Below are 56189 nucleotides of genomic sequence, written 5' to 3' on the forward strand. Positions count from 1 at the left end.
GGATGCAGCGTTGACCGATCCATATGACGACCCGGAATCGAACTATTTGGATCCCAAGGTCTGGTCAACTCTTCCGCGCGGCTTACAAAGGCTGCTGGCGATCAACAACACGCTGCTTGGGCGCATGGTCTTGGGCCCGGCCATCGGACAAGTTCTGTTTCTGCGAGACGAATGGCGAGGCGCGCGGCATTGGGACAAGTATATCCTGCTGGCTTGGGCTTTGCACCTGCCGGGCGCGGCGGTGGTACTGTGGGTTGTTGCCCAGTCGTCCATGCCGGTTTGGGCCTATTTGATTTCTGCCTATTTCGGGCTGGGGCTGCTAAAAATACGGACCTTCCTTGAGCACCGTGCGCATGAAAAATCCCGTGCGCGTACGGTTATTATCGAAGACCGGGGCCCGCTGGCTTTTCTGTTTCTGAACAACAACCTGCACGTGGTTCATCACATGAACCCCAACGCCCCGTGGTACCAGTTGCCGCAACTGTATGAAGACGGCAAGGATAGGTATCTGGCCTGCAATGAGGCTTACGTGTACCGGTCTTACGCGCAGATTTTCCGGCAGTATCTGCTTCGCGCGAAAGACCCTGTGCCGCATCCGCTCTGGCCAAAGTCCTGATTTGACGACACAACGGGTGGCATGAGTCTCTGGATCCCTGTCACAATCGCTGCCGCCAGTTTTCAGACGGTACGTTTCATGCTGCAAAAGTCGCTGAGCAGTGTGAAACTGTCTGCGGCTGGCGCAACGTTTGCGCGCTTTGCCTATTCCATGCCGTTGGCTGCTGCAGGGTTGCTGATCGCTTTACAGGTAACGGGCGCAAGTTTGCCGTCACTCAGCCCGTTGTTCTGGCTGTACGCGGTGATCGGCGGGACAGCCCAGATTCTGGCGACCATTTGTGTCGTGGCTCTGTTCAAGCAGCGCAACTTTGCGGTGGGGATCACCTTTAAGAAAACCGAAGTGATTCAAACCGCGATTGTCGGCTTTCTTGTGCTAGGGGATCGCGTGTCAGCGGGTGCGCTTGTGGCCATTCTGTTGGGGCTTGCCGCAGTTTTGCTGCTGTCGAAAACACCCGGAGGTGATGGGGCTTGGTGGCGGCATCTGACCAACCGCGCCTCTCAACTTGGGCTTGGTTCGGGTGTGCTGTTTGCATTTTCCGCCGTCAGCTATCGCGGTGCCTCGTTGCAGCTGGGTGAGGTCGATGCATGGTTCAGGGCCTTGGTCACTTTGGCCGCCGTAGTCACGTTTCAATTTCTCAGCATGGGGCTATGGCTGTTGTGGCGGGACCGGTCCGAGTTGATCGCAGTCTGGCAAACGCGGTCCACCGGCATCTTTGTCGGGCTGACCAGTCTGGGTGGGTCGTTCTGCTGGTTCTGGGCGTTCACTTTGCAAAACGCAGCGTATGTCAAAGCGCTGGGGCAGGTCGAACTGCTCCTCAGCTTGATGGCCTCGACATTGTTCTTCCGTGAAACGATCACCCGGCGAGAGATCGCCGGAATGACTTTGCTGGGGCTTTCGATACTGGCTCTGGTGCTGGCAATTTAGCCAGCACGACGTTCATCAAAGCTAAGTGCGATAAAGCTGGGCAGATGATCACCCATCCCAACAACAACCGGACCGTTATCGGCCTTGCGACTACGACCGCGCCCTTTCGGTTCGCGCTCTTTCCGGGTGTCCTTCGCGCCTTCCTGGTCTTTGGCCCTTTTCTCGGGCTTCGGTTTCTCAGATTTGGCCTTTTCGGGCTTGGCCTCTTCCTTGACCGGGTTGTCGATGCGCGGGATGTCTTTCTGGATCAGCTTTTCGATTGCATCCAAAGCTTTCTCATCACGGCCCGAGCAAATCGTGATGGCCTTGCCTTCGCGCCCGGCGCGGCCGGTGCGGCCGATGCGGTGGACGTAGTCCTCGGCATGGCCGGGAACGTCGAAGTTGAACACGTGACTGACCGAAGGAATATCCAAACCCCGCGCGGCGACGTCCGAGGCCACCAGCAGGCGCAACGATCCATCGCGGAACCCGTCCAGCGTTTTCATGCGCTGTGACTGGTCCAGATCGCCATGGATCGCGGCAGCGTTATAGCCGTATTTCTTCAGCGATTTCGCGCAGATATCCACATCTGTCTTGCGGTTGCAGAAGATGATGGCGTTGGTGCACTTGTCGCCCTCGGCATCGATCAGCGCACGCAAGACCTTGCGCTTATTGCTGGCCTCACGATCGCGGCGACCGCCTTTGAACATGACGACGCCCTGTTCGATGGTCTCGGATGCGGTGGCCTGACGGGCAACTTCGATCCGGGCAGGGGCGGATAGGAAGGTGTCGGTGATGCGTTCGATCTCAGAAGCCATGGTGGCCGAGAAGAACAGGGTCTGGCGCGTGAACGGCGTCAGCGAGAAGATGCGTTCGATATCGGGAATAAAGCCCATGTCCAGCATCCGGTCGGCTTCGTCCACCACCATGATCTGAACACCGGTCAGCAAAAGCTTGCCGCGTTCGAAATGGTCCAGCAGGCGACCCGGCGTGGCGATCAGAACGTCAACGCCCCGGTCGATCAGAGCCTCTTGCTCCTTAAAGCTGACGCCGCCGATCAACAGCGCTTTGGTCAGTTTCAGGTGCTTTGTGTAGGTGTCGAAATTCTCTGCCACCTGCGCGGCGAGTTCCCGTGTCGGGCACAGAACCAGCGAACGCGGCATGCGTGCACGGGCGCGACCACGGGCCAGCAGGGTGATCATCGGCAGGGTAAAGCTGGCGGTTTTGCCAGTGCCGGTCTGCGCAATCCCCAAAACATCGCGACCTTCCAGAGCAGGCGGAATCGCACCTTCCTGGATCGGAGTGGGGGTTTCGTATCCGGCTTCCTCAATGGCTTTGAGGACCTTTGGGTTCAGGTTCAGTTCGTTAAACTTTGTCATGTAAGTCCGGTTTTTGCGGACACTTGACCTGGCCCGCGCGTCAAAGATGTGCCGGGCCCGGATGGCCATGCGCGCAATGCGCCTGTTCGGCTTGGGGGCGGACATAACAAAAACGTAGGTCAGGGTCAAATGAAGTCGGCTTAATGCGGGGCACGCAGACTGTTCGCAAGATTTTCCGCAACAATTCAGCAGCTTCCGGGGAAGTGTTTCGCCAGTTTTTCATCCAATTCCAGGGGGCGGTGCCGCAACAGGCCGTGCCGGTCCAGTCGAGCGCGCACTTCGGGGTCTGCGCCGCTCATTTCATCGAAAAACGCGCGCAGTCCTTCCATGCCCTGTTCGTCCTCAATCCAGTTGAGCAGTTCGTTCTTGTTCAGCCCGCCTTGCTCGCGCGGTACATTTGGGGCCATGCCTGCCTGATACGAGCCGCGATCCATGCGAAATTGGTAATGCCCGATCCAGTGGTCCCAATCCGGGGCGTGTCGGTGGCACAGTTCAACTTCGGGCAGCTCGTATTTGCACGGCAGCAGCTTTTTGTTCTGAAACAGGTTGTGGATGCGGAAGTTCAGGTATTTCAGGCCAGTGCGAACGAACAATTTTCCCTGCACGTGGCTGAGAAAACCGCCCAGAACAAAAGCTCCGTAGGTTGGATAAATCGCTTCGACCAGAGCCTCGCGGTTGGGGCCCTGGGGGATGTGTGCCTTGTACAGATCGTCGCCAGTTGCCAGCGCCTCCATCGGGCGGACACGGGCGGCATTGATGTTGGGCGGTACATTGCCAAGCACTTCGGCGATGGGGGTCGGGGACCAAAGAAACTCGTCTACATCGATATGCGTCAGCCAATCCAGGGGCGTGTTGCGATAGGCAAACGTCGCGTGAACCGTCTGACGGACCTGATGTTTTTCCGGCCTTGCACGTCCTCGCTTTTCCCAAAACGCATCGTCGCAAACCCGCACGCGCACTTTGGGGTGCATCCTGAGCGCTCGAAAGGTGTGCCGGTTGGGTTCGTCCATGTAGATATACATGAAGTCTGCGCCCAGCTCGAGGTGATGTGCCACAAACCGCAGTACGTTCTCGGTCGAGCCCCGAACCATCGAGACGATACCCCAGGTGGTCATGCGCGCGTCGCGCGGGAATCGCGCATCCGTTTCAGGCGGCGAAAGATACCGCCTGGGTCTTTGTTGAGTTCCGTCATCAGATGATCGACCAACGGCGCGATGGTCGGGTCGTGCATTGCCCGGGTCCAGATCGGGGCGATAAGATTGACAGCCAACCCACCTTTTTCAAAGGAAAAACCCTTCATCTGAAAGGGCAAATCTACATGGTTTTTGTCTTCGAACCGAAAGGGCGTGTCCGGGGCCAGGCCCGAGAACAGGCGTTCGAATTCATAGAGTTTCATCAGACCAAACAGCATCCGCAACGCGTGACCTACCTCGCGCTGAGTGGCCGTCTGTCCGTGGTCCGCAAATGTCTGAACCGAAGACACCAGCCAGCGCAGGTCGAGTGTGGCCAGCAGGTGATCGGACTGTTCGTCCCACAACCGGCAGAACAGGGTTGGCGCGTGGCGGGGAAAAGACCGTTTTCTAAGGTTGGAGATCAATTGCGCGTTCAGGAAGGCCAATTCCGACTGGCCGACGAATTCGCGTGCGATTTGGGCGCGTTTGCGATCCCACGTGGTGCTGCGTCCGGGCGGCAATTCGGTGGCGCTGTCTGGAACCGTGCGTCTGGCCAGATCATCCAGATCAACGTCGGGATCGGGCAGCGTGAGGGTGCCGAACTGAAACGGACTTCGCCGGTTCTCATAGCTGTCCAGCATGTCTGGCAGACCACCGGGATAGGTCAGTTCGTCGTCACTCATGTGCGCAGGATTGCACAGCCGGGTTCGGCTGCGCAATCAGCCAGTTGGATCACACCATCATCTCTTTTGTCGCGGTCAGGTTCAGCGCCGGATAGTCGCGCACGACCCGGTCGATGTCCCATTGCAGGCGGGTCAGATAGACGATGTCACCGTCATGATCATGGGCGATGTGCTGCTTGTTGGTGTTGACGAACTTCTCGACCTCGGCCTTGTCACCGCTGACCCATCGGGCTGAGGTGAATTGCGACGCCTCGAACCGAACGGGCAGGCCGTATTCCATCTCAATCCGGCTGGCGAGCACTTCGAATTGCAGCGCGCCGACGACGCCGACGATAAAGCCCGACCCGATTGAGGGTTTGAACACTTTGGCCGCGCCTTCTTCGGCGAATTGCATCAGGGCTTTTTCCAGATGTTTGGCTTTCATCGGATCGCCCGCTCGGACGCCCTGCAGCAGTTCTGGCGCAAACGAAGGAATGCCGGTCACGCGCAGCGCCTCGCCCTCAGTCAGCGTATCGCCGATGCGTAGTTGGCCGTGGTTCGGGATGCCGATGATGTCCCCGGCCCAAGCCTCTTCGGCCAGTTCTCGGTCGGATGCAAGGAACAGCACCGGGTTCGAGATCGCCATGGGCTTTTTGGACCGCACATGCGTCAGCTTCATGCCGCGTTTGAAATGGCCTGACGCCATGCGCACAAAGGCCACCCTGTCGCGGTGCTTTGGGTCCATATTGGCCTGCACCTTGAAGACAAACCCTGCGACTTTCTTCTCATCGGGGGCGATCTGACGCGGTTCAGCCGACTGAACTTGCGGCTGCGGGCCATAAGCACCGATACCTTCCATCAGCTCTTTGACGCCAAACGAGTTGATCGCCGAACCAAACCAGATCGGGGTCATGTGACCTTCCAAAACCGCTTGTGGGTCAAGTGCTGGCAGCAGTTCGCGCGCCATCTCGACCTCTTCCAGCAGCTTTTCCAGAAGATGCTCGGGCACGTGCTCGGCTAATTTCGGGTCGTCCAACCCGTTGATTTCGATGCTTTCCGCCACCTTGTTGCGGTCAGCGCGGTCCATCAGTTCCAGCCGGTCACGCAGCATGTCGTAACAGCCGATGAAGTCACGGCCCACGCCAATCGGCCAGGCCGCAGGCGTGACGTCGATGGCCAGCATTTCCTGAATTTCGTCGATAATCTCGAACGTATCGCGGCTTTCGCGGTCCATCTTGTTACAGAAGGTCAGGATCGGCAGATCGCGCAGACGGCAGACCTCGAACAGTTTCTGCGTCTGGCTTTCCACACCTTTCGCACCATCGATCACCATGACGGCGGCGTCCACCGCAGTCAGCGTGCGATAGGTATCCTCGGAAAAGTCCGAGTGACCGGGCGTATCCACCAGATTGAAGCGGAAATTGTCATAGTCGAACGACATGGCCGATGCGGAAACCGAGATGCCCCGATCCTTTTCCATCTGCATGAAGTCCGACCGCGTCCGCCGTGCCTCGCCCTTGGCGCGCACCTGACCAGCCATTTGGATCGCGCCCCCATACAAAAGGAACTTTTCCGTCAACGTGGTCTTGCCCGCATCCGGGTGCGAGATGATGGCGAATGTCCGGCGACGGGCGATCTCGGGCGGCAGGGTGGGTTGGTTCGAGGTATCAAGCATGAGCGCGCGTATATGCGGGGAAACCCGCCGAAGCAAGACAAAGGGGGTGGTTCGAATCATGTGCTTGTGGCAGTAAGAACATATAGTGAACAAATAATGGAGAGGAACAATGAATTTGAAAGAGATTGCAGATGAACTGGTCGCCGGATGCCGTGAGGACCGTGCCAAGGAAAACCTGTCTAAGCTTTACGCTCCCGATGCTGTTTCGGTCGAAGGGCAGGACTTTCAAGGCATGGGGCGCGAAACCCACGGCGTGGAAGCCATACGTGGCAAGCATGAGTGGTGGGAAAGTGCCCATGAAGTCTCGGGGGCTTCCGTCAGTGACCCGTTTCCCCATGGTGACGACCGTTTTGCCGTGATTTTCGAAGTGCAGGGCACTGTGAAGGAAACTGGTGAATCCTTCGATATGCGCGAAGTGGGCGTCTACCACGTGGCCGACGGCAAAATCGTGCGGGAAGAGTTCTTTTATTAATGAACGAACCGTTTCTGGTCTTCTTTGTCTGGCCAGTGCTAGACATGCGCACGAAGACAGGCAAAGGGGATCAGAATGGATCTGGGCATTCAGGGAAAACGTGCGCTGGTGTGCGCCAGTAGCAAAGGGTTGGGATTGGGCTGCGCCGAGGCGTTGGCCGAAGCAGGCGTTGATCTGGTGATGAACGCGCGAGGTTCTGACGCTTTGGAGGCTGAGGCTGCGCGTCTGCGAAATGACTACAGCGTCAAGGTGAACACCGTTGCCTGTGATGTCACCACAGCCGAAGGGCAAAAGGCCGTGATTGATGCGGCGCAGGGCGTTGATATCCTTGTGACAAATGCAGGTGGTCCCCCTCCGGGCTTGTGGTCGGACTGGGATCGTGACGACTTCATTAAGGCATTGGATGCCAACATGCTGACGCCGATTGCGTTTATGAAAGCACTGTTGCCCGGAATGATCGACAAAGGATGGGGCCGTGTCGTCAACATCACGTCGCAATCGGTGCGTGCTCCGATCCCGGCCTTGGGGTTGTCGAACGCGGCGCGCACGGGTCTGACCGGATATGTGGCCGGCACGTCGCGTCAGGTTGCGCCCTTTGGGGTCAATATCAACAACCTGCTGCCGGGAATTCATGCCACCGACCGGGCGGATTCACTGGACAGCGGTGTCGCATCGCAACAAGGCATTTCGATGGATGAGGCGCGTGCAAACCGAGCAGCCACGATCCCTGCACGCCGCTACGGCACGCGGCAGGAATTCGGTGCAGCTTGTGCGTTTCTTTGTTCGCAACAGGCAGGTTTCATAGTCGGGCAGAACATTCTGCTGGACGGTGGCGCCGGAAACATGACGATGTAAATATGGCTCAGAATTTCTCTTTAAAAGACCAGTTGTTCAATGCGGAAAAAACCCGCTATCTCGCGGGTTTGTTTGACGCAGCTGATGCGTCTTTTGATGCCGAGGCGTTTCATGCGCAGGTCATGTCGCGTCTGCTGGAACTGGAACTGAAAGAGAGAATGGCCTGGATTTCAGACTGTCTTCAACAGACCGTGCCGGGGGATCTGCCAACGGTAGCCCCCGTTATCCTGCGCGCTTTGCCCCCGCCGTTGGACCCCACGAAAACAGATGACGATTTCGGAGATTTCATCTTTGCCCCCTTGGGCGAATGGGTGGCGGCGATCGGGCAGGATCATGTGGAACTGGCGTTGGATGTGTTGGAAGAGATAACACAGCGGTTTTCCATGGAGTGGGCCATTCGCCCGTTTCTGAACCAAGCCCCTGATGCTGTGATAAAGCGGATGCAACAGTGGTGCAGCCATGACAGCTATCACGTGCGCCGGTTGGTTAGCGAGGGCACACGCCCCCGGTTACCATGGGGACAGGGGATTGATCTGGAATTGACCGATCCGCTACCGCTGCTGGACCAGCTGCACGGGGACGGCACACGCTATGTCACCCGGTCTGTGGCCAACCATCTGAACGACATCACCAAGAAGAACCCCGAACTGGTATTGGAACGCTTAAAAAAGTGGCGCGTTGCTGGGCAACAAAACACGGCCGAGTTGGATTGGATGACGTCGCACACATTGCGCGGGCTGGTGAAAGCAGGACACCCTGAGGCGATGAAGGTGCTGGGGTTTGATCCGGATGCTGAAATAGCTGCGTCAATTGATGTGATTTCTGAAGCCCGGATTGGTGATGCGCTTGAGTTTTCAGTTGCCCTGACCGGTGCAGGCGAACAGCCGGTTCTGGTGGATTATATTGTTCATTTCCAACGCCCTGGTGGGAAAACCTCGGCCAAGGTGCATAAACTCAAGCAGGCGGCGCTGAAGAATGGTCGCTTGCAACTAAGCAAACGTCATAAGCTGAAGGGCGACGCCACAACGTTCAAACTGGTGCCCGGTGCGCATCGTCTTGAGGTGCAAGTGAACGGCAAGGTTCGTGCAGGTGTCGATTTCGAGCTGCTGGGCTAGGCCCACATATAAAGTTAACGTTTTTGTAAAAAACGCAGGCTTTGGATTGCTTGACACAGCGCGCTGCATTACCTGCGGACCAACCAAGTATGAAGGGAAGACTGCGATGAAGCATGAATCGGTGCAGAATTACTATGGTGAAGTCCTGCAGAGCAGCGCGGATTTGCAGACCAACGCGTGCTGTACGCCCGATGACATGCCGGATCACGTGAAAAAGATCCTGTCGAAAATCCATGACGACGTGCTGACCCGGTACTACGGCTGTGGTTTGATCGCGCCTCTGGATCTTGAGGGCATGTCGATCCTCGATCTGGGCTGCGGCGCGGGGCGTGACGTCTATGCTTTGTCAGCCATGGTGGGCGAAACGGGCCGGGTGGTTGGTGTCGACATGACGCCCGAGCAGTTGGAGGTTGCCCGTGCGCATCAGGACTATCACGCCCAAGCCTTTGGGCACGCCAAAAGCAACGTTGAATTCCATCACGGCTATATCGAAAAGCTGGGTGAGCTGGACTTGGAGCCCGGATCCTTCGACATCATCGTGTCGAACTGCGTCATCAACCTGGCCACCGACAAAGATGCAGTTCTGCGCGGCGCGCATCGGCTGCTGAAAGAAGGCGGCGAGATGTATTTCTCGGACGTTTACGCAGACCGCCGTATCCCGCAGGCGATGGCCGAGGATGAAGTGCTGTATGGCGAATGCCTGTCGGGTGCATTGTACTGGAATGACTTCCTGTCGATGGCCCGTAAGGCCGGTTTTGGTGATCCAAGACGCGAGACTCACCGTCCGTTGACTATCGAAAATCCCGCGCTCGAAGCACGTGTGGCACCGCTTAAGTTCCTGTCGGCGAAGTATCGATTGTTCAAACTGCCCGCACTGGAACCGGCTTGCGAAGATTACGGCCAGGCGGTGATCTATAAGGGCACTGTGCCCAACGCCCCGCATGAGTTTGTTCTGGACGATCATCACATCATCGAAACCGGCAAAGTCTTTCCGGTCTGCGGCAACACATGGATGATGCTGCAGGACACGCGGTTCGCGCGGCACTTTGACTTTATCGGTGACTTCTCGACCCATTACGGCATCTTCGAAGGCTGCGGCGGTGAAAGCCCGTTTGAGGCCGTGGGTGAGACAGCATCCTCGGGCGGCGGCTGCTGCTGATCCCTTGCACCTGAGGGGCGGGGTTGCTATCCCCGCCTAAGCCCGATGGAATTGATCGGGAAAGGCAATTGGGGTCCATCGGTGACAGGTAACGCAACTCCTCCACGTCTGGAAATTCGCAACATTATCCGTCGCTTCGAGGGGCGGGTTGTGGTGGACGACGTGTCACTGACCGTTCAGGCGGGCAAGGTGACCTGTTTGTTGGGGCCGTCGGGCTGCGGCAAATCCACGACGCTGCGCATGATCGCAGGGGTCGAAATGCAGGACTCGGGCGAGATCTATGTTGATGGCAAGCTGATCTGCGACACGGTTTTCCGGGTGCCGCCGGAACGGCGAGAGATTGGCCTGATGTTTCAGGATTTCGCGCTGTTTCCCCATCTGAGCGTTGCCAACAACGTCGCTTTTGGCCTGAAAGGCAGCAAGGATGAAAAACGCGCCCGGGTTGAAGAACTGCTGCGCAAAGTAGATCTGATGCGCTTCATCGACGGATTTCCGCATCAGTTGTCTGGGGGTGAGCAGCAGCGTGTGGCGCTGGCCCGCGCTTTGGCACCGCGCCCTCGGATCATGTTGATGGATGAGCCGTTTTCTGGTCTCGACAACCGTCTGCGTGATGGCATTCGGGACGAAACGCTGTCCATCCTCAAGGAAGAGGACGCCGCCGTTTTGCTGGTCACGCACGAGCCGGAAGAGGCGATGCGCATGGCGGATGAGATCGCGCTGATGCGGCGAGGTAAGGTGGTGCAGCAAGGCGCGCCCTATAACGTTTACACTCGACCAGCAGATAAAGCTGCCGTGGCTTTTTTCAGTGATGTCAACGTGTTGCGAGCGCAAGTGAATGGGGCTTTGGCGGATACGCCGTTTGGTCAGTTTCTTGCGCCAGGTATCCCGGATGGAACGGATGTCGAAATTGTATTCCGCCCGCAGCACGTCAAGCTGGACTTTGACCGCAATGGTAAGGGACCTTCGCCTACGCCAACAGACGGAGTGGCTGCGCGGGGCGTGGTCGAGCGTGCGCGCTTTCTTGGAAACGAGAGCCTTGTCGAGTTTCGCATGGATTATGATGGCTCGATCCTCAAGGCGACGGTTCCAAATGTCTTTGTGCCGGGTCCGGGTCGCGTCATGTGGCTGACCATTCGCCGGGACAGGTGTTTTGTATTCCCCGAGAGCAAAACCTGACCTGACGAATTCCACCCAAGTGGTGCGCGAAAGCCTCAGATTGCAGTCCTGCGTCGCTTGCCGCAACGCAGGCCGGGGTCTATCAAGGGCCAAACGCGGGGGTAAAACGGGCATATGCGTATTCTTCTGACCAATGATGACGGGATCAACGCTCCGGGCTTGATCACGCTTGAGGCGATTGCGGCCGAACTGGCTGGGCCGGATGGCGAAGTTTGGGTGGTTGCGCCTGCCTTCGAGCAATCCGGGGTCGGGCATTGCATCAGCTACACCCATCCCACAATGATCGCGAAGCTGAGCGAGCGGCGCTATGCAGCCGAAGGGTCGCCTGCGGATTGCGTTTTGGCGGGGCTGCATGATGTGATGGCAGACTGCCGACCCGACCTGGTTTTATCCGGTGTAAACCGGGGGAACAACTCGGCTGAGAACACGCTTTATTCCGGCACGATTGGTGGTGCGATGGAGGCAGCCCTGCAAGGTGTGCCCGCAATTGCACTGTCGCAGTATTTCGGCCCGCGCAATCTTGGGCTGGATGATCCGTTTGTGGCCGCTGCCCGCTTTGGCGCTGATCTGGTCCGGCGTATTCTGGATGCCAATCCGGCCGAGCAGGGCGATTACCGCCTGTTCTATAACGTGAATTTCCCACCCGTTCCTGAAGATGAGGTGCTGGGCACGCGCGTTGCAGCGCAGGGCTTCCGGCGCGACACGCATTTCTCGGTCGAACCGCACAGCTCGCCCTCGGGGCGGCGATTCCTGTGGATCAAAGGCGGTTATCAGCACAACCCAACCGCCCCGGGCACCGATGCGGCGGTCAATCTGGAAGGCTATATCTCGGTCACGCCAATGCGTGCTGACCTGACCGCCTACGACATGCTGGAGGCATTGAAGGCAGTCGAATGAGCGGACTGGACCCTGAAACCGTAATGCAGTTCCTGTTTGCCCTGCGCAAACGGGGCGTGACTGATGCGCGCGTTCTGGCAGCGATGGAGCAGGTGGACCGGGGCCGGTTTGTCACCGGCCTGTTTGCAGACCGCGCTTATGAGGACATGCCGCTTCCGATTGCCTGCGGCCAGACGATCAGCCAGCCTTCGGTTGTCGGGCTGATGACGCAGGCGCTGGATGTGCGTGCACGGGACACAGTGCTCGAGATTGGCACTGGTTCAGGCTATCAGGCGGCGATCCTGTCCAAGCTGGCGCGCCGGGTTTACACGGTCGAACGCCACAGGCGGTTGGTCAATGAAACGGGTAAGCTGTTTGCCGACCTGGGACTGACGAATATCACTGCCATGTTGTCGGATGGATCCTTTGGTTTGCCGGAACAGGCGCCGTTTGATCGGATCATTGTGACCGCTGCGGCCGAAGACCCTCCGGGCCCGCTCTTGGCGCAGCTGAAAATCGGGGGTATTATGGTTTTACCCGTGGGTCAGTCGGACGCCGTGCAGCAGTTGATCAAAGTGACGCGCACCGAAACCGGTCTGGACTATGATGAATTGACGTCGGTTCGTTTTGTGCCTCTGCTGGAGGGGCTTGGGAAGGATGAGACGTAACAGGCTTTGTGAATTGGTCGCCGGAACCCCGGACAACAGGGGCAGGCTTTGAGGACAGAATTATGAAAGCAGTATCCAAATCAGCTATGCGCCGCTGCGCGACCGGACTGGTCGCTGTCGCCGTTTTGGCCGGGTGTGAAGGGCCCTTGGACTATGATCTGCGTGGGCAGGTCGGTGGGTTCTCGACTGCCGATGCGGCGCAAGCCTCCACCACATCGCGGCCCACACCGGACAGCCGGGGTGTGATCACTTATCCCAACTATCAGGTTGCCGTAGCCCGTCGGGGCGACACAGTGCGTGACGTTGCCGCGCGTGTTGGCCTGCCGGAAAGTGAGTTGTCGCGCTTCAACGGATTGCAGGCCACCGACAGTTTGCGAGAAGGCGAAGTGCTGGCCTTGCCGCGCTCGGTCGGCGCCGGTAGCGGGGTGGATATTGCTTCGGTGGCCGGAAGTGCGATCGATCAGGCCCCGGATACGGGTTCGGTTCAGACAACGACATTGGAACCAGCGAAACCCGCGCCAACCGCCGCCCCTGTGCCTTCGGGGCCGGAACCGGTCCGGCACAAGGTCAAACGGGGCGAGACGGCCTATACCATCTCGAGGCTCTATCAGGTGCCGGTCGACGCGCTTGCGGAGTGGAACGGGCTTGGGCCCGATTTTACCGTGCGCGAAGGTCAGTTTCTTTTGATTCCGGTCAAGAACCAGCCTGCGCCCCGGCAAAGCGCTGCGGCGGCTGCGGCACCTGTTGCGGCCACTGAAGTGACCGAGCCGGGGCAGGGATCGCCAACTCCGACCCCGCCAAGCGCCACCCAGCCGCTGCCTGAAGAAAAAGTAGCACCCAAAGCCGAGGCACCGGATGTGACGGCCGAAGCCCCGACCAATACGCGCTCTTCAGCCCTTTCACTACCAGTGAGCGGTACCATCATCCGTGGCTACAACAAGGGCAAGAATGAAGGCATCGACATAGCCGCAGCACCTGGTACGGCTGTAACAGCGGCCGAGGCAGGTACGGTTGCGGCGATAACGGCGGATGCGGATCAGGTTCCGATCATCGTGGTCAAACACAAAAACGATCTGCTGACAGTTTATGCCAACGTAGACGACATCACCGTCAAGAAAGGTGACCGCGTGCGTCGTGGTCAAAAGCTGGCGCAGTTGCGGGGTGGAGACAACGCCTATGTACATTTTGAAGTGCGCAAAGGGTTCGAATCTGTTGATCCAGAGCCCTACCTGAAGTGAGGATGAATGGCCCGTTTCGGGCCATGCCTCCGGCGGGAGTATTTTTGAAAAGATGAAGAAGGTCAGACGTTTGGGTCGTAGTCGCTCAGGCGTTTGCCGGGTTCGTCCGCAAAAAGTTCTGGTAGCGGCGCGACAGTTTCGATCAGGTCGATGCGAAAGACGCGGAAACCCTGGCGAAGTTCGCACCAAGCGGTGAGGGTCCAGACGCGGCCCCAGTATTCCATGTGAAGCGGGCGGATGGTGCGTTCGGTCAGAACCCCGTCGATCCTTTGGTATGACAAGCGGAGTTTCTGGCGCGATTTGATGGCAGCGCGGATCGGGGCCATATGTGCCAGCCCACGGGCGGCATCGGCAAAGGGGTAGACTGCGAACTTCCATGCGTCGGCTTCGGCTACTACCTGCGTGGGCAAGACGGCATCGATTTTGTCAGCCAGAGAATTGGCAGCGGCTTTCAGGTCAGGATCGGCGGCCTCGGCCACAATAGCCATGCCGAGGTTGAGCGCTTCAAGCTCGGCTGTAGTCAGGTTCAGCGGGGGCAGGGTGATCTGCTCGCGCACCATGTAGCCCACGCCGCGTTCGCCTTCGACCGGAACACCCGAAGCCACCAGCGTATCCATATCGCGATAGATGGTGCGGACCGATACCTCGAGCCGGTCCGCAATGTCCTGCGCACGGTGCAGTTTGCCGTCGCGCAGGATCTGTATGATGTCGAAAAGACGATCCGTGCGGCGCATATTACGCCGTCCAGACCGCGCTTAGGCGGTCATGTTCCATAACACGTTCTCGTGGCGCATCTGAATGCTGTCAGGATTGATGGCTGCCATCAGACCGGCGCTGAAGTCCTGTTTTGGGAATTGCGCGGCGGCGTCTTTGGCCGCCTTCATGTCCGTCCAGACGACATAATCGGTCCAACGCCCGTCTTCGCCCTGGCTCAACTGGCGATGGGCAAAGCCCGGTGCGCTGCGGACAAAGGCTTCTGAGGCTTGGCTGAGTTTCACAAATTCTTCCGGTGTGGTGCCGTTGGCAAGGGTGAAGGTGACGATTTCAGCAACATGGGTCATTTGGGTCTCCGTTGACCAGGTTTCGATATCGTCTTCGTAATGCTACCCAACTGACATAAACCTGTCAGTTGGAAAATGCGAGCCCTTAGATTCTGCGGGATCACATCAATTTTTTCCTTCAAACCGTGTCTGATCCCTTTTGAGGCAACGCATCCGGGCGTAAACACAGAGCCAGTTCATATTCCCGGCACGTAAGGGTGCCGATGAAAGAGGAGAAAAGACATGCTCAACAATATCGGCCTTCCCGGTCTTCTGCTGATCGCCGTTGTGGTTCTGGTTCTGTTTGGCCGCGGCAAGATCAGCTCGCTGATGGGTGAAGTTGGCAAAGGTATCACCGCGTTCAAGAAGGGCGTGAAGGATGGCACGGAAGAGCTGGAACAAGATGCGTCCGAGATGGCTAAGGACGTCACTCCTGAAACCGAGAAAGACAAGGCGTAAGCGCAGATGTTTGATCTGGGCTGGACCGAGCTTCTGGTCATCGGCATCGTTGCCCTGATCGTTGTGGGGCCAAAGGACCTGCCGGTATTGTTCCGCAATGTCGGGCGTTTTGTCGGCAAAGCCCGTGGCATGGCGCGCGAATTCAGCAGCGCCATGAACGAGGCTGCGGATCAGGCTGGCGTGAACGAGATCAAGAAAGGTCTCGACGCTGCCGCGAATCCTGTGGGTTCTGCCATGGACGGTGTCAAACAAGCCGCGCAGGATATGGCCAAAAGCATCGATCCTACCAAGTTCGATCCTGACAGCGAAACCGGCAAACTGGCGGCAGAACGGGCCGAGCAGGCCAAGAAAATCCAGGCCACCACAGCACGTGCCGCCGCCGAACGCAAAGCCAAGGAAGCTGCCGACGCATTGGCCAAGGCTGAAGAGGCCGAGGCTGCGCTGAACACTGAAAGCAAAACATGAGCAAGACCGACGAGATCGAAGATACCTCGGCCCCACTGATTGAACATCTGGCCGAGCTGCGCACGCGGTTGATTCACTGCGTGGTGGCCTTTCTGGTTGGGATGATCATCTGCTTTACCGTGGCCACGCCACTTTTTAACTTTCTGACCAATCCCCTGTGCGAGGTGCTGAGCGAGCGTGGACAGGATTGCGGCCTGATTTTCATCTCGCCACAGGAAGGTTTCTTTGTGGCTATCAAGGTCTCGTTGCTGGGCGGGTTCATTCTGGCGTTTCCCTATATCGGGATGCAGATGTGGCGCTTTGTGGCGCCGGGGCTGTATAAGTCGGAAAAGAACGCGTTTTTGCCCTTCATGCTGGCCTCGCCCTTCATGTTCCTTCTGGGCGCAAGCTTTGCCTTCTATGTCGTCACGCCACTGGCCTATGATTTCTTCCTTGGGTTCCAGCAATTTGGTGCTGAAGGTGAAGCCGTCGCAGATGGTGCAACCGCTGCACCCCTGAGCGTGGTTTTCCAGGGCTCAGCACAGGAATACCTGAACCTGACGATCAAGTTCATCGTGGCTTTCGGGCTGTGCTTCCAACTGCCGGTTCTTTTGACCCTCATGGGTAAGGCAGGGCTGGTGAGCGCCGAAGGCCTGGGTGCCGTACGCAAATATGCAGTCGTAGGCATTCTGGTGCTGGCTGCTATCGTGACGCCCCCCGATGTAATCACGCAGATCATTCTCTTTGTTGTGGTTTATGGCCTCTACGAGATTTCGATCTTCCTGGTCGCTCGGGTCGAACGCAAGCGCGAAGAACAACTGCGTGCCGACGGCTATTACGACGATGAAGAGGCCGAAGCGGATGCCGATCATATGCAGGATTACGAAGAAAAATCGTGATCTATAGAAAATACTGAACGAGGCGCGCCAATCGCTGGCGCGCCTTTTTCGTTTCCACCTCTTGTTGCGCTGGAAGGAACATGGTTTGAACACCAAAACGACCGGAGGCCCCTATGGATGATCAAGCCCTGAACCGTATTGCCGATGCGCTGGACCGCATGGCACCGGCCCCATTGGCCGCCCCGGATTTTGACGAAGCCCCTGCATTTGTCTGGCATGTGGAACCCGACCGGTTAGAGCCGGTGAACCAGGTCAACCGTGTCGATCTGGATCTGTTAGTAGGTATCAATCGGTCGCGCGACACCTTGCTTGACAACACGCGCCAGTTTGCCGCCGGATACAAGGCGAACAACGCATTGTTGTGGGGCGCGCGGGGCATGGGGAAATCCAGTCTTGTCAAGGCAGTGCACGGAACCCTGCAATCGGACCATCCGGATTTGAAGCTGGTCGAATTGCAACGCGAGGATATGGCGTCGGTTGCACGCCTTCTGAACCATCTGCGCGCTGCGCCGCACCGGTTCATCCTCTTCTGTGATGATCTTTCGTTCAGCCATGATGACCAGCATTACAAATCGCTCAAGGCCGTTCTGGACGGTGGCATTGAAGGTCGCCCGGAAAATGTTGTGTTCTACGCCACCTCGAACCGTCGTCACCTGATGCCAAGGGACATGATCGAAAACGAACGCTCCAGTGCCATCAACCCTTCCGAGGCGGTTGAGGAAAAGGTTTCGCTGTCCGACCGTTTTGGGCTTTGGCTGGGCTTCCACCCCTGCGATCAGGACGAATACCTGGCTATGATTGACCGTTATTGCGCGGCCTATGGCGTATCGGTTGATGCAGGCACCCTGAGGGCCGAAGCCATTGAATGGCAAGCCACGCGCGGCTCACGCTCAGGCCGCGTTGCCTGGCAATTCTTTGTCGATCTGGCCGGGCGCAACGGCGTTCACATCGCCTGATCCCAGCTTTATCTGGCTAAAAATACCTCCGCCGGAGGCATGGCCCGCAAGGGCCATTTCCTATAGCAGCGCCAGAATGCGCGCGGCTTCACTTGCCGTGCTGTTCAACGCGTCCCGGTCTTCTCCGGGATGGAACCGTGCGCGTACGGCGGTGGGAATAGGCGCAGGTTCGACAATTGAAACGCGTGGGCCGGTGCGTTCAGTTTCCGCGGCCCAACTGCGGGCCAGGGCCATCTGCGCGGCCTTGGTGGCCCCATAGATGCCATAGAACTTTTCGCCGGCCTTCGGGTCGTCAAAGAACACCGCGTGGCCGTTTTCACCCAGCAGGGGCGTCACGTAGGGGATCAGAACCGAGGTCGCATTGGCGTTGGTGTTAACGGCCTTTGCCCACTCTTTCGGATCAATGAAATGAGTTGGTGTCAGGGCCGAGGTATGGATCGCGGTGTGCAACCAGAGATCCACCTTGCCCCATCGGTCGTGAATTCCTCTGCACAAGGTTGCCATGGCATTTGGATCGGTGATGTCCATAGGGGCCAGCGTTGCCGAACCTCCCTTGGCCTTGATCCGGTCGTCCAACTCTTCCAGCCCGCCAGTGGTGCGCGCGACTGCAACTATGTGATACTCGGGAGACAACGCTTCGGCCAGGGCAGCGCCCAACCCGCGAGAGGCCCCGGTGACAAGGGCGATTTTGGTCTGATAGGTCATGGCTGCGGTTTGAACCCCTGCGCGCAGGGCGTCAAGTCGCGATTAGCTGCCGGGAATGGTGATCCGCTTGGTCTGGCCGCTTTGTCGCAGCATAATGCCATGTTCATCAATCGCAACAACCGTACCCGAAGCAACCCGGCTGCCGGTTTTCACCTCTTTCACACGGCCTGACGAAAGCCGCATTAGGGCTCGCAGATCGGTTTTTGGTCCAAAGACTCCAAGGACCGACACGGAATTCTTCTTCAACGCGCCACGCTGGGTGGCTGCGCTTTTGACTTTTGTATTCGACATGATCTGCGGCCTGGACCGTGGCCCAAACCCCTTTGTAAGTGAGTGGTGCGGGCCAAGTATCAAAACCGAAACGGAAGCTAAAGCGCATCACACACTGATGTCATCGAGACAAAAGTGCCCGACAAAAAAGCCCTTGAGATCACGCAGCATTCACCGCTGAGTTGTGGCAAAAACCCACTCATTACAACGGTTCGAAACGAGTGCAGTCGCCAAGCTGATAAAGCGAATCATTCGCCCTTAGCGTGGGGTGGTAAATGTAGGCCCGTTTAGCCAGACGCCAGCTTTGCTGCGTTCCAGGAACCGCCCGGAACCTGCATATCTGCACGTTTCTGGCTGACGCGGCTGCTGTTTTCCAGATTGTCCAGATAATCCTCGCTGACGCTGCCGGTAATATAGTTTCCGTCAAAGCACGAGCAGTCAAAGGCTTCGATCTCGGGGTTGCCTTCTTTGGCGGCCCAGATCAGGTCATCCAGATGCTGATAGAACAGTGCGTCCGCGCCCAATTCTTCCCGGATTTCTTCGATCTCTTTGCCGTTTGCGATCAGTTCGGCCTTGGTCGGCATGTCGATGCCGTAGACGTTGGGATATTTCACTGGGGGCGAGGCGCTGGCGACATAGACCTTTTTGGCACCGGCGTCGCGGCACATCTGAACGATCTTTTTAATAGTGTTCCCGCGTACGATGGAATCGTCGATCAGCAGAACACTGTGACCATCAAATTCCAGCGGCACGGCGTTCAGCTTGCGGCGAACGGATTTCTGTCGCTCTGCCTGACCCGGCATGATGAAGGTGCGCCCGACATAGCGGTTTTTCACCAGACCTTCACGATACGGGATGCCTGTGATCTTGGCAGCTTCCAACGCCACGGGGCGGGCGCTGTCGGGTACCGGGATAATCCGGTCGATTTCCAGGCCGGACTCCTGAATCTGCTTGGCCAGTGTCTGACCCATGCGCATCTGGGTCTTGTAGACCGAAACACCGTCCAGCAGTGAGTCCGGGCGGGCCAGATAGACATACTCAAAGATACAGGGCGTCAGCTTGCCTTCAACTGCTTGAAATTCGTGCATGTTGCCGCCCAGATCGATCAGGATCGCTTCACCCGGGCGCAGGTCACGCAGCTTTTCAAATCCGTTGATGCCAAAGGCCACATCTTCCGAGGCGAACGCATAATCATCCCCTGCGCCGTCCACTGTGCGTTTCGCAACCGACAAGGGGCGAATGCCAAACGGATCGCGGAAGGCCAGCATCCCAACGCCTGCGACCAAGCAGATCACGGAATAAGCGCCCTGAACCCGCTCCATCGTCATCTTCACACCTGCAAACAGGTTGCGGATGGGTTCTGCATTGCCGTTCACCTTGATCGCGTCAGCCACTTTGTCGGCCAGCACGTTCAACAGGATTTCTGAATCTGACGTGGTGCGCAGGTGTCGGCTGTATTTGCCTGTAACCTTCTCGCGCTGTTCAGCGGTGTTTGTGATGTTGCCGTTGTGAACAAGATAGATGCCATATGGCGCGTTCACAAAGAACGGTTGCGCTTCGGCCGCGCTGAGCGAACCTGCGGTGGGATACCGGACATGGCCCATACCGACATGGCCCAGAAGGGTTTCCGCGTCCTGAGCATTGAAAACATCCTTGACCAGTCCGTTGGCCTTCTTTTCCCGGAAAAACTCGCCATTAAAGGTCACGATCCCCGAGGCATCCTGACCCCGATGCTGCAGCATCAGCAGCCCGTCATAGATCTCGGCAAACACATCATGTGTCCGGCTAGCGATTCCCAAAATCCCACACATTTACGGGGCTCCAACTTCTATGACGATTTGATCTGAGGATTGACCGCTTTACGGCTTCGGACAATCTGTGACGCGTGCGCGGGTGTATTTGAGGCAGAAGAAAGTGACGCCAATAGGGCGACCATCATCACGACCAGCGCGCATTCATACAGAAAGAACAAGATCGGTGGCTCCGATTCCGTGGCGGGTTGGCCTCCACATAAAGCCTAATGGCGTGGCTGTCATCAAAGGATCACATTTACCAATTGCCGCAGGCTGAAATTGTGCACAACGGCTGATGTTCGGGAAACGGATGACATGTGCAGTCATATATGCTGTCATGCGCATGAATATGTATAAGTCTGGATTGGAGAAACACCCAGAGGATCCGAATGTGGCAACATAAGTCTCAGCAAAAGAAACCGGAACGGGTCAAGCAACGGTGCCATCGATGCCGGGGCATGGGGCGCGCGCCCTGTCAGATCTGCAATGGCGCGGGCGAAGTTGTCAAAAGCCGCGATATTCTTGGTAAACCGATCTCCAGCCGGTGTGATGGGTGCTTCGGATTAAAAACGATCAAATGCACTGTATGCGGCGGCGAAGGTTTCACCTGACCCACAAGAAAAAAGCCCTGTCAGAACCGGGCTTTCGATGAAACATGGATTGGGCGGTGTTTAGCCTTCCGCAGGTGCAGTGGTCGCAGGCTGGGTGTTGCCTGCGGTGCAGCTGGCCACCAGCTCTTCGTACTGTGCGGTAACCCAGCCCAAAGCAGCCTCGGGGTTTTGTTCTTCGATCTGACCGCTGAACTGTTCGAACACCTTGGCCGAGCGGCTTTCGTCGACAACTGTGTAAGATTGGCCGGTCATGACGGTGTCGTAGACAAAGAAAGCGATCGCAACCAACAGGATGCCCCGCGCGATGCCAAAGAACAGACCAAGCGCCTGATCCAGACCGCCCAGGGCCGAACGTTGGACAAGCGACGAAAACAACGGCGTGAAAATGCTGACCACGATCAGCGCCACGGCAAAGACTGCAGCAAAGCCGGTGATGACCGAAAGCTCGCAACTGTCGCGTAGGAAATCTCCGACTACGGGGATCTCCTTGACCAGTGGAACGGCCTGCGGAGCAAAGATGAACGCCAGAACAGCCGCTGCGACCCAGCCAGCGATGGCCAGAACTTCGCGCATGAAACCACGTGAGTAGGCCAATAAGCCCGATAGCACGATGACCAGGGCGACGACCCCGTCAATTATTGTAAAACCTTCCATGGCCCTCGCCTGTTCGTTTTCTGCCCCTCAAGGCGCGACTTTAACCTGCTCCGAAGGTTTCGCCAACAAACCCAACCAAATCAGAGGGTCGGGTGAGTGACAGACCTGCCACAGTGCCGGTTTTGCCACCTGCCGGAGCAATTGCCGCTGTGAAACCAAGTTTTTGAGCTTCTTTCAACCTGTTTTCTGTCTGCGGAGCGGGTCTAAGTGCCCCTGATAGCGAGATTTCTCCGAAAACGACGGTGTCGGCGGGCAGGGCGGTGTCTTCACGCGCGCTGAGTAACGCAGCGGCAACCGCGAGGTCTGCGGCGGGTTCGCTGACCTTTAACCCTCCGGCGACGTTTAGATAGACATCAAGGCCAGCAAACGGGATTCCGCAGCGCGCCTCGAGCACAGCAAGGATCATGGCCAGCCGCCCGCTGTCCCATCCAACAACCGTGCGGCGAGGCTGGGAATGGGGCGAAGGGGCGACAAGGGCCTGCAATTCGACCAGAACGGGGCGGGTGCCTTCAATGCCTGCAAACACAGCCGAACCGGGGCTGGGCGTGCCGCGTTCCGACAGGAACAAGGCCGAAGGGTTCGTGACCTGAGCCAACCCTTTGCCCGTCATCTCGAACACACCGATCTCATCAGCGGGGCCAAAGCGGTTCTTGACCGCGCGCAGGATGCGGAACTGGTGGCCGCGTTCGCCCTCGAAATACAGTACAGTGTCGACCATGTGTTCGACCACGCGCGGGCCCGCGATCTGACCTTCTTTCGTAACGTGGCCGACCATGATGATCGAAACGCCATGTCGTTTCGCAAATGTGGTCAATTCATGGGCTGCGGCCCGGACTTGTGATACCGATCCGGGCGCGCTGTCCACATTGTCGGCCCACATGGTCTGGATCGAGTCGATGATCGCCAGACCGGGCTTTTCGGCCTCAAGCGTCGTAAGGATGTCGCGCAGGTTGGTTTCTGCGGCCAGTTGGACTGGCGCGTCCTCAAGCCCAAGGCGACGTGCGCGCATCCGAACCTGTGCACTGGCTTCCTCGCCCGAGACGTAGATGGTTTTGACGCCGGCACGCGCAAACCGGGCAGCAGCCTGCAATAGCAGCGTGGATTTACCGATGCCCGGATCTCCTCCCACCAAAAGGGCAGAGGCCGGGACCAGACCACCGCCCAACACCCGGTCAAGTTCCTCGACCCCGCAAAGGGTGCGGTGCGGTGGGGTTTCCTCGGTCGACAAATCCGTGAGTGCAATGGACTGGCCGCGTTTGCCGCCGAGGGATTTCTTGGTCGGGCCAGCCGAAAGGGGCACGTCCTGGACGATTGTGTTCCATTCGCCGCACGCGTCGCAGCGTCCGGACCATCGCGTATGTGTTGCTCCGCAGGCCGAGCAAGAGAAAGAAGTCGTTTTTGCCATGCGGCCTTTGGTGCCCGAGCTTGGGCGGTTCTTCAAGCCCTTGCGGGCTTTCCTCACCACCGGTGGCGCGCTGCGGCCTCAGGCCCCGAACGGGCCATCGCCCACAGCGGGCGCTGACGCGCCTATTCCGCCGCCCGAGGGGGGGACATCGCAACCACGCTGGACGCCTTTGAGGTGCTGTCTTTGCGTGGTGTTTGCAACTGAGTCGATAGTTCGGGCAACAGCTCGAACAGTTCATCCCGCAAGCGTGCCAATTGCGATTTGGCGATGGTCTCTTCCATTTCCACGTCGCGCGTCCATTGGCGCAATTCGTTTTGGATAACCTGAGCCTCTTCCAAACGTTGCTGGAACAGCTCAATCTCTTGCTGCCGTTGTTGCAGGAACATCTGCGCCCGTTCGACCCGAGCGTCGCCATAAGTCTCGGCCAATTCCTGGCTGATCTGGCTCATTTGTGCAGCCAGTTCCAGAATCTCAGGTTCAAGCGATTGCAGGTCAGGGTGCTGGCGCAGAAACGCCATACGCTCTTTGACGGCGTCGAACTCGGACGACATCATGAACAGCCCGCCTCGGTCGGCGGCATGGGCCATCTGATACGCGTTCGCGATGTCATACATGTTAAGGGCAAATTTGCGATGGTTGTTTTCCAATGCCATCATTCGCGCGTTTGCCGGCAGATAAAACGCCAGCATGAGAATCAGTGCGGTCAGCCCGATCTGGATGAACATCCCGGCATCCGTCGCCGGTCCATCGCCGAATCCGGCCTGCATTGAAAGCCAGGGCAACACGCCCAAAGCGGATAAAATCGTGGTTGAAACGGCCAGCAGGGCCGCGATGCAAATCAGTAAAAAAGTCAATCTTAAAAAGGCATTCTGACATTGCAATGTGATGTTGTGGAGGGCGGCCATGATCGTCGAACTCCTTTTTCAAACCGGAACACACCGGGCCGAAGCGGAGGAAGATCAAACAACTTAGGGCGATCCGCTGCGGACCCGAAAACTACAAATCTTATCTGCTCGAAATAAAAAGATGATACTTAGATATGTGTTTTCAATCAATTAGGTCTGAGCTTTTCGTGAACCAGATGTCATCTCTGTAATATGGCCAAGTGCGATCGAGGCCAGAATACAGGCCGTGAACAGATAAAGGCCCCATGCGGTTTCGATGGTCGCGTAAGAGATTCCCTTGGCCAATGTGATGTAAAGCGCGATCAGGAAAATGTCTGCCATGGCCAGTTTGCCGAGGATGTTCAGCGAGGGTTGGACGCGGGCATCCAGCAGGTTCCATTGGATCAGCGCGGTGCCGATGGTTTTGATGTAGGGGGCGAAGAGGGCGAAGATGGTGACGATCAGCGCAAGGAAGACGTCGGATTTCCACAGGGATTGCAGCCCGGTGATGACGCTGATTTCGCTGAGGCCGAAGATCGGCAGGAACCCCGCGCGCATCAGCGGGGCGAACCAAGCGATGGGGTAGAGGATCAGGAGCGAGAGGGTGGCGAGGCGGAGGAGCATTCTCTTACTATTTGTCAAACAAGAAGGAATAAACAGATCAGAAAACAAGCGACGTCCGGATTAATCCGTGAATTGTCCCATTCGCGCAAATAGTCTCTTCGCACGAACAAACCGCACACAAGTAAAAATGCACCAATTGCAAAGTTGACTAAGGGAATCTCTGCGTAGCGCGCCCAGTAAAAAGCATAAAGTGAGAGATAAATAATCACAAAGAACGCTGTCCAAACGACAATAGTTCTCGTGAGGCTGAATTTAGCTTTGGACGCAACACTGACATCATTTCCACTAGGTCGTTTAATTGCCATGGTGCTTGACGTCCAGAAACGTTTGGAAGCTAACTTGGTGCCGTCGACTACCGAGCCGATTGCTCTGGCGAAAAAAAGGCTGGCTACATAATAGATACCCAAATCTCTGACAAAGTCAGAGACTTCAAGCAGAGTTCTTTCGCCAATCACCGAACCGCCTCAATCGGCCCCTCTGCACTCCCGCTGATGAACTGCTCGACATAGGGATCACCCGAGGCATCCATCTGCCCGACGGGACCGGTCCATTGGATGACACCTCCGTGCAGCATGGCGACATTGTCGGCAATCGCGCGGACCGAGCTCATGTCATGGGTGATGGTCATCGCGGTGGCGCCCATCTCGGTCACGATTTCACGGATCAGATCGTTGATGACGCCGGACATGATCGGGTCAAGGCCGGTGGTGGGTTCGTCGAAAAAGATGATCTCGGGCTCGGCGGCGATGGCGCGGGCAAGGCCGACACGTTTTTGCATCCCGCCCGACAGCTCTGCCGGAAAGCGGTCGGCGACGTCGGATTTTAGGCCCACACGACGCAGTTTTTCTATGGCGATTTCGCGCGCTTCTTCTGTCGGACGTTTCAGAGACCCACGCAGCAAGCGGAAGGCGACGTTCTGCCAGACGGTCAGTGAATCAAACAGCGCCGCCCCCTGAAACAGCATCCCGAACCGGGCCAGAAACGCGTCGCGGTCGCCTTTGCTGGCGTCTTTGCCGTCCACATAAATCATGCCGCTGTCGGGGTGGATCAGGCCAAGGATACATTTCAGCGCCACCGACTTCCCGGTGCCCGACCCTCCGATGATGACCATCGAGGTGCCCTTTGGGATCTCAAGGTTAAGACCTTGCAATACGTGGTTGTCGCCAAAGGCTTTATGTACGTTCTCCATCCGGATCATAGCGAGAAGAATACCCCTGTGAGAACGAAGTTTGCGGCCAGGATCAGCACAGCTGCGGCCTCGACCGAGCCTTTGGTGGCGCGGCCCACGCCTTGCGCGCCGCGACCGGAATTCATGCCATAGTAACAGCCCATGATGGCCGCGATCAGGCCAAAGGCCGCGCCTTTGACCAGTGATGAGACGATGTCGCGGGTTTCAAGGAAATCCACGGTGTTTTTCAGATAAGCCGCCGGGTTGAAGCCAAGGTTTTGAGTGGCAACCGTGTAGCCTCCGGCAATGCCGATGATGTCACCCACCGCGACCAGGGCGGGCACGGTAATCAGCGCGGCCAAGACGCGTGGGGCGGTCAGGTATTTCATTGGATGGGTCGACAGCGTGACAAGCGCGTCGATCTGTTCGGTCACTTTCATCGTGGCGATTTCGGCCGCGATGGAAGAAGTTACGCGGGCAGCAATCATCAGGCCGACCAGCACCGGGCCAAGCTCTCGTACCATGCCAATGGCGACGATCTGAGGCACCACCGCTTCGGCGTTGAAACGCGCGCCGCCGGCGTAGATCTGCAACGCCAATGCGCCGCCGGTGAAGATCGCGGTCAGGCCAACCACGGGCAGGGACAGCCAGCCGATGTTCAGCAGCGCCATTCCGAACTCGCGCGGATAGAAGGGCGGGCGCAGAATGTGCGAGATGGCATCCAGCGCGAACAATGCAACACGGCCAAAGGCCGCAAACAGGCTTAGTACGGCGCGGCCCAGCCCCCCTAGCGCGGAAATTGGGTTCATTCCACATAGCCCCGCGAATAGCGATTGCCCAAGGATGTCAGGATCTCATACCCAATCGTTCCGGCAGCTTCGGCCAGATCGTCGACGGTCTGATGGCCGTTGAGAATACGCAGGCGTTCCGGGTCATGGGGCAGATCGGTCACGTCCACGGTGATCAGGTCCATCGAAATCCGTCCGACCACCGGGCAGGGCTGGTTTCCGGCAAATGTGTCAATCCCACCACCGATGGCGCGATGCAGGCCATCCGCATATCCCGCAGCAACAGTGGCGATACGCGACGGGCGGCGCGCCACCCAGCTGTTGCCATAGCCAACCGTTTCTCCGACCTCCAGTTTACGCACCTGGATGACGGGTAAATCAACGGTGACAACCGGTTTGGCACCGGCAAAGGGCAGGCCGCCATAGAGGCCGATGCCCGGACGGCAGAAATCGAAATGGAATTCCGGCCCCAGAAACGTGCCACCGGTTGCGGCCAGTGACCGCGGTGCGGTGACGCCGTCGGTCATCTCGCGGAACGTTTTCAACTGCTGCTGGTTCATCGGGTGATCCGGTTCGTCCGAACAGGCCAGATGAGACATGACCACCGACGGGTTCAAAGCCTCAGCTTTTGGGCGCAGTTCCGCCCAGTCGGCGGGCTCAAGCCCCAGACGGTTCATGCCGCTGTCCAGTTGAATCCCGAATGTGTGATCAGGCAGCGCTTGTTCATGGCGCTTAAACTGCTCAGCCGAGTTGATCAGGGGGGTCAGGTCGTGCGCGCGCAACAGATCTGTGTCGCCTTCCATATGCCCGGAAAAGACACCGATCATCGGGCCTGGACCCACGGCCTCGCGCACCGCAGCGCCTTCCTCAGCAACGGCGACAAAGAACTTGCGAACGCCTTCTTCGGCCAGCATATCGCTAACCGGCCCGGCCCCCAGCCCATAGGCATCGGCCTTGACCACGGCCCCAGTCTCAACCCCGGTCTTCGCATCAAGCGCCCGCCAGTTGCTGGCCAGCGCCTGAAGATTGATCGTCAAACGTGCAGTACTCATGGAACTGTTCATGACATTGCGCCGTCCAAGGTCAAGAGGGAATGGCGCATTTCCGTAACGTATTCCGTTGCCACGTTGCCGCAATCGACGAAAAGTGCCGAAAACCAAGAGATTTTGGCGGTTTGTCGCTGTACAGGATCGGTTTTGAGATTGTCTTCACATTGATGTTAAAACGATCTTGAGAGCGTGATCGTCCCATCGCAATACACTCGGGACCGCAGCAGTAGGAGTACGCAAATTATGGAGTTTTCGACGGGGCTAACACCAGATCCTTCTACTTTGGTGCAGTTGTTTGCGGATGTTTTTTCAGCATCCGAAGGAGAGGATGAAGGCGCGCTGATCGGCGCGTTTGTGCAAGACCTGATCGAAACCACCCCACATGAGGATCTGGTCGTGTGTACAGCACATCGCCATCACGAGTTGCTGGGATGCGCCATCTTTTCTCGGGTCGTGTATCCACAGGATACGCGTTCTGTGTTCATTCTGTCGCCGATGGCCGTCACCACAGGCAGCCAGAAAACTGGTGTTGGCCAAGCGTTGATTTCCTACGGGCTGGACCAACTGCGGGCCACAGGAGTGGATGTTGCTCTGACCTACGGTGATCCTGGGTACTATTGTAAAACGGGTTTCACGCAGATTACTGAGGACACTGCGCAACCGCCACTGCCGCTGAGCCATCCGCATGGGTGGTTGGGGCAAGCGTTGAACGGTCGGGAAATGACGTCACTGACTGGCCCGTCGCATTGCGTGGCTGCGTTGAATAATCCAACGCTTTGGTGACCCTCAATAAGCTGAAGCCACGCAACGGGATTTGCCTTTAGAACACAGGTTGATCAAGCATCGCCTTGCTGTTGCGTATGTGGCGGGCAACCAGTGTCCTTTGCCGCCGTCCGCTGGGGATATGGCAAGCAGGTGCCATTTCTTGATCGCTGATCAGGGACGGGAACAATTTGAGCATCTCCTGTTGCGCTTCTGGTGAAAGCGATTTCAACGCTTCTGGTCCGGTAAAAAGGCTTTCACTTGGCGCGCCTTCTGCAAACAGAACAACGTGACGCTCAAAAACGAGGTGATGATAGGTCACTTTGGTGGCCAAATCGTCGACGTATATGCCAGGCAACTCGGTCAATCGAATGGCCGAGATCAAAACGTCCCGCGTTGCAAACATCCGCTGCGCAATAGCAGAGCGGACCAACATCCGATGTTGGCGCGATACAATCAGGTCACGGCGCGGTAAACCATGACCCAATGAACCAGCCATGATGCAGACCGGGTACAGTTTCCGCTTCTTCAAAAGATCCGCGTGTCGCAGGGTTCGTGACAGGCGCATTCGTACCGTTTCCGGGGTGCCATCGGTTGTCATGACGCGCATTCCGGGTTCGATGTCCTGAACGTGGACCTCGCCCTGATCGGTCAGAATCAACGTGTCCGAGGTGAAACAAGGGGCGCCGGGACTTGGATTTGGATCCTGGACATAATTCACCCCATCGGTTGAGGACAACGAAGACGTGTCATCTGTGCCATTGCTGCCGATCTGGGTTGAGGTCTGACCGTTGGCCGGACCCTGGGTGGCCGTTATCTGCGCATCGAAGGACACAAAGCTGAGAACCGAACCGTTGTCGGACAATGAGACAGCGCCCAATCGGTTGATACGGGCCGTGACCACGTAATAGTCGAAGCCGCCCACCGTCGTCATTGTCGCGGTGTCGACATCTGTGGAACTGCGCACTGTGCCATTTGAATTATAGACATCAACCTGAAGCCCGGTGACATCCGTTCCGGTCGGCACACGGACTTCAATGAAATCCCCGTCCGGCGCAAAATTCGGGCCGTTCCGATACCTGATTTCCGAGATGATCGCGGGCAAAACTAGGGGCCTCCGACCAGTATGAGCGTGCTGTGCAGGTTAACTTTATCTACCTTAACACAGCCTAAAAACTACGCCACCAGTTCGACCAGCGGCGTACCCATTGTCAGAAGCAGTGTGATCAGTATCCCTCGATTTCGCCGCCCTGTTGCCAGGGTTTAACAAGATTGCCAAAGCGGGTGAACTGGGCTTCGAACGAAAGCTCGACCGTGCCGATTGGACCGTGGCGCTGCTTGCCAACAATGACCTCGGCCTTGCCGTGCAGGCGTTCCATGGCCTGCTTCCACTCTTCCATCTTTTCCAGCTCATGATCGCCGGGCTTTTCGCGTTCTTTGTAATACTCCTCGCGGAACACAAACATCACCACGTCCGCATCCTGTTCGATCGAGCCCGATTCCCGCAGGTCAGACAGCTGTGGGCGCTTATCGTCACGGTTTTCCACCTGACGGCTCAGCTGTGACAGCGCGATGACCGGGATGTTCAATTCCTTGGCGATGGCTTTCATGCCCATCGAAATTTCAGCAATCTCGTTTACCCGGTTGTCTGACATACCGCGGCAAAGCTGCAGATAGTCGATCACCAGCAGGTCCAGCCCATGCGTCCGCTTCAACCGCCGCGCGCGGGCGGCAAGCTGTGATATCGGCAGGGCAGGCGTGTCGTCGATGAACAGGGGGCAAGCTTCCAGTTCCTTGGCTGCATCGACGAAGCGGCGGAACTCGGCCTCGGTCATGTCACCCTGACGGATCTTGTGGCTGGAAATCTCGGACGCTTCGGCCAGCACACGGCCCGCCAATTGCTCGGCGCTCATCTCAAGTGAGAAGAACCCGACCACACCACCGTCAATCGCGCCTTCTGATCCATCCGGCTTCTGTCCGCGTTTGTAGGCTTTGGCCACGTTGAACGCCACGTTCGTCGCCAGCGAGGTTTTCCCCATCGACGGACGTCCGGCCAGAATGATCAGGTCAGAGGGGTGCAGGCCACCCAATTGCTTGTCCAAGTCGGCCAGACCGGTGGATATCCCCGCCATGCCGCCACCACGCTGGTAGGCTTCATTGGTGACGTTGACGGCTTCTGTGACCGCCTTGAGGAAGGATTGAAAACCTTGTTCGGTCTGGCCCTGCTCGGATAGCTGATAGAGCTGCTGCTCGGCCTCGACGATTTGTTCTTTGGGCTCACTGCTGACTTCGACCCGCGCGGCCTTGTCCGAGATATCGCGGCCAAGACGGATCAACTCGCGCCGAATGGCGAGGTCATAGATCATCTGGGCGTAGTCATGCACCGCGAAGGCACTGATCGAGGCCCCGGCCAGCTTGACCAGATAGGCCGGACCGCCCAGTTCTTTCAGACCCTCGTCTTCGCCCATGAACGATTTCAGCGTGACAGGTGACGCCAGCGCGTTCTTGGCGATACGGGCGGCGGCGACTTCATAAATCCGGGCATGGACCGGATCATAGAAATGCTCGGCCCCGATAATCGAAGCCACCCGGTCATACAGATCGTTATTGGTCAGAATCGCGCCCAGCAATTGCTGCTCGGCCTCGATGGAATGCGGCATGGTTTCCGCGTTTTGAATCTGCGCCGCTGCCTGCTCGATACTGCTGATCTCGTTCATCTTGTCCCCGCTGCCCGTTAGGGGGTTTTACACGCGAAACGCCACCGCAAGCTATCTGGAAATACCTGTGGCTAAGTTGGGGTAAAGCCTAGGGATAACTTTCCGGACCGTTTGGATACCTGCGTATGCGTAGCTTATTATGTATGAAATGAGGGAAAAGTCACCAGATATCGTGGCCCATGCCCCGATTCTTATGCACTTATCCCCAATTTGCCCACAAGAGGTTTACGTGGATTTATTGGCTTCTTGCCAGCCACGCGGATCGTTCAGGAACGCCTCAACACCGTCAAGTGTCTCTTGGTCAAAGGCTTTCTGCGCCTTGGCTTCGGCAAGAACATCCCACCATGTGCACAGCGAATGCAGCTTTACGCCGTGGTCGCCCAGCGTCTTTTCGGTTTCGGGGAAAATGCCATAGTAGAAAATCACCGCAGTATGCCCGCAGGTCGCGCCGGTTTCGCGGATAGCGTCCACAAAAGACAGCTTGCTGCCACCATCGGTGGTCAGGTCCTCGACCAGCAGCACACGCTCGCCTTCACTCATCGCGCCTTCGATGCGGGCGTTGCGACCATAGCCTTTGGGTTTCTTGCGCACATAGGTCATCGGCAGCGCCATGCGCTCGGCCACCATGGCGGCAAAGGGGATGCCTGCCGTCTCGCCGCCTGCGATGTTGTCGAACGCTTCGAACCCGGCATCGCGCATCACTGTGACGGTCAGGAAATCCATCAAGGTCGACCGGATACGCGGGTACGAGATCAGCTTGCGACAGTCGATGTAAGTCGGGCTGGGCAGTCCGCTGGCCAGAGTGAAGGGCTCGCGCGCATTGAAATGAACGGCCTTGATCTCCAGCAGCATCCGCGCGGTCAGGCGGGCGATTTCGGTGCTGTCGGGAAAGGAACTGGGGATCATGGCGCAAACCTCGGGGCTGAAAACACGTTGCGGGCTGATAGCCCGAGCGCTGGCCCAGAGTCGAGAGGGTCGCAAAAGAAAAGCGGACCCCCAAGAGGTCCGCTTTTCGCCCTTTCGGGCAGAGCGCCAAGGTGGGCTTAGCTGCTCATGTCGTAGGCGCGTTCCCCGTGTACCGAAAGATCGAGCCCATTTGTTTCGGTTTCGGCGTCTACGCGAAGCGGGGTGATAAGTGCAACCACCTTCACCAACACAATTGTGACAACTGCCGTAAAGGCACCCACGATCACAAGCCCGCCCAATTGCGCTGTCCATGTGCCAAGGCCAAACGCAGCGATCATGATGGTGCCGAAAATGCCGCCGACGCCATGCACCGCAAAGACATCCAGTGTGTCGTCGATGTTCAGCTTGTTGCGGATGACACTGACGGCTTCCTGACACAGGACACCGGCGACCGCACCTATGATCAGCGCTTGTACCGGACCCACAAAGCCGGATGCCGGGGTGATCGAGGCCAGACCGGCAATGGTTCCTGTGACCAGACCAACCATCGAAGCCTTGCCAAAGCGGATACGTTCCCACAGGGCCCAGGTCAGCGACGCAGTTGCGGCGGACAGATGCGTGACGGTCATGGCCATTGCGGCGCCGCCATCTGCGGCCAGTTGTGATCCGCCATTGAAGCCGAACCAACCGACCCACAGCATTGCTGCTCCAACCATGACGTAGCCGGGGTTGTGCGGGGGGGTGGTACGGTTGCGGCGCGGGCCAAGTATGACGGCGATGATCAGAGCGGCCAGACCCGCGGTTTCATGGACAACGATTCCGCCCGCAAAGTCGCGTACACCGATCTCACCCAGAATACCGCCATCAGCCAGCATACCGCCGCCCCAGATCCAATGGACGACCGGCGCGTAACAGAGCAGCATCCAAAGGGCGGAAAAGGTCAGAACAAAGCCAAAGCCGACACGTTCGACATAGGCGCCAACGATCAAGGCCGGTGTGATGATCGCAAAGGTCATCTGAAAGGCGAAGAACAGGATCTCGGGCAGGGTACCCGCAAGGCTATCGGCATCAACACCGTTCAGGAACGCTTTGCCCAAACCACCCCAAACCCCGCTTTCTCCAGGACCAAAGGCGATCGAGTAGCCTGCAACCAGCCACAAGATGCTCATCAAACAGGCAATTGAGAAGCAGTGCATGAACACGCTGAGCACATTTCGGGCACGTACAAGCCCACCGTAGAACAGCGCAAGGCCCGGCAATGTCATGAAAAGGACCAGTGCGGTTGCAACGATGATCCAGGCTGTATCGGCTCCATTCATGGGCCCTCTCCTTTCCCCTGCGTTTGGTCAGGGGGCTGTTCGGCAGCTCTCCGGACCCGTGTGAGTGTGTGCGCAGCCTTGAAACCGAGGGGGAGTGAGGAAAAAAGAGGCAGACTTGCAAAAGGCGCTTAAAATGTCGCCTTTTGTTCAAGTGATGACAGTTTTTGCATCTTTTGATGCGGTGCGCCTAAATAATGGGCGCTTGTGAAAGCTCGTTTTTGAGCAGCTCTAACGCGTGATCCCGCGCCGCCAGACGCACAGCATCCCGACCCAACGCGCCAAATTCGATGGTTTCGGTCTGTGTGTCCTGACCATCGCGGGCCAGTCCGAAACACACACGCCCTTCCGGTTTGAACTCGGACCCGCCCGGTCCGGCAATGCCGGTGATCGAAACGGCAAGCTGCGCCTTAGAATGGCGTAGGGCTCCGTCTGCCATCTCGCGGGCGACTTCCTCTGACACTGCGCCATGCGCGGTCAGCGTCTCGGCCAAAACGCCCAGCATGTCCTTTTTGGCTGCGTTGGTGTAAGTGACAAAGCCCCGGTCAACCACAGCGGAGCTGCCGGGAATATCGGTCAGGACCGCAGCCACCATCCCGCCCGTACAGCTTTCAGCCGTGGCGATCATCACGCCCTGCGCCTTGGCAAGATCCAACAGCTTGCTCACGTTCACAGGCCCAGTACTCCGTGTGCTATTCCCGCCAGTATCATCACGCCGATGGCTGCGAAAACGCCTGCGATGACGTCGTCGAGCATAACGCCCATCGGATCGCCACGCCTGTCGGCCCAGCCTACGGGGCCGGGCTTGGTGATATCGAACAGGCGGAACAGGATGAACCCGGCAACCCAGCCTGGCCAAAGGGCGGTAATGTCGATCCCATGGGCCCAAGACGGGTAAGAAATCGCCCAAAGCGCGATGAACTGGCCTGCGACCTCATCAACGACGATTTCTGACGGGTCGTGATCATCTTGGCCCTCGGTCATCACGCGGGTCGCCCAAAGGCCGCCAACAAAAACGGCCAGCGTTGCAAGTGCCAGCAGGGGAAACCCACCCAGCGTGTGCAGCACCCAAACCATCGGCAACGCCGCCAGGGATCCCCAGGTTCCGGGGGCAGGGCGCAAATAGCCGACGCCGCCAACGGTGCCGATCACCTGCGCCGCAGTCATGCCTTCACCAAGCAGGCTGTGGCAAGCGAGGCGATCCCTTCGCTGCGACCAGTAAAGCCTAAACGCTCAGATGTGGTGGCCTTGACCGAGACCTGATCTGCGCTTAACCCCATGATTTTAGACATTTCAGCGCGCATGGCAGCGGCATGAGGGCCTATCTTTGGATACTCGCAGACCAAGGTGCAATCGACATTCGAAATGCGGTATCCCATTTGCCCGGCCAGCTCGACCGCATGGCGCAGAAAAATCTCGCTGGCAGCACCCTTCCATTGCGGATCTGAGGGCGGGAAGTGTTGACCAATGTCACCCTGCGCCAAAGCACCATAGATCGCATCGGTTACGGCATGCATCCCAACATCTGCATCCGAGTGCCCCTGCAATCCGCGCCCATGAGGCACCTTCACGCCACATAGGATAACGTGATCCCCTTCGCCAAAACGGTGCACGTCGTACCCGTTGCCAAGCCTTACATCCATATCCGTTCCCATTATCCGTTCCGCCCGGGCAAAATCCTCGGGTCGGGTGATTTTCAGATTGTCTGCGTCGCCGGGGACAATGCAAACATCAAGGCCTTCCGCGCGGGCGACCTCCACATCATCCGCCGCCTCGCCCGAATGGGCCGCGTGGGCAGCAGTGATAGCATCATAGTGAAACCCCTGCGGTGTTTGCGCGGCGTAGAGGCCATTGCGGTCCTGCGTGCCCGTTACGGCGTTGTCTTGCCCAACCCACAGCGCATCCGTGACAGCAAGCCCCGGCGCGGCCGCCTGATGCGTTTCCAGCGCGGTCAGCACGTCCTGTATGATGCGTAATGAGACACAAGGGCGGGCCACGTCGTGGATCAGAACATGTTGTACACCCAGTCCATCCAGGGCTTTCAATCCGCCCCGGACCGAGCTTGAGCGATCTGATCCGCCCGAAGCCAGGATCAGATCTGAATTGCGAAACTCTTCCCATGCGGGGGTGTCTTCGTCAGAAAGCACCAGAACGATGTGATCCACCTGTCCGCGAAACTGCTCGATCGTCCAGTCGGCCACGCGACGCCCCGCAAGGCTGCGCCATTGCTTGGGCACGTCGCCTCCGGCGCGCAACCCGCGCCCCGCGGCGACTATAATGGCGGCTGTGGTCATGTCTCGGGCGCTCCTTCGTCTTGGCTGTGTTTAGGCGGCGGTGAAAGCAGAGGCAATCACCCAAGGTAAAACGATTAAAAAATAGGCATGTGATGATTTTGCGGGCTTGTTTCACGCCGTTTTGTTGTTCATATGCGCGGAATTCGATATCAAATCAGCAACTGCCCAAGGATTAAGCACGTTGACCCTTCACCTCGCTGACAAGGAAGTAAACCCACCAGTATTGCTGGCCCCGATGGCCGGAATCACGGATCGCCCGTTTCGCGATCTTGTGATGCGGTTTGGCGCCGGCATGGTGGTAAGCGAAATGGTTGCCAGCCAGGAGATGGTGCAAGCCAAGCCTGGCGTGCGCGAACGTGCGGAACTGTCAGCGGATGTCGAAAACACTGCTGTGCAATTGGCCGGGCGCGAGGCGCATTGGATGGCTGAAGCCGCTCGTCAGGTCGCCGACAGGGGCGCACGGGTGATCGACATCAACATGGGCTGTCCCGCCAAGAAAGTGACCAATGGTTATTCTGGTTCGGCGCTTCTGAAAACGCCGGATCATGCGTTGACCCTGATCGAAGCCGTGGTCAGTGCCGTTGATGTGCCGGTGACCTTGAAAACCCGGCTGGGCTGGGACGACTCTCTGCTAAACGCACCAGACGTGGCGCGACGGGCGCAGGACGCGGGTATTCAGATGGTCACGATCCACGGGCGCACGCGATGTCAGTTTTACAAGGGCCATGCCGATTGGCGGGCGATCCGGGCCGTGACAGAGGCCGTGTCGATTCCAGTCATCGCAAATGGCGATATCGTGGATACCGCGGCCGCGCAGACTGCGCTGGATCAGTCGAGGGCAGATGGGGTGATGGTTGGGCGCGGCGCGCAGGGCAAGCCTTGGCTCTTGGCGCAGGTATGCCATGACCTATTCGGGGCAGAGGCCCCTGAGATTCCGGTCGGCGCGGACCTGATAGACATGGTGCAGGCGCATTATCAGGCGATGCTGTCCTTCTATGGGGCGGATCTGGGCCTGCGCGTCGCCCGCAAGCATCTTGGCTGGTACATGGATGAAGCCGGGACGCCAGCGCCTTTGCGGCGGGCCGTTCTGACCTCACGCGATCCAAACGAAGTGTTGCGCCTGCTGGCGGATGCATTGAGTCAGACGGGCGAGGTGGCGGCATGAACTCGAATGCCAGCATCTGGAACTCATTGCCCGTTCCGGCCTTCATCATTGATCCGGACGATCGCATTTCTGATGTGAATGCGGCAGGTGAGGGGTTTTTGAACGCGTCACGCAAGGCTGTGATCGGCCATCCCGTGTGGGATCAGATCGCAGTAGATGCACCGCTTGAAGAGGCTTTTGAACGTGCACGGACCTATGGCACGCCTCTGTTTGTAAACGATGTTGACGCCGGATCGGGAAATCGTGCGCCGTTGCAATGCGCGTTGCAGATCGCGCCTTTGGTCGGGTATCCGGGATCGATGATCATGATCATCTCGCCACGCGAATTATCGGGGCGGATGACACGGGGCAACACCGTAAAATCGGCGGCGCAATCGGCTATCGGCATGGCCGAAATGCTGGCGCATGAAATCAAGAACCCTTTGGCCGGGATCACGGGTGCCGCGCAGTTGCTGAGCATGAATATCCCGGCGCAAGATCTTGAACTTACGGACCTTATCGTGGCTGAAAGTCGCCGGATCGTGAAGCTGTTAGAACAGGTCGAGCAATTCGGAAACTTGCAGAAACCCGACTTCAAACCTGTCAATATCCACGATGTTTTGGATCGCGCCCGCCGGTCTGCATTGCTGGGGTTTGGCGCGGATATGACGATCATCGAAGACTACGACCCGTCCTTGCCGCTGGCGTTCGGAGACCCGGATCAATTGTTGCAAGTGGTGCTGAACCTGCTCAAGAACGCGTCAGAGGCTGCCGGGCCACAGGGCGGAACTATTCGGCTACGGACCTATTTCGAACACTCTTTCCGATTGCGCCGCAGCGATGGGTCCGGCCATTCGCTGCCTTTACAGATCGAGATCATAGACGACGGTCCGGGGCTGCCCGAAGACATTCGTGGCGATATCTTTGATCCGTTTGTTTCAGGCAAAGAGAACGGCACCGGCCTCGGACTGGCGTTGGTGAGTAAGATCATATCGGACCACGACGGCTGGATTTCGGCCGATTCTGTCCCCGGGCGAACCGTATTCAAACTGTCGCTGCGCCGCGCACCGCGCGAAGACGCCGAGCACAAAAAGGAGACCACCTAATGGATGGCACAGTACTGGTTGCGGATGATGACCGCACGATCCGGACCGTTTTGACACAGGCCCTGACGCGTGCCGGGTGCAAGGTACATGCGACATCGTCTCTGACCACGTTGATGCGCTGGGTCGGCGAGGGCAAGGGCGACGTGGTGATCTCAGACGTGGTCATGCCCGATGGCAACGGGTTGGAAATGCTGCCAAAGATTGCCGAGGATCGCCCGGGTCTGCCAGTCATTGTGATCTCAGCGCAGAACACGATCATGACGGCAATTCAGGCCGCAGAGGCAGACGCCTATGATTACTTGCCTAAACCGTTCGATTTGCCGGACCTGATGAAGCGAACCGCGCGTGCGCTGGATCAGAAACAACGTGCGCAGCCTGAGCCTGCCGAAGCGGATAGCGAGCGCCCGGACGAGCTACCTTTGGTTGGGCGTACTCCAGTGATGCAGGCCCTCTACAGGCTGGTTGCTCGGGTCATGAATACCGATCTTTCGGTGATGATTTCTGGTGAAAGCGGCACTGGCAAGTCTTTGATTGCGCGCGCTATTCACGACTTTTCTGACCGTCGCACCTTGCCGTTTGTCACCGTTACAGCGGCAGAACTGCGGGATCTGGAAGGCCCCGCGCGTGTTTTGGCACGGGTACGCGGCGGCACGCTTTTGATTGATGAAATTGCCGACATCGATGATGAAGTTCAGGCCCGGATCGTGCGCATGATGGATACGCCTGGCGATCACGTTCCGCGTTTCATGGCCACCAGCCAGTCGGATTTGACCGAAGGCATGGAAACCGGACGAATTCGTCAGGATCTGTATTACCGATTGTGCGGCGCCACCATTCATGTGCCGTCTCTGCGCGAAAGAGTGGACGACATTCCGCTTTTAGCCGAGCATTTCTTGGCCCGCGAAGAACGTGAAAGTGGAGCAAAACGTTGGCTCAGCCCCGAAGCGGTGGAACTGGTTCGCCGCTATTCCTGGCCCGGTAACGTCAGGCAGTTGGAAAACGCGGTGCGCAGATTGGGTTTGACCAGCCGCGCGGATGAAATCTCGAAAGCCGAGGTGGAAATGGTTCTGGGCAGCCAGCCCGAGGCGGAACCGGTTCTCAGCGGCGGCGAGCGTGAAAAACTGTCAACCTCGGTCGAGCGACATCTGCGGCGGTATTTTGACCTGCACGGCAATATTCTGCCGCCGCCGGGCCTGTATCAGCGCATTTTGCGCGAGGTTGAGGCACCGCTGATCGAAATTGCACTGGACGCAACCGGCGGAAATCAGGCGAAATGTGCCGATTTGCTGGGAATCAACCGAAATACGTTGCGAAAAAAGATTACGGACCTCGATATTCAGGTGACACGCCGCCGCAAACTGATGTAATATCGCCACACAAACCGTGGCATCCCGGCATCTGTTGGGAAAAGATCACGATATATGGCGGTAAGCCGCAAACGCGGCACATCAGGATGAGGGCAGACGGTGACAACCCGAGCACAGAGCGGGATGATCCCATCGATAAGTCGATGGCGTAAATCACGAAAACTGCGCAATTTCGGTACCTTTGGGCTGGTCCTTTTGGGGCCAATTCTTGCGCTGGCAACCTATCTGGTCATTGGTCCCTTTGATCTTGGTGCAACGGCACCAACCCTGCGGCTGATTCTGTTGGCAGACCTCGTCTATGTACTTGTCGTCGCGGCACTGGTGCTGAGTCAGGTCGGCAGCTTGATTGCGGCGCGCAGGGCCAAGTCGGCGGGTTCGCGCCTTCATTTGCGTTTGATCGGGGCCTTTACACTGCTGGCGCTGGTGCCGACCGTAACCGTGGCAATTTTTGCCGGGCTCACGGTGAATATCGGTCTTGAAGGCTGGTTCTCGGACCGGGTTCGGCAAGTGGTGGGATCGTCCCTGACAGCGGCAGAAGCCTATGAACAAGAACACCGCCGCGGTTTGGTTCAGGACGCCTCGGTGCTGGCGCGGTTCCTGGACAATGCGCGTTCGCTGGATTTCTACATCTCGGATGCTGAACTGCGCGAAGTGTTGGCGCAGGGGCAGGCTCAGATCCAACGCGGATTGCGGGAAGCTTATGTCATCGACGGCAGCGGCGAGATCAAATCGCGCGGCGATCGATCATATCTGTTCAACTACGAAGCACCCACTTCGGAACAGATGGCCGAGGCCACTGACACAGGGCTGCTGATCATAGCTGACTGGCCTAACAATGAATTCCGGGCACTAGTTCCCCTGACAGCTTATCTGGACCGTTACCTTTATGTCAGCCGCGAAGTGGACGGTCAGTTGCTGACCCTGCTGGATGACACCAAGGAAACGGCGCAGTTCTATCAACAACTCGAAAGCGAACGGGGCAGGGTGCTGTTCGAGTTCGGCTTACTTTATCTGGGCTTTGCATTGATCCTGATCCTTGCTGCAATGTCTTTGGGTATGTGGTTCGCAGAACGTTTGTCGCGCCCGGTTGGTCGGCTGACGACAGCGGCACAACGGGTCGGAGCCGGGGACCTGAGCGTTCAGGTTATAGAAGAGGCCAGCGATGACGAGATCGCCATGCTGGGCCGGTATTTCAACCAGATGACCCGGCAACTGAAAGGGCAGCGGGACACGCTGCTGGAAAACACACAGCAAATCGAAAGCCGCCGCCGATTGTTCGACTCGGTTCTGAGCTCTGTCACATCGGGTGTTGTCGGCGTTGACCCTGAGGGCTGCGTGACATTTGTGAACCGCTCGGCCGAACGGTTGCTGGACTGGTCGCGGGGGGAAGAGCATCTGGCCATTGGCATCGCGGTGCCAGAGTTTCTCCCTCTGTTCGAAAGCCTGAAAGACAGCGGGCAGGAGGCTGTCCAAGGTGAGGTCAAAGTCACCCGCAAGGGTCGGTTGGAAAACCTTCTGGTACGCATGGCCATCCGGCGCGGTGAAGACGGGGGGCTGGAAGGCTATGTGGTTGCCTTTGATGACGTGACCGATCTGGTCAGTGCGCAGCGGATGGCAGCCTGGGGCGACGTTGCCCGCCGCATCGCCCATGAGATCAAGAACCCTTTGACCCCAATTCAGCTGAGCGCGGAGCGCATCAAACGCAAGTTCGCGCGCAAGCTGGACGAAGAGGATTGCGAAAGCCTCGAGTCGATGACGGGTGTCATTGTGCGCCAGACCAACGACCTGCGTCGCATCGTGGACGAATTTTCGAAATTCGCGCGGATGCCCGAGCCTGAGCGCCGCGAAGAAAATGTGGTCGAACTCGTGCGTGAAGCGGTTGTATTGCAACAGGCAGGGCAACCGGATGTGCAGATCAACGCGGATTTACCGCAGCACCCCATCATGGCCGACTTGGATGCGACGATGTTGCATCAGGCCTTGACGAACTTGATTAAAAACGCCGGAGAAGCGATTGGCACCCTTAAAGAAAAAGGGGCGCCGGAAAATCTCAAGCCACAGATAAAAGTGGCAGTTTCCAGTGATGATGCGGGTACGGTCATCACCATTGCAGATAACGGGATCGGTCTGCCCGAGGATCGGGCGCGACTGTTTGAACCCTATGTGACCACACGCGACGAAGGGACGGGGCTGGGCCTGCCCATCGTCAAGAAAATCATCGAAGAACACGGCGGAGCGCTGACGCTTGAGGACGCGCCCGTCTTTGACGGACAGGACCATTTTGGCGCGATGGCCGTAATCCGTTTGCCGGGGGCCAATATGTCCTCGACCGTTGCGCCACAGAAGCAGGCAATTAGAACCAACAAACTGAAAGCAGGCCAAAGATGAGTGACATTCTGATCGTAGATGACGAGCGCGATATTCGCGAGCTGGTGTCCGACATTCTGGAGGACGAAGGCTATTCAACCCGGCTGGCGGCCAACTCAGACGAGTGTATGGCGTCCATCAATTCCGAACCGCCGGGGCTGTTGATCCTTGATATCTGGCTGAAAGACAGCCGCATGGATGGGATCGACATTCTGAAGGCGGTGAAACGCGATAACCCGGATGTGCCGGTGGTGATCATTTCCGGGCACGGCAACATCGAAATCGCTGTAGCTGCTATCAAGCAGGGCGCTTACGATTTTATCGAAAAGCCCTTTAACATTGACCAGTTGATGGTGGTGATCCGCCGCGCGATGGAGACGTCTCGCCTGCGTCGCGAGAATGCGTCGCTGAAGCGCAAAGAGGTCAACAACTCGGACATGATCGGCAAATCCGCGTCGTTCCGGGCCATGCAGGGTCAGCTGGACAAAGTGACCAAATCAAATGGTCGCGTGATGCTGAGCGGTCCTGCCGGGTCGGGCAAGGAAATCGCAGCGCGCTATATACATGCCCATTCCAACCGTGCCAACGCGCCCTTTGTGACCGTGAACTGTGCGGGGATCGAGCCAGAGCGCGTGGAAGAGGTTTTGTTTGGCCGCGAATCCGCTGAGCGCGGGGTCGAGCCCGGTTTGCTGGAAGAAGCCCACGGTGGTGTGGTTTACTTTGACGAAGTGGCGGACATGCCCCTGGGCACGCAATCCAAGATCCTGCGGGTGTTGGTGGATCAGCAGTTCCAGCGTGTGGGTGGATCTGACAAGGTGCGTGTGGATCTGCGGGTTATCTCGTCCACCAACAAGGATCTGGACGAAGAAATCGCAGCCGAGCGGTTCCGCGAAGAGCTGTATCACCGATTGAACGTTGTGCCGGTTGCGGTTCCTTCGCTGGAAGATCGCCGCGAGGATATTCCGGTTCTGGCCCAGCATTTCATCGAAATGTGCAACGAAACCCAAGGTTTGCCGATCCGCGAACTGTCGGAAGAGGCCGTCGCTCTGTTGCAGACGATGACCTGGCCGGGGAATGTGCGTCAGCTTAAGAACCTGATCGAACGGGTTTTGATCCTGGGCGACGGAACCGGCCCGATCGAAGCGCGCGAGTTGCCAAGCGAAGAGGAAAAGACCGAAGATTCGGGCCGCGTCGTTCTGTCGGGTGCGCTGGCGACCTTGCCGCTTCGCGAGGCGCGTGAAGCGTTCGAGCGCGAATACCTGCTGACCCAGATCAATCGCTTTGGCGGCAATATCAGCCGCACGGCCAGCTTTGTCGGGATGGAGCGCAGCGCGCTGCACCGCAAGCTGAAGTCGCTGGGCGTGGTGACGTCGAACAAGTCCGGTGCACGTGTTGCGCAAATCGATGAGCCGGAACCGGCAGAGTAATCCGCCGGGACGGCTGGGCTGGCCATGAGTGTTTTGAGAGCAGTGAATCGGCTTGAAACCCGCGGCTATCCGGGGTTCGGAAAGCGCCTGAAACGGCTGCGCCGGTCGGTTGGGTTCAAGCAAGCTCATCTGGCTGAATTGTTGGAGGTGGATCAGGCAACCATTTCGCGGTGGGAACGAGGCGGTCAGACACCGCCGCCCGAGACCCAACAGGCCGTCTTTGCGGCCCTTGGACCGGTCCGCGCTGATGACAGCGCATTGCGGCGGTTGGTCATGAGCTCGTCAGATTGTTTGCATTTGGTGGAAGAGGCGAGCCACAGGTGTCTTGCCTATTCGGCCAGCAGGGCGCGCGATTGGAAAACCAGCCAAAGCGCGCTGTTGGGAGTATCTCTGTGGCAGTTTGCAACGGATGAAATACAGGCGGCCGAGGCTGAACTCGACGCCGACGGATGGTGGGACATGCATACGCCCGCACCAAAGGCGTTCCTAACGTCCGAAGCTGTCCATGACCGCATTCGCATCAGCGCGGGCGAAATCATCTGGGAACGTCTGTATCTGTCTGACGGCACGCCTGTTCGTCTGGTCAGCGGATCCAGACACTGAGGCTGCATAATTTATGCGTTCCTTGATCCTGTTGCGCGCAGTAGAAGCGGCTTATGATACAGATATTTCAGGTTCTTCTTCTCTGGCTTGCTGGTCTGGGCGCGGCGACGCAATTTGCAAAAATTGCAGTTCCGTTTCCCGAGCTTGTCTTACTGTATCCTGATCACACCGAAACCATGGGATGGTTGCTGTCGATCATCAGCCTGATCGGAGCCTTGCTTGGGGCCTTGTCCGGGGCCATCGTGGGGCGGGTTGGGCCCTTGAAACTTTTGATCTTCGGCTTGTGCCTCGGTGGCGCGATTTCGATGTTTCAGGCGACATGGCCCGGGTTTTACATCATGCTGGCCAGTCGCTTCGTCGAGGGGCTTTCACATCTGGCCATTGTCGTCGCTGCGCCCACACTGATCGCACAAATCACAACCGGCAAGGCGCGCAACATTGCGATGGTCCTTTGGAGCACATTCTTTGGCGTCGCTTTTGCGCTGAATGCGTGGATCGGATTGCCGCTGATCGCCGCTTTTGGTCTGACCACGTTCTTCCTGCTGCATGGTTTCTTGATGCTTGGAGTAGCTGGCGTGATCCTGATCTGCCGGATGCGCGTGCAATTTGCCTCTGACACCAAACCCTGGCAGTGGACAGAAGTGCTGAACGTTCATCTTCGCACCTATCGCTCTCCGTTCGTGTCAGCCCCGGCAGTGGGGTGGTTCTTTTATACGCTGACCTTTGTGTCTTTGCTGGCCATCCTGCCGGGTCGTTTGTCGGAAGAAATCAGCGCGCACGTCGCCGGGTTGATGCCGCTGGCTGGAATTGTCCTGAGTTGGATAGCAGTTCCCGTCCTATTGAATGTGATGCCCTGCGTCGCGGTGATCAATCTGGGGTTCGGGCTGGGCATTTTTTCCATTGCCGGGGCCTTCCTTGGTCTGCCGCTGGAGATAGTATGCGTTCTGCTGTTTGCCGTGTTGGGACTCGTACAGGGGGGCAGCTTTGCAGCAGTGCCGATCCTGAACCAAACGGCCGAGGTGCAGGCGCTTAGCTATGGGGCAATGGCGCAGATGGGAAACGCGGGCAACTTGCTGGGTACACCAGTTCTGCTGGCGGTTTTGTGGCGCGTGGATGAGGCCGGGATGCTGCTGAGTGTGATCGGAATTTATGCAATCGCGATCCTTGCGCATATCGCGCTGGCCCGCCAGCGCGCGGCACAAACGCGGTCAGCCTGACTGACCGGGCGAAATGATCTGAAAAGACCCGTCATCGAATTTGACAAAACACGATTGCGTCGTAAGCGGCGGCAATGTTGTTGTGCGCGTTGCAGGTACGCTTGATTTTACGTTTTGCTTGCAGGCTGGCAGGCTGACGGGGCGGAACCCTTTTTGCGCCATGCACTGCGCCTCGACCGTGTTGCGCAGGCCCTGGTTTACATCCACCGTGTAGACCCGACCGGGCTGCCACCATCCCGGGGACTGGTAACACCGACCCCGACCGTCGCAATAGGTGCGCCCGGGCCAGTATGTTGGCGGGCTTTGACGGACTTGATTGGCAACCGGCACTTCTTGTACCGCCTTAAGCTGACACTGTGTCGTCTCTTGCTGAAGGCGGGAAACGGTTGCCCCTTCGCGGTAATAGAGCGACAGCGGCCCGCCGCATGAGGACAGCACCATTAGGGTTGCAAGCATAGGAAACAGCGTTTTCATATGCTTATCTTGCCGCAGCCGCACAGAGATGACAATTCAATTGACCGTTTTAGGGGCATCTGTCATTCAATCCTTTCAGGCAGAAGGGCCAGAAACATGAAGGTCATCATTTGCGGCGCGGGTCAGGTTGGCTGGCAGATTGCGCGGCACCTTTCGGGCGAACTGAATGACGTGACGGTCGTGGACAACAATCCCGACCTCGTGCGCCGGGCGACGGAAACGCTGGATGTGCAGGGCATTGCAGGATTTGCAAGCTACCCTGACGTGCTGGAACGGGCAGGGGCCCGTGACGCCGACATGATTATCGCCGCGACCCATTCTGACGAAGTGAACATGGTCACGTGTCAGATGGCCCATTCCGTGTTCTCGATCCAACGTAAGATCGCGCGCCTTCGGTCGAAATCTTATCTGGAAGCCATTCATTCGGATCTTTATCGCCGCGATCACTTGCCCATCGATGTGGTGATCAGCCCCGAACGCGAAGTGGCCGCCGCGGCCATGCGCCGCCTGTCGGCCCCATCGGCCTTTGACACCGAGATTTTCATGGATGGCAAGGCGCAGCTTCTGGGCATCAGGGTGGAAGAGGACTGCCCAATCGTGAATACGCCGCTGCGGCAACTGACTGATCTGTTTTCCACACTCAGTTCGATTGTCGTAGGGGTCCGACGTGATGGCACGTTGTTTGCGCCTGAGTCCGAAGACCAGCTGTTTGTCGGTGACGAATGTTACGTCTTTACCAATGTAAACGACGTGAACCGCACGATGGAGGTGTTCGGCAAGGCCCAGAAGCGTCAGGACCGCGTTGTGATTGTGGGGGGCGGCAATGTCGGATTGGAAGTCGCCAGCACCCTGGAAGAACGAGAGAGCCGGGTGCGCGCCAAGATCATCGAACGGGATCGGACATGCGCCGAAATCGCGGCCGAAGCGCTGGAGCGGACGATTGTTCTGCACGGGGACGGTTTGGATTCCGGTCTGCTGAGCGAGGCCGGGATAGACCGCGCCGATGCGATGCTGGCTGTCACGGATGACGACCGCACCAACATGCTGGCCGCCGTGCGTGCCAAGGCCGAAGGCTGTGCGCTGGCGATTGCGCTGATCAACGATCCCAGCATGGTTGCCCTGATGGGACCGTTGGGCATTGATGCCTATATCAACCCGCGCGCCACCACCGTCAGCTCGATCCTGCGACATATCCGGCATGGGCGTGTTAGACAGGTGTATTCCATCGGTGATGCCGAGGCCGAGGTGATTGAGGCCGAGGTTCTGTCGACCTCTCCGATGGCGGGGCAGAAACTGCGCGATATCGATTTCCCCGAAGGTGTGCTTGTGGGTGCCGTGCGCAAAGGGGATGAGGTTCTGCGTCCGACGGGCAGTCTGCGGATCGATGAAAAGGATGTGGTCGCCATCTTTGCCATGGCCAAGGACGTGCCCGAGGTCGAACGCCTGATGCAGGTTTCAATCGATTTCTTCTGATGGCGCGCGCTGGGACACAACAGGTTGGGCTTTTGCGGCGATTGCCGCTGTTCCTGCTGATCTGGGCCATTGTGTCTCTGGCCATGTGGATTCCGGCTCTCTATGCGCTGGTGCTGGATGATCACGAGACCTCGCGGTCATTTCTGTACTCGGGCATTCTGGGCCTGTTCCTGGTCTCCATCATCGCAATGGCGTCGTCGAATCGAATCCCGCGACGGGGCACTTTGGGGCAACTGGCGGTGATGTTGGGATGTTTCACCATCCTTCCTATCTTTCTTGCGATCCCGTTTCATGATGCGCTTGGCACGACCACGTTTCTGAACGCTTACTTCGATATGGTCAGCGCACTGACGACCACCGGGGCCGACCTGTTTCCTGACCATAACCGTCTAAGCGCGCCGCTGCACCTTTGGCGTGCGCTGGTCGGTTGGATGGGGGGCTTGCTGATGTGGATCGCGGCTGCCGCGATTCTGGCCCCGCTGTCCCTTGGTGGGTTCGAGGTGACTGCAAAAGGGCAACCCGGTCGCCCGGTATCGGGTGTCGCACAAAGCGAGCGCGTGGATCCCCGCGGCCGTTTGCTGCGTGTGGCGCGGGCGCTGACGCCGGTATATGCCGGGCTGACTGTAGTAATCTGGGTGCTTCTGCTGATCGCGGGTGAGGCCGGGCTAACGGCTGTCTGTCACGCGATGTCAGTGATGGCGACTTCGGGTATCTCTCCGGTTGGCGGCATGGAAGGCGCACAGGCCGGATTTACAGGTGAAGCAATCCTTTTCCTTTTCCTGTTCTTTGCCCTTTCGCGCCTGACCTTTTCGACTGATACCGCCACCACCGGCTATTCACGCTTGGACAGAGACCCCGAGTTTCGCATCGGTCTGATGATCGTTTTGGCCGTCGCGCTATTGCTGTTCTTCCGCGTGGTGGCTGGCGTGACCGAGATCGGCGGGCAGATCGCTCCGCTTCAGGCGTTGCAGGTGATCTGGGGCATGCTGTTCACTGTGCTGGCCTTCCTGACCACGGCTGGATTTGAAAGTGCGAACTGGAACGATGCCCAGCAATTGTCGGGTCTGGGTACGCCGGGGTTATTGCTGATGGGATTGGCGCTGATCGGCGGCGGCGTCGCCACCACTGCCGGAGGCGTCAAGCTGTTGCGGGTTTTTGCGTTGTACCTCAACGGCGCGCGAGAGATCGACCGCTTGATTTACCCTTCGTCCGTCAGCGGTGTCGGCGGCGGCAATCGGCGCATTCAAAGCGACGGGGCCTTTATCGCCTGGATCTTTTTGATGCTTTTCGCGCTGACGCTTGCGGTGTTTAACCTTTTGCTGGCGGCGATGGGGTCCGGTTTTGAACAGGCAATGGTGCTGAGTGTTGCCACTTTGACGACAACGGGTCCGCTGATCGAACTGGCCACGGACGTCCCAATTCGGCTAATTGATCTGTCTTCCGGGGCGAAACTGACGCTGTGTGCGGCGATGGTGATCGGTCGGCTTGAGACGCTTGCGATCATCGCCCTGATCACACCGTCGCTGTGGCGCGATTGAGCCGAACACGCCCCGCGGACGTTACTGCCTTATTTTTCATCTGGAATATCTCTTCGCGGCACTCCATACTCGCCGGGAGGGAGCGCGTTGGTCCGCAGCGCGTAGCAAGAACAATGGCGAGATTATAAAAATATGGCTTCGGACAGACAGAATCTTCAGGATGCCTTCCTGAACAATGTACGGAAAGCTAAGGTTCCGGTAACGATCTTCCTGATCAATGGCGTGAAGTTGCAAGGTGTGATCACCTGGTTCGACAATTTCTGCGTATTGTTGCGCCGCGACGGACAGTCGCAGCTGGTCTACAAGCACGCGATTTCAACCATCATGCCGTCACAGCCGATCAACCTGTATGAGGGCGAAGACGCCTCTTGATGGAACATGACCGGAGGCGCACCCGAGCCTGGGTGCTGCATCCCGAAATCAAATCAGATGAACAGCGCCGTGTCCCTGAACCGGCGCTGGCCGAAGCGGTTGCGCTGGCTGCTGCGTTGCCTGATCTGGAAGTGGTCGGGTCTGAAACCGTGCGCCTTCCTCGTGCGCAGGCCGGGTATCTCTTCGGCAGCGGTAAGATCGACGAGCTGCATGACCGCTTTCATGACCACAAGGTTGATCTGGTCCTGATTGACGGTCCAGTTACACCAGTGCAGCAGCGCAATTTGGAAAAGGCGCTGGAGGTCAAAATTCTCGACCGAACCGGGCTGATCCTTGAAATTTTCAGCGATCGCGCCCGCACCCGTGAAGGGGTGTTGCAGGTCGAGATGGCGGCTCTCAGCTATCAACGTACGCGATTGGTCCGGGCCTGGACCCACCTTGAACGGCAACGGGGTGGCCTGGAATTCGTTGGCGGACCGGGTGAAACCCAGATCGAAGCCGACCGCCGCGCCATTGACGAGCAACTGGTCAGGCTGCGGCGTCAGTTGCAGAAGGTGGTCAAGACCCGCACGCTGCACAGGGCCGCACGTGCCAAGGTGCCATATCCCATCGTTGCTCTGGTGGGGTATACAAACGCTGGCAAGTCAACGTTGTTCAACCGTCTGACCGGAGCTGAGGTCATGGCCAAGGACATGCTGTTTGCCACGCTGGATCCGACCATGCGGCGCGTACAGCTTCCTGATGGCCCCGAGGTAATCCTGTCGGATACGGTGGGCTTTATCTCAAACCTGCCAACTGAGCTTGTGGCGGCCTTCCGCGCAACCCTCGAGGAAGTGCTGGGCGCGGACCTGATTGTTCATGTGCGTGACATCAGCCACGAGGAAACGGATGCGCAGGCGCAGGATGTTGAGTCCATCCTAACCTCTTTAGGTGTCGATGAAGAACGTCCACGGCTTGAAGTTTGGAACAAGATCGACCTGCTCAACCCCGAGGACAAGGACGCCGCATTGGCGCGGGCCGAGCGAGACACGGCGATTTTCTCAATCTCGGCGGTAACGGGCGAAGGCGTTGACCCGCTGTTGGCCGAGATCGCCACCCTGCTTCAGGGGGCTCGGCACGAGGCAGTTCTGAACCTGTCCTATGCCGAGGGGAACAAGCGGGCGTGGTTATTCCGTCAGGACGTTGTCCAGAGCGAGGATCAAACCGAGGACGGGTTCCGTCTGACCGTTTTGTGGACGGACAAACAGGCCGCGCAGTTTGCGTCGCTTTGAACAAGACAAGGGGCGGGCATGTCAGGTGCATCGGATCAAAGGGTTTTCCTGAACGGCTATATCGACGTGCCACTCGACCGGCTTGAAGCGGTGCGGTCAGCATTACCGCTCCACATCTCTCTCACACGGGCGGAAGAGGGCTGTATATCTTTCGAAGTTGTGGAAGATCAGGCAACGCCTGGACGGTTCATGGTGTCGGAAGTGTTTGCAACGCAAGCGGCTTTTGACGCACATCAGGCACGGGCTAAGGCGTCAGACTGGTTTCAGGTCACGCAGGGAATACCCCGAAATTACAAGATAGAAACGGCTGAGGATCGAGCGCGTTAAGCTATTTGCCGTCAATCTGCCGTTGATAGTCATCTGCGTCGAACCAGCCCAGCGAAGACTTTACAAGATAGTCTGGCGTCAATTCCCACTCTTCCCAACCGCGCGCCACAACGTGATTGCCGGTCTCGACGTGGTTCCCTTCTAGGGTCCAAACAAAAATAGCGTGAGATCCGGCCCACCGCATCATATCGCATCGGACCTCTAAATCCGGGAAGTCGGCGTAGAAGCCACGAGCCATATCGGCAATCGCAGCGCGCCCCTCTATGGGGTCGCCTCGGTTGATCGTGATTTGTCCATCAGGTGCAAAGAAGCCGGCAACTGCATCGGGGTCACCAGAACTCCATGCAATCGCGTAGTCCCGCGCAAGATTATTCAGGACATCCCGAATACTGGCCATATTCGCCCCCTTTTGGTCCCACATAATCGGTGGAATGATCATAGGCGAAAAAGGTTCAAGGTGCCACGACGCCCCGGAAATCGGGGCGAGGAGTTGCCGACTAGGCGGATTATCGTGGGATCAGATTGGTCACACCGACCGCTGCAGCGCGTGCCAGATCAAGGTCCAATGACATGGGAATATACTCGCCACGCCGCCAAAGCTGTGCCTGATCGTCGTAGTAGCGTGACAGGAAATGACCCGATTGACCGGTCGCGGTGATAAAGACCGAGCTGTTGGGATCAGCAAAGTCGTACACCCCGCGATACCCGGCACCGTGTACGTTCTGAAACGGATCCGGGCCTTCGCCCGAGGTGCGCCCGCGCAGCAGCGTATTGTCGCCACCGCTGGTCGATTGGCGGATGTTCACGAAATAGCGCAGGACAGGCACGTCGCCCAGAACCGGGTGATCATGCGTGGCCTGATGGGCATCTCCCCAGCGCAGGGACTCCAACGCGCTGCCATAGCGTTCAGAGATCCAGATCAGGGCGTCGTCCAGCGCCAGTCGGGCCATTTCGGTACACGTCTCAACCGGGGCGCTTTGTCGTACATCGCACCACACGCTTGCTCCGTCGATGTCGCGATAAACGCGCTCGATAAACAACGGTTCCACGTGTTTGTATTCGCTGGCGAGTGGTCCCAGTTCGTCCGCGATCAGGCGGATTTGGAGAGCGCGTAACCATGCCGCATAGATCAATGGCTCAGGCAGGTGTTCGTTCATCTCACCGTTCCAATCCGCCAACAGCGACAAGGCGATCTGGCGTTGACGTTCCAGCGTACCCTCGGGCGCAGACGCACCGGTGAACCACAAATCTGCGCCGATCAGTGGCAACAGGGACCGTGCCGTAAAACTAACTGTATCGAGCTGCGCTTCGATAAAGCTGTCGCGGGTATGGACTTCGCGCGATTGCATCAGTCGATCCCACCGATGTACCCGCTGTGTATCCCCCCATTCGTAAGAGACATGGTTGGGGAAAGGACGGTCGATAATCTTGTTGTTCGTATTGCCCAGAATACCGCCAACCGGGGCGACAAATTCGGGATTGTCTGTATAGGGCAACCGACCCTGCCAGCGGTTTGTTTCAATCCAGCCGGGGCTTGGAATGCGCCCACGGCTTTGGTTTTGCAAATCGCGCTGCGGCATGGCACCGATCAACTTCATTCCGATGGTGGTCCGGTCAACCAGCGACAGGTTCTGTGACGGGGCAATGTATTGCTCGCCCGCCTGAATGGCCTGTTGCACATTGTCGGAATTCATCAGGGCCATGGATGCGGTCATTGACGTGTCACGGGGGCTCAGCGCTGTCCAGGATAACGACGCCACATGGCCGGGCGGAGTGATTGTCTCAAGCTTGTAATCCGTGCCGGGCAGCACCGGGCCGTTATCTGTCCAGCGCAGCGTTAGTGTGACTGGCGCCTCGTCATTGATGGCGATGATCGATGGGCGGGTCAGAAATTCTTTGTAGCCGTCCGGGGTCAGGTATTCCTCGGGGTTGTCCGGGTTCAGTTGTTCTATGTGCAGGTCCTGATCATCCAGATAAGATGAGGTCAGCCCCCATCCCAACCTGTCACTGCGCCCGGTCATAATGGCAGGAACACCGGGTATCGAGGCCCCGATCACACCGCCTTTTTCAAGATCAAGATGCGCCAGGTACCACACACCGGGTGCTGTGAAGCCCAGATGAGGGTCGTTTGCCAGCAAAGTGCCTCCACTTGCCGACCGAGATGGGGCGGCGGTCCAGGCGTTCGATGCTCCGGCCAGACCGCGTTTTGGAAGCGGTGATAGAGGTGTCTCGGGTGCCTCTTTTCCGGCGGCATAGCGTGGAAGATTGGGGAAAAGGGATGCGTATTCCGGCAAAGCCGCGATACCGGGGCCTGGGACATCCGGCAGAATATCAGCAAGACGTTCTGGGTTGTTCAGCATCAAAGAGGTGCGGGCGCGCAGAACTTCGTCAGTCAAGTGCCCAGACAATTGCAACGCCATCAACTTTATGATTGCAAGGCTATCGCCCGGTTGCCAGGGTGATACCGGGGCGTTGAACAGGAACATTTCCGGTGCACCTCGACCCAGCGCCTGTTCATTGATTTCAATCAACCTTGCATTAACCCCGGCAGCATACGCCCGTAATGCGGCTTTGGTATAGTCGTCCTGCACCTCGACCGAACGATGAGCGAGGCCATAGAGATCCAGCCGCCGCAGTAGCTTGTCGATGTGAAGAGTGCGTGTGCCAAAAACTTCGGACAAACGGCCTTGTGCAGTCCGGCGCATCACGGTCATTTGCCAAAGCCGGTCCTGTGCATGGGCGTAACCCAGGCCAAAGAACACATCAGGATCGGTCTGGCCCAAAATATGCGGCACGTTGGCGGTGTCGCGAACGATCTCAACAGGGGCGGTCAGACCATCAACTTCAAGGGTCTGGTCGTAATCCGGTAGGGATTGGCTGGCCAGGAAATAGACAAGGCCAATCGCGGCGAGGATCAGAATAACAAGACCCGACGCGATGCGCACCAGCCAGCGGAAAACAAGACCCATTACTGCCCCATATTATCATTCGAATTCAGATTGCGCCGAGACTAGTGGATGGCGGGTCTGACCGAAAGAGGAACGCCGCAAGAACCTGCGCGGAAAGGCTTGTAAACACTTGCCCCGCCGCAGTGTTGTGCTGCGACGGGGGCCATGTGTGGGGGAAGTGGTAATCCGGATTATGGAATGATGCGCGTGTATTTCGTGCCTTCGATGGTCGCGCCAAATTTCAGACCGGCCTGACCAAAGACCGCCGCCAGCACCGGCGAACGCAATGTTGTTGTGTCTGCAGACAAGGAATTCCCAGTTGCGTCGACCACGTATCCAATGTCGGCTCCGGCTGTCCATCCACTGGAACGGCGGAAATCGTTCAACGCATCTTCGGTCATGAAGAACAGAACATGCGCATATTGCTGCGCCCCAAATTGCAGGCCGGCGGTCCCGGAAATTGCGGAATAATAATCGACCGTCGCGCCGTTGATGCGCAGCGCGCCTTGGCCGTAGGCACCCCCAAAGATGATCAATCCGGCGTCGGTGATCAGGGGCATAACCAACATCCCAGTGGATTTGTTCACGATCTCAACCGTGTTGGGATATTTCGCGTACATTTCCGTCAGCGTGGCGTCGACGCGAGCGTCGATAGTTGCTGCGTTTGATGTGCCGACGCCGTTACCGCAGGCGGTGGTCAGGGTCAGACCTGCCATGCCAAAGGCAAAGCCGCGACGGCTCAGTCGGGGGAAGGGGAACTGCTCATGGTTTTTATATCTCTGTAACTGTGCCTGATGTGTCGGGTGATCCCGATCTTGGTGGCAAGGATACGCCGATTAGGGCGATGTGTCACGGGAAAGCTGCCGGAAGCAGCCTGTTTGTCGGCGAAAAATTGCAACTCTTTGGGGTTTTAGCCCTGAAGGATGCGTGCGACCTGCGGCGAGAAATAGGTTAGAATGCCGGCACATCCCGCGCGCTTGAAAGCCAACAGACTTTCCAACATCACCTTGTCGCCGTCGATCCAGCCGTTCTGCGCAGCCGCCTGGATCATCGCATATTCGCCCGAGACCTGATAGGCGTAAGTCGGCGCGCCAAAGCTGTCTTTTACCCGGCGGCAGATGTCCAGGTAGGGCATGCCCGGCTTGATCATCACCATATCCGCACCCTCAGACAGGTCACGCTCGATCAGGCGCAGCGCTTCGTCCGAGTTGGCTGGGTCCATCTGATAGGTTTTCTTGTCACCGGTTAGCGCGCCAGAGGCCCCAACGGCATCACGGAAGGGGCCGTAGAATGCGCTCGCGTATTTCGCGGCATAGCTGAGGATCATGACGTTGTGGTGGCCAGCGCCCTCTAACGCGCGGCGCATTTCGCCAATCCGACCGTCCATCATGTCTGATGGGCCGATAATGTCCGCTCCGGCCTCGGCCTGGGCAAGGGTCATTTTGACCAATGCCTCGACGGTCTGATCATTCACGATCTCACCATCGACGACGTAGCCGTCGTGCCCGTTGATATTGTAGGGGTCCAGCGCCACGTCGGTCATCACGGCGATATCAGGCGCGGCAGCCTTGATCGCCCGGATAGCGCAATTCGACAGATTGTCTGGGTTCCATGCCTCGGCACAATCTTCGGTCTTCAGCGACAAATCCGTGTATGGAAAGATGCAAATTGCAGGAATTCCAAGCGCTTGTGCTTCGGTCGCGGCCTTGGCAATCAAATCAACCGACCGCCGCACGACACCCGGCATCGAAGGCACAGGTTCTTCGATCCCTTCACCATCGCGCACGAAAACCGGCCAGATCAGGTCTTGCGTGGTCAGCGTGTTTTCACGCACCAGCCCCCGGATTGCCTCGGACTGACGGGCCCGCCGAAAGCGGGTCAGGGGGTAGGGGGCAATGGTTGGTTTCATGGCGCGTTCTCCTTGAACATTCCAGCATTGGGTGGCATGAATTCACAAAGGTCTCAAGGGTATCAATGGACGCGCCGCCGCGATAAACCTCCCTGAGTTGTTTGAATAAAGGGTTGGGTTTGGACTGGTACTCTTCGATTTTTGAACTCATCGACATGCGCAGTTTTTCGAATCTGTGGTACTGGATTGTGCTGGCGGTGGTCTGGTCGTCGGCAAGCCACTGGGTGATGGGCATTCCGTATGATCTGGTTGTACGCGCGCGACGGATCGGCGGGCAGGTCGAGGTCGATCTTTTGGACATCGTACGCATCAACACGAACCGAATTTTGCTGATCGTTGACATGTCTGGTACCATCCTATTGGCTTTTGCAAGTTTTATGCTGACCGGTCTGGCGACACTGGGGTTTTATTACGACGTTGAATTTGCGCAGGCGGTTTTTTTGCTCATGTTTCCGATGACGCTGGTTCTTTTGGTGAATATCTCACAGGCCAGGCGTCTGCGTCGGCAGGAACTGACGCTTGAAACCGTCACCAAGACCATCTCCCGCTGCCGTCTTTACACCCAAATCATCGGCATGATCTCGATACTGGTCACTTCGTTCTGGGGCATGTATCAGAACATTTCGATTGGCGTTCTGGGTTAGACTTATCTGAAAGGCGAGGCGATGAAGGCTCCGAACCACGTGACAGTTGGCGGCGCCCCTGAAGGGTTTGATGCGCAGCTTGTGCTGAACGAAATCGCCCGCAGCAACGGGCCGGTGGCCCATGTCGCGCGTGACGACAAGCGGATGGAAGCGATGCGCGCTGCGCTGGCCTTCTTTGCCCCCGATATGCCGGTCTTTGTGTTCCCCGGCTGGGATTGTCTTCCTTATGACCGTGTGTCGCCGAACGCGGATATTTCGGCGGCCCGGGTGGCCACGTTGGCGGTGCTGGTTC

58 protein-coding genes (2 of these 58 only partly in view) are annotated in these 56189 nt (G+C 57.9%); 29 read left to right on the forward strand and 29 right to left on the reverse strand.

Annotated features, from left to right (window positions below):
• Positions 1-616 carry the 3' portion of a fatty acid desaturase gene (locus tag ACXADZ_RS07460; RefSeq protein ID WP_475194475.1) on the forward strand. It extends 287 nt beyond the left edge of the window, so only the last 616 of its 903 coding nucleotides appear in the window; the start codon falls outside the window, past its left edge; its stop codon occupies positions 614-616.
• A gap of 21 nt (positions 617-637) precedes the next feature.
• Positions 638-1540 carry an EamA family transporter gene (locus ACXADZ_RS07465; protein WP_475194481.1) on the forward strand — a complete coding sequence of 301 codons (903 nt, stop codon included), beginning with the start codon at positions 638-640 and terminating at the stop codon, positions 1538-1540.
• Here ACXADZ_RS07465 and ACXADZ_RS07470 read toward each other — a convergent pair.
• The 4 genes from ACXADZ_RS07470 to ACXADZ_RS07485 all read right to left on the reverse strand — a co-directional run bounded on the left by ACXADZ_RS07470 (position 1537) and on the right by ACXADZ_RS07485 (position 6407).
• Positions 1537-2898, reverse strand: a complete 1362-nt coding sequence (locus ACXADZ_RS07470) for a DEAD/DEAH box helicase (RefSeq protein ID WP_475194487.1) — start codon at positions 2896-2898, stop codon at positions 1537-1539. The genes ACXADZ_RS07465 and ACXADZ_RS07470 overlap by 4 nt on opposite strands.
• Positions 2899-3083: 185 nt before the next feature.
• Positions 3084-4013 (reverse strand): glycosyltransferase family 2 protein, encoded by a 930-nt coding sequence (locus tag ACXADZ_RS07475; protein WP_475194492.1) that lies wholly within the window; start codon positions 4011-4013, stop codon positions 3084-3086.
• Positions 4010-4753, reverse strand: coding sequence for a hypothetical protein (locus tag ACXADZ_RS07480; RefSeq protein ID WP_475194496.1), 744 nt, complete (start codon positions 4751-4753; stop codon positions 4010-4012). Before ACXADZ_RS07480 ends, ACXADZ_RS07475 begins: the two co-directional genes overlap by 4 nt.
• A 49-nt stretch (positions 4754-4802) precedes the next feature.
• Positions 4803-6407 (reverse strand): peptide chain release factor 3, encoded by a 1605-nt coding sequence (locus ACXADZ_RS07485; protein WP_475194501.1) that lies wholly within the window; start codon positions 6405-6407, stop codon positions 4803-4805.
• A gap of 109 nt (positions 6408-6516) precedes the next feature.
• On the opposite strand from ACXADZ_RS07485, the gene ACXADZ_RS07490 reads away from it, so the two are divergent.
• From ACXADZ_RS07490 to ACXADZ_RS07525, 8 genes are all read left to right on the forward strand, one after another.
• Positions 6517-6879: a nuclear transport factor 2 family protein gene (locus ACXADZ_RS07490; RefSeq protein ID WP_171668375.1), complete on the forward strand. Its 363-nt coding sequence runs from the start codon at positions 6517-6519 to the stop codon at positions 6877-6879.
• A gap of 75 nt (positions 6880-6954) precedes the next feature.
• The gene (locus ACXADZ_RS07495; protein WP_475194506.1) at positions 6955-7734 is read left to right on the forward strand and encodes an SDR family oxidoreductase; all 780 of its coding nucleotides are present in this window, start codon (positions 6955-6957) and stop codon (positions 7732-7734) included.
• A 2-nt stretch (positions 7735-7736) separates the two neighbouring features.
• A complete protein-coding gene (locus tag ACXADZ_RS07500; RefSeq protein WP_475194512.1) occupies positions 7737-8849 on the forward strand; it encodes a DNA alkylation repair protein in 1113 nt (370 codons plus the stop codon).
• 106 nt (positions 8850-8955) lie between these two features.
• Positions 8956-10008 (forward strand): methyltransferase domain-containing protein, encoded by a 1053-nt coding sequence (locus ACXADZ_RS07505; protein ID WP_475194516.1) that lies wholly within the window; start codon positions 8956-8958, stop codon positions 10006-10008.
• A 45-nt stretch (positions 10009-10053) separates the two neighbouring features.
• On the forward strand, positions 10054-11184 hold the full coding sequence (locus ACXADZ_RS07510) for an ABC transporter ATP-binding protein (protein WP_475194521.1): 1131 nt from the start codon (positions 10054-10056) through the stop codon (positions 11182-11184).
• A 114-nt stretch (positions 11185-11298) separates the two neighbouring features.
• Positions 11299-12081 carry a 5'/3'-nucleotidase SurE gene (gene surE / locus ACXADZ_RS07515; protein ID WP_475194524.1) on the forward strand — a complete coding sequence of 261 codons (783 nt, stop codon included), beginning with the start codon at positions 11299-11301 and terminating at the stop codon, positions 12079-12081.
• Positions 12078-12728, forward strand: a complete 651-nt coding sequence (locus tag ACXADZ_RS07520) for a protein-L-isoaspartate(D-aspartate) O-methyltransferase (RefSeq protein WP_171090421.1) — start codon at positions 12078-12080, stop codon at positions 12726-12728. Before surE ends, ACXADZ_RS07520 begins: the two co-directional genes overlap by 4 nt.
• 62 nt (positions 12729-12790) lie before the next feature.
• Positions 12791-13966, forward strand: coding sequence for a peptidoglycan DD-metalloendopeptidase family protein (locus ACXADZ_RS07525; protein ID WP_171668371.1), 1176 nt, complete (start codon positions 12791-12793; stop codon positions 13964-13966).
• Between the two features lie 62 nt (positions 13967-14028).
• Here ACXADZ_RS07525 and ACXADZ_RS07530 read toward each other — a convergent pair whose 3' ends face one another.
• Positions 14029-14700 carry a helix-turn-helix transcriptional regulator gene (locus ACXADZ_RS07530; RefSeq protein WP_475194534.1) on the reverse strand — a complete coding sequence of 224 codons (672 nt, stop codon included), beginning with the start codon at positions 14698-14700 and terminating at the stop codon, positions 14029-14031.
• A gap of 21 nt (positions 14701-14721) precedes the next feature.
• On the reverse strand, positions 14722-15027 hold the full coding sequence (locus ACXADZ_RS07535) for a hypothetical protein (RefSeq protein ID WP_475194539.1): 306 nt from the start codon (positions 15025-15027) through the stop codon (positions 14722-14724).
• Between the two features lie 222 nt (positions 15028-15249).
• Here ACXADZ_RS07535 and ACXADZ_RS07540 point away from each other — a divergent pair, with 222 nt between their 5' ends.
• The 4 genes from ACXADZ_RS07540 to ACXADZ_RS07555 all read left to right on the forward strand — a co-directional run bounded on the left by ACXADZ_RS07540 (position 15250) and on the right by ACXADZ_RS07555 (position 17764).
• Positions 15250-15465 carry a twin-arginine translocase TatA/TatE family subunit gene (locus ACXADZ_RS07540; protein ID WP_171090414.1) on the forward strand — a complete coding sequence of 72 codons (216 nt, stop codon included), beginning with the start codon at positions 15250-15252 and terminating at the stop codon, positions 15463-15465.
• Between the two features lie 6 nt (positions 15466-15471).
• A complete protein-coding gene (gene tatB / locus ACXADZ_RS07545; protein ID WP_171090412.1) occupies positions 15472-15930 on the forward strand; it encodes a Sec-independent protein translocase protein TatB in 459 nt (152 codons plus the stop codon).
• Positions 15927-16808 (forward strand): twin-arginine translocase subunit TatC, encoded by an 882-nt coding sequence (gene tatC, locus ACXADZ_RS07550; RefSeq protein WP_475194551.1) that lies wholly within the window; start codon positions 15927-15929, stop codon positions 16806-16808. Before tatB ends, tatC begins: the two co-directional genes overlap by 4 nt.
• A 113-nt stretch (positions 16809-16921) precedes the next feature.
• Positions 16922-17764, forward strand: a complete 843-nt coding sequence (locus ACXADZ_RS07555; protein ID WP_475194555.1) for an ATP-binding protein — start codon at positions 16922-16924, stop codon at positions 17762-17764.
• A gap of 60 nt (positions 17765-17824) precedes the next feature.
• Here ACXADZ_RS07555 and ACXADZ_RS07560 read toward each other — a convergent pair whose 3' ends face one another.
• From ACXADZ_RS07560 to alr, 11 genes are all read right to left on the reverse strand, one after another.
• Complete coding sequence (locus ACXADZ_RS07560) at positions 17825-18469, reverse strand: SDR family NAD(P)-dependent oxidoreductase (RefSeq protein WP_475194560.1); 645 nt, start codon at positions 18467-18469, stop codon at positions 17825-17827.
• A 42-nt stretch (positions 18470-18511) separates the two neighbouring features.
• Positions 18512-18760, reverse strand: a complete 249-nt coding sequence (locus tag ACXADZ_RS07565) for a hypothetical protein (protein ID WP_475194564.1) — start codon at positions 18758-18760, stop codon at positions 18512-18514.
• Positions 18761-19026: 266 nt separating this feature from the next.
• Complete coding sequence (gene purF / locus ACXADZ_RS07570) at positions 19027-20550, reverse strand: amidophosphoribosyltransferase (RefSeq protein WP_475194568.1); 1524 nt, start codon at positions 20548-20550, stop codon at positions 19027-19029.
• 653 nt (positions 20551-21203) lie between these two features.
• The gene (locus tag ACXADZ_RS07575; protein ID WP_475194569.1) at positions 21204-21797 is read right to left on the reverse strand and encodes a CvpA family protein; all 594 of its coding nucleotides are present in this window, start codon (positions 21795-21797) and stop codon (positions 21204-21206) included.
• Positions 21798-21837: 40 nt separating this feature from the next.
• Positions 21838-23202: a DNA repair protein RadA gene (gene radA / locus ACXADZ_RS07580; protein WP_475194572.1), complete on the reverse strand. Its 1365-nt coding sequence runs from the start codon at positions 23200-23202 to the stop codon at positions 21838-21840.
• 122 nt (positions 23203-23324) lie between these two features.
• Positions 23325-24107 carry a DNA repair protein gene (locus tag ACXADZ_RS07585; RefSeq protein ID WP_475194575.1) on the reverse strand — a complete coding sequence of 261 codons (783 nt, stop codon included), beginning with the start codon at positions 24105-24107 and terminating at the stop codon, positions 23325-23327.
• Between the two features lie 150 nt (positions 24108-24257).
• Positions 24258-24710 (reverse strand): paraquat-inducible protein A, encoded by a 453-nt coding sequence (locus ACXADZ_RS07590; protein ID WP_475194578.1) that lies wholly within the window; start codon positions 24708-24710, stop codon positions 24258-24260.
• Between the two features lie 14 nt (positions 24711-24724).
• Positions 24725-25165 carry a hypothetical protein gene (locus tag ACXADZ_RS07595; RefSeq protein ID WP_475194580.1) on the reverse strand — a complete coding sequence of 147 codons (441 nt, stop codon included), beginning with the start codon at positions 25163-25165 and terminating at the stop codon, positions 24725-24727.
• Positions 25162-25908 (reverse strand): ABC transporter ATP-binding protein, encoded by a 747-nt coding sequence (locus ACXADZ_RS07600; protein ID WP_171237694.1) that lies wholly within the window; start codon positions 25906-25908, stop codon positions 25162-25164. The genes ACXADZ_RS07595 and ACXADZ_RS07600 overlap by 4 nt, the downstream gene beginning before the upstream one ends.
• Positions 25905-26687 carry an MlaE family ABC transporter permease gene (locus ACXADZ_RS07605; RefSeq protein ID WP_475194583.1) on the reverse strand — a complete coding sequence of 261 codons (783 nt, stop codon included), beginning with the start codon at positions 26685-26687 and terminating at the stop codon, positions 25905-25907. Before ACXADZ_RS07605 ends, ACXADZ_RS07600 begins: the two co-directional genes overlap by 4 nt.
• On the reverse strand, positions 26684-27718 hold the full coding sequence (alr, locus tag ACXADZ_RS07610) for an alanine racemase (protein WP_475194585.1): 1035 nt from the start codon (positions 27716-27718) through the stop codon (positions 26684-26686). Before alr ends, ACXADZ_RS07605 begins: the two co-directional genes overlap by 4 nt.
• A 240-nt stretch (positions 27719-27958) precedes the next feature.
• Here alr and ACXADZ_RS07615 point away from each other — a divergent pair, with 240 nt between their 5' ends.
• Positions 27959-28498 (forward strand): GNAT family N-acetyltransferase, encoded by a 540-nt coding sequence (locus ACXADZ_RS07615; protein WP_475194586.1) that lies wholly within the window; start codon positions 27959-27961, stop codon positions 28496-28498.
• A 37-nt stretch (positions 28499-28535) separates the two neighbouring features.
• On the opposite strand, the gene ACXADZ_RS07620 is transcribed toward ACXADZ_RS07615, so the two are convergent.
• The 7 genes from ACXADZ_RS07620 to ACXADZ_RS07650 form a co-directional block, all read right to left on the reverse strand.
• A complete protein-coding gene (locus ACXADZ_RS07620; RefSeq protein WP_475194587.1) occupies positions 28536-29582 on the reverse strand; it encodes a Hint domain-containing protein in 1047 nt (348 codons plus the stop codon).
• 121 nt (positions 29583-29703) lie between these two features.
• Complete coding sequence (locus ACXADZ_RS07625; RefSeq protein ID WP_171179946.1) at positions 29704-31194, reverse strand: replicative DNA helicase; 1491 nt, start codon at positions 31192-31194, stop codon at positions 29704-29706.
• A gap of 225 nt (positions 31195-31419) precedes the next feature.
• Positions 31420-32100 carry an orotate phosphoribosyltransferase gene (locus tag ACXADZ_RS07630; RefSeq protein ID WP_171183461.1) on the reverse strand — a complete coding sequence of 227 codons (681 nt, stop codon included), beginning with the start codon at positions 32098-32100 and terminating at the stop codon, positions 31420-31422.
• Between the two features lie 137 nt (positions 32101-32237).
• Positions 32238-33419, reverse strand: a complete 1182-nt coding sequence (locus ACXADZ_RS07635) for an ammonium transporter (protein ID WP_475194590.1) — start codon at positions 33417-33419, stop codon at positions 32238-32240.
• Between the two features lie 187 nt (positions 33420-33606).
• Positions 33607-34089, reverse strand: coding sequence for a CinA family protein (locus ACXADZ_RS07640; RefSeq protein WP_475194592.1), 483 nt, complete (start codon positions 34087-34089; stop codon positions 33607-33609).
• Positions 34086-34583 (reverse strand): phosphatidylglycerophosphatase A family protein, encoded by a 498-nt coding sequence (locus tag ACXADZ_RS07645; protein WP_475194594.1) that lies wholly within the window; start codon positions 34581-34583, stop codon positions 34086-34088. The genes ACXADZ_RS07640 and ACXADZ_RS07645 overlap by 4 nt, the downstream gene beginning before the upstream one ends.
• The gene (locus ACXADZ_RS07650; RefSeq protein WP_475194597.1) at positions 34580-35710 is read right to left on the reverse strand and encodes a bifunctional 2-C-methyl-D-erythritol 4-phosphate cytidylyltransferase/2-C-methyl-D-erythritol 2,4-cyclodiphosphate synthase; all 1131 of its coding nucleotides are present in this window, start codon (positions 35708-35710) and stop codon (positions 34580-34582) included. The genes ACXADZ_RS07645 and ACXADZ_RS07650 overlap by 4 nt, the downstream gene beginning before the upstream one ends.
• Before the next feature lie 181 nt (positions 35711-35891).
• Here ACXADZ_RS07650 and dusB point away from each other — a divergent pair, with 181 nt between their 5' ends.
• The 7 genes from dusB to ACXADZ_RS07685 all read left to right on the forward strand — a co-directional run bounded on the left by dusB (position 35892) and on the right by ACXADZ_RS07685 (position 44941).
• Complete coding sequence (dusB, locus tag ACXADZ_RS07655; protein ID WP_475194599.1) at positions 35892-36875, forward strand: tRNA dihydrouridine synthase DusB; 984 nt, start codon at positions 35892-35894, stop codon at positions 36873-36875.
• A complete protein-coding gene (locus ACXADZ_RS07660; protein ID WP_171183449.1) occupies positions 36872-37960 on the forward strand; it encodes a two-component system sensor histidine kinase NtrB in 1089 nt (362 codons plus the stop codon). Before dusB ends, ACXADZ_RS07660 begins: the two co-directional genes overlap by 4 nt.
• Entirely contained in the window at positions 37960-39327 is a 1368-nt protein-coding gene (locus ACXADZ_RS07665) for a response regulator (protein WP_171090361.1), read from the forward strand. Before ACXADZ_RS07660 ends, ACXADZ_RS07665 begins: the two co-directional genes overlap by 1 nt.
• A 123-nt stretch (positions 39328-39450) precedes the next feature.
• Positions 39451-41715, forward strand: coding sequence for a sensor histidine kinase NtrY-like (locus ACXADZ_RS07670; protein WP_475198521.1), 2265 nt, complete (start codon positions 39451-39453; stop codon positions 41713-41715).
• Positions 41712-43121 carry a nitrogen assimilation response regulator NtrX gene (gene ntrX, locus ACXADZ_RS07675; RefSeq protein WP_171090357.1) on the forward strand — a complete coding sequence of 470 codons (1410 nt, stop codon included), beginning with the start codon at positions 41712-41714 and terminating at the stop codon, positions 43119-43121. The genes ACXADZ_RS07670 and ntrX overlap by 4 nt, the downstream gene beginning before the upstream one ends.
• A 24-nt stretch (positions 43122-43145) precedes the next feature.
• Positions 43146-43724, forward strand: coding sequence for a helix-turn-helix domain-containing protein (locus tag ACXADZ_RS07680; protein ID WP_475194603.1), 579 nt, complete (start codon positions 43146-43148; stop codon positions 43722-43724).
• Between the two features lie 53 nt (positions 43725-43777).
• A complete protein-coding gene (locus tag ACXADZ_RS07685; protein WP_475194605.1) occupies positions 43778-44941 on the forward strand; it encodes an MFS transporter in 1164 nt (387 codons plus the stop codon).
• Here the strand turns inward: ACXADZ_RS07685 and ACXADZ_RS07690 are convergent.
• Positions 44933-45415, reverse strand: coding sequence for a hypothetical protein (locus ACXADZ_RS07690; protein ID WP_475194607.1), 483 nt, complete (start codon positions 45413-45415; stop codon positions 44933-44935). The two genes, ACXADZ_RS07685 and ACXADZ_RS07690, sit on opposite strands and share 9 nt — an antisense overlap.
• Positions 45416-45511: 96 nt before the next feature.
• Here ACXADZ_RS07690 and trkA point away from each other — a divergent pair, with 96 nt between their 5' ends.
• From trkA to ACXADZ_RS07715, 5 genes are all read left to right on the forward strand, one after another.
• A complete protein-coding gene (trkA, locus tag ACXADZ_RS07695) occupies positions 45512-46888 on the forward strand; it encodes a Trk system potassium transporter TrkA (protein ID WP_475194608.1) in 1377 nt (458 codons plus the stop codon).
• Positions 46888-48426 (forward strand): TrkH family potassium uptake protein, encoded by a 1539-nt coding sequence (locus ACXADZ_RS07700; protein ID WP_171090348.1) that lies wholly within the window; start codon positions 46888-46890, stop codon positions 48424-48426. The genes trkA and ACXADZ_RS07700 overlap by 1 nt, the downstream gene beginning before the upstream one ends.
• A gap of 132 nt (positions 48427-48558) precedes the next feature.
• Entirely contained in the window at positions 48559-48798 is a 240-nt protein-coding gene (gene hfq, locus ACXADZ_RS07705) for an RNA chaperone Hfq (RefSeq protein WP_005982826.1), read from the forward strand.
• Positions 48798-50069, forward strand: coding sequence for a GTPase HflX (hflX, locus tag ACXADZ_RS07710; RefSeq protein WP_475194610.1), 1272 nt, complete (start codon positions 48798-48800; stop codon positions 50067-50069). Before hfq ends, hflX begins: the two co-directional genes overlap by 1 nt.
• Before the next feature lie 18 nt (positions 50070-50087).
• Positions 50088-50396 (forward strand): putative quinol monooxygenase, encoded by a 309-nt coding sequence (locus ACXADZ_RS07715; protein WP_475194612.1) that lies wholly within the window; start codon positions 50088-50090, stop codon positions 50394-50396.
• Between the two features lies 1 nt (position 50397).
• Here the strand turns inward: ACXADZ_RS07715 and ACXADZ_RS07720 are convergent, their stop codons facing one another.
• The 4 genes from ACXADZ_RS07720 to hemB form a co-directional block, all read right to left on the reverse strand.
• A complete protein-coding gene (locus ACXADZ_RS07720) occupies positions 50398-50793 on the reverse strand; it encodes a nuclear transport factor 2 family protein (protein WP_475194613.1) in 396 nt (131 codons plus the stop codon).
• A 109-nt stretch (positions 50794-50902) separates the two neighbouring features.
• Positions 50903-53365: a penicillin acylase family protein gene (locus ACXADZ_RS07725; protein ID WP_475194614.1), complete on the reverse strand. Its 2463-nt coding sequence runs from the start codon at positions 53363-53365 to the stop codon at positions 50903-50905.
• Between the two features lie 170 nt (positions 53366-53535).
• Positions 53536-54060: a lipid-binding SYLF domain-containing protein gene (locus tag ACXADZ_RS07730; protein ID WP_475194617.1), complete on the reverse strand. Its 525-nt coding sequence runs from the start codon at positions 54058-54060 to the stop codon at positions 53536-53538.
• 194 nt (positions 54061-54254) lie between these two features.
• The gene (hemB, locus tag ACXADZ_RS07735; RefSeq protein WP_475194618.1) at positions 54255-55253 is read right to left on the reverse strand and encodes a porphobilinogen synthase; all 999 of its coding nucleotides are present in this window, start codon (positions 55251-55253) and stop codon (positions 54255-54257) included.
• Positions 55254-55372: 119 nt separating this feature from the next.
• Here hemB and ACXADZ_RS07740 point away from each other — a divergent pair, with 119 nt between their 5' ends.
• Both ACXADZ_RS07740 and mfd read left to right on the forward strand, forming a co-directional pair.
• On the forward strand, positions 55373-55897 hold the full coding sequence (locus ACXADZ_RS07740) for a component of SufBCD complex (protein WP_171091175.1): 525 nt from the start codon (positions 55373-55375) through the stop codon (positions 55895-55897).
• A gap of 21 nt (positions 55898-55918) precedes the next feature.
• Positions 55919-56189 carry the 5' portion of a transcription-repair coupling factor gene (gene mfd, locus ACXADZ_RS07745; RefSeq protein WP_475194619.1) on the forward strand. It continues 3188 nt past the right edge of the window, so the window shows 271 of its 3459 coding nt (coding positions 1-271); its start codon is at positions 55919-55921; the stop codon falls past the right edge of the window.

This window comes from Ruegeria sp. ABM4_193 (assembly GCF_056158705.1).

Excerpts from the sequence above, each read along its gene's own strand:
- ACXADZ_RS07465 (WP_475194481.1), top strand. The coding sequence starts at position 638 with ATGAGTCTCTGGATCCCTGTCACAATCGCTGCCGCCAGTTTTCAGACG.
- ACXADZ_RS07470 (WP_475194487.1), bottom strand. The coding sequence starts at position 2,898 with ATGACAAAGTTTAACGAACTGAACCTGAACCCAAAGGTCCTCAAAGCC.
- ACXADZ_RS07475 (WP_475194492.1), bottom strand. The coding sequence starts at position 4,013 with ATGACCACCTGGGGTATCGTCTCGATGGTTCGGGGCTCGACCGAGAAC.
- ACXADZ_RS07480 (WP_475194496.1), bottom strand. The coding sequence starts at position 4,753 with ATGAGTGACGACGAACTGACCTATCCCGGTGGTCTGCCAGACATGCTG.
- ACXADZ_RS07485 (WP_475194501.1), bottom strand. The coding sequence starts at position 6,407 with ATGCTTGATACCTCGAACCAACCCACCCTGCCGCCCGAGATCGCCCGT.
- ACXADZ_RS07490 (WP_171668375.1), top strand. The coding sequence starts at position 6,517 with ATGAATTTGAAAGAGATTGCAGATGAACTGGTCGCCGGATGCCGTGAG.
- ACXADZ_RS07495 (WP_475194506.1), top strand. The coding sequence starts at position 6,955 with ATGGATCTGGGCATTCAGGGAAAACGTGCGCTGGTGTGCGCCAGTAGC.
- ACXADZ_RS07500 (WP_475194512.1), top strand. The coding sequence starts at position 7,737 with ATGGCTCAGAATTTCTCTTTAAAAGACCAGTTGTTCAATGCGGAAAAA.
- ACXADZ_RS07505 (WP_475194516.1), top strand. The coding sequence starts at position 8,956 with ATGAAGCATGAATCGGTGCAGAATTACTATGGTGAAGTCCTGCAGAGC.
- ACXADZ_RS07510 (WP_475194521.1), top strand. The coding sequence starts at position 10,054 with ATGGAATTGATCGGGAAAGGCAATTGGGGTCCATCGGTGACAGGTAAC.
- surE (WP_475194524.1), top strand. The coding sequence starts at position 11,299 with ATGCGTATTCTTCTGACCAATGATGACGGGATCAACGCTCCGGGCTTG.
- ACXADZ_RS07520 (WP_171090421.1), top strand. The coding sequence starts at position 12,078 with ATGAGCGGACTGGACCCTGAAACCGTAATGCAGTTCCTGTTTGCCCTG.
- ACXADZ_RS07525 (WP_171668371.1), top strand. The coding sequence starts at position 12,791 with ATGAAAGCAGTATCCAAATCAGCTATGCGCCGCTGCGCGACCGGACTG.
- ACXADZ_RS07530 (WP_475194534.1), bottom strand. The coding sequence starts at position 14,700 with ATGCGCCGCACGGATCGTCTTTTCGACATCATACAGATCCTGCGCGAC.
- ACXADZ_RS07535 (WP_475194539.1), bottom strand. The coding sequence starts at position 15,027 with ATGACCCATGTTGCTGAAATCGTCACCTTCACCCTTGCCAACGGCACC.
- ACXADZ_RS07540 (WP_171090414.1), top strand. The coding sequence starts at position 15,250 with ATGCTCAACAATATCGGCCTTCCCGGTCTTCTGCTGATCGCCGTTGTG.
- tatB (WP_171090412.1), top strand. The coding sequence starts at position 15,472 with ATGTTTGATCTGGGCTGGACCGAGCTTCTGGTCATCGGCATCGTTGCC.
- tatC (WP_475194551.1), top strand. The coding sequence starts at position 15,927 with ATGAGCAAGACCGACGAGATCGAAGATACCTCGGCCCCACTGATTGAA.
- ACXADZ_RS07555 (WP_475194555.1), top strand. The coding sequence starts at position 16,922 with ATGGATGATCAAGCCCTGAACCGTATTGCCGATGCGCTGGACCGCATG.
- ACXADZ_RS07560 (WP_475194560.1), bottom strand. The coding sequence starts at position 18,469 with ATGACCTATCAGACCAAAATCGCCCTTGTCACCGGGGCCTCTCGCGGG.
- ACXADZ_RS07565 (WP_475194564.1), bottom strand. The coding sequence starts at position 18,760 with ATGTCGAATACAAAAGTCAAAAGCGCAGCCACCCAGCGTGGCGCGTTG.
- purF (WP_475194568.1), bottom strand. The coding sequence starts at position 20,550 with ATGTGTGGGATTTTGGGAATCGCTAGCCGGACACATGATGTGTTTGCC.
- ACXADZ_RS07575 (WP_475194569.1), bottom strand. The coding sequence starts at position 21,797 with ATGGAAGGTTTTACAATAATTGACGGGGTCGTCGCCCTGGTCATCGTG.
- radA (WP_475194572.1), bottom strand. The coding sequence starts at position 23,202 with ATGGCAAAAACGACTTCTTTCTCTTGCTCGGCCTGCGGAGCAACACAT.
- ACXADZ_RS07585 (WP_475194575.1), bottom strand. The coding sequence starts at position 24,107 with ATGGCCGCCCTCCACAACATCACATTGCAATGTCAGAATGCCTTTTTA.
- ACXADZ_RS07590 (WP_475194578.1), bottom strand. The coding sequence starts at position 24,710 with ATGCTCCTCCGCCTCGCCACCCTCTCGCTCCTGATCCTCTACCCCATC.
- ACXADZ_RS07600 (WP_171237694.1), bottom strand. The coding sequence starts at position 25,908 with ATGATCCGGATGGAGAACGTACATAAAGCCTTTGGCGACAACCACGTA.
- ACXADZ_RS07605 (WP_475194583.1), bottom strand. The coding sequence starts at position 26,687 with ATGAACCCAATTTCCGCGCTAGGGGGGCTGGGCCGCGCCGTACTAAGC.
- alr (WP_475194585.1), bottom strand. The coding sequence starts at position 27,718 with ATGAGTACTGCACGTTTGACGATCAATCTTCAGGCGCTGGCCAGCAAC.
- ACXADZ_RS07615 (WP_475194586.1), top strand. The coding sequence starts at position 27,959 with ATGGAGTTTTCGACGGGGCTAACACCAGATCCTTCTACTTTGGTGCAG.
- ACXADZ_RS07625 (WP_171179946.1), bottom strand. The coding sequence starts at position 31,194 with ATGAACGAGATCAGCAGTATCGAGCAGGCAGCGGCGCAGATTCAAAAC.
- ACXADZ_RS07630 (WP_171183461.1), bottom strand. The coding sequence starts at position 32,100 with ATGATCCCCAGTTCCTTTCCCGACAGCACCGAAATCGCCCGCCTGACC.
- ACXADZ_RS07635 (WP_475194590.1), bottom strand. The coding sequence starts at position 33,419 with ATGAATGGAGCCGATACAGCCTGGATCATCGTTGCAACCGCACTGGTC.
- ACXADZ_RS07645 (WP_475194594.1), bottom strand. The coding sequence starts at position 34,583 with ATGACTGCGGCGCAGGTGATCGGCACCGTTGGCGGCGTCGGCTATTTG.
- ACXADZ_RS07650 (WP_475194597.1), bottom strand. The coding sequence starts at position 35,710 with ATGACCACAGCCGCCATTATAGTCGCCGCGGGGCGCGGGTTGCGCGCC.
- ACXADZ_RS07660 (WP_171183449.1), top strand. The coding sequence starts at position 36,872 with ATGAACTCGAATGCCAGCATCTGGAACTCATTGCCCGTTCCGGCCTTC.
- ACXADZ_RS07665 (WP_171090361.1), top strand. The coding sequence starts at position 37,960 with ATGGATGGCACAGTACTGGTTGCGGATGATGACCGCACGATCCGGACC.
- ACXADZ_RS07670 (WP_475198521.1), top strand. The coding sequence starts at position 39,451 with ATGATCCCATCGATAAGTCGATGGCGTAAATCACGAAAACTGCGCAAT.
- ntrX (WP_171090357.1), top strand. The coding sequence starts at position 41,712 with ATGAGTGACATTCTGATCGTAGATGACGAGCGCGATATTCGCGAGCTG.
- ACXADZ_RS07680 (WP_475194603.1), top strand. The coding sequence starts at position 43,146 with ATGAGTGTTTTGAGAGCAGTGAATCGGCTTGAAACCCGCGGCTATCCG.
- ACXADZ_RS07685 (WP_475194605.1), top strand. The coding sequence starts at position 43,778 with ATGATACAGATATTTCAGGTTCTTCTTCTCTGGCTTGCTGGTCTGGGC.
- ACXADZ_RS07690 (WP_475194607.1), bottom strand. The coding sequence starts at position 45,415 with ATGAAAACGCTGTTTCCTATGCTTGCAACCCTAATGGTGCTGTCCTCA.
- trkA (WP_475194608.1), top strand. The coding sequence starts at position 45,512 with ATGAAGGTCATCATTTGCGGCGCGGGTCAGGTTGGCTGGCAGATTGCG.
- ACXADZ_RS07700 (WP_171090348.1), top strand. The coding sequence starts at position 46,888 with ATGGCGCGCGCTGGGACACAACAGGTTGGGCTTTTGCGGCGATTGCCG.
- hfq (WP_005982826.1), top strand. The coding sequence starts at position 48,559 with ATGGCTTCGGACAGACAGAATCTTCAGGATGCCTTCCTGAACAATGTA.
- hflX (WP_475194610.1), top strand. The coding sequence starts at position 48,798 with ATGGAACATGACCGGAGGCGCACCCGAGCCTGGGTGCTGCATCCCGAA.
- ACXADZ_RS07715 (WP_475194612.1), top strand. The coding sequence starts at position 50,088 with ATGTCAGGTGCATCGGATCAAAGGGTTTTCCTGAACGGCTATATCGAC.
- ACXADZ_RS07720 (WP_475194613.1), bottom strand. The coding sequence starts at position 50,793 with ATGGCCAGTATTCGGGATGTCCTGAATAATCTTGCGCGGGACTACGCG.
- ACXADZ_RS07725 (WP_475194614.1), bottom strand. The coding sequence starts at position 53,365 with ATGGGTCTTGTTTTCCGCTGGCTGGTGCGCATCGCGTCGGGTCTTGTT.
- ACXADZ_RS07730 (WP_475194617.1), bottom strand. The coding sequence starts at position 54,060 with ATGGCAGGTCTGACCCTGACCACCGCCTGCGGTAACGGCGTCGGCACA.
- hemB (WP_475194618.1), bottom strand. The coding sequence starts at position 55,253 with ATGAAACCAACCATTGCCCCCTACCCCCTGACCCGCTTTCGGCGGGCC.